The following is a 46,044-nucleotide window of genomic DNA, read 5'->3' on the forward strand; positions in this document are numbered from 1 at the left end:
AATTATAGATTTATTGCGTAGGGGAGTTGTGATCTGGGGGGGTGGGTTTGGGAAAGAAGAAGAAGGAAGAAGAGAGGAGAGGGGGAAGGGAGGGGAGACGGGTGCGAGGCCGATCTCGCTGAGGAGCCGTCGCCCGGGCCAGTGTCGGCATCCCACACCACACGCGGGACCACGGGGTTGCCGTCCAGCACGCCGATCTGGTGGACGCGCCGCACCCCGTCGGAGCCACGACGCATCACCACGACGACATCGACGGCGGCGGCTAGCTGCGAGTGCAGCGCCTCACGACCGAGGCCGCCGAGCACCGCGAGCGCTTCCAAGCGTGCGGGAACTTCCTCGATCGAATTCGCGTGGACGGTGCCCGCGCCGCCGTCGTGCCCGGTATTGAGCGCCGCGAGCAGGTCGACGACCTCGGCGCCACGGATCTCCCCCACCACAATCCTGTCGGGGCGCATGCGCAGCGACTGCCGCAGCAGGTCAGCGATGGTGATCTCGCCCGCACCCTCCGCATTCGCGCCGCGCGAGGTCAGATTCACCACGTGCGGGTGCGCGGGCGTGAGCTCGACGGTGTCCTCGATCGCCACGATGCGCTCGTGCGCCGCGACCTCCGCCAGCATCGCCGCGAGCAGCGTCGTCTTGCCCGTTCCGGTTCCGCCGACAACGAGAAAAGCTTTCCGCTTATCGACGATCCCCTTAAGCACCCCCGCCCTTTCCCCGTCCACTCCTCCCGAAGCCTGAATCTGGTCCAAAGTGGCTGTCTTATTCCGGAGCACGCGCAACGACATGCAGGTCCCGCAGTTCGCGGTGGGGGAAAGGACGGCGTGGAAACGTAGAACAGTGCCGTCGTCACGCGAAATGTGGCCGTCGGCGAAGGGACGCGCATCGTCGAGACGGCAGCCGCAACTGCTAGCGAGCCGTGTCGCCAAACGCCTGACCTCCGCTTCTCCACTGAGCGTGAGGCTGGCGCGTTCTAGTCCGCGGCCGCGGTCGAAGAAGATGTCGTCGGGGCCGTTGACGCAGATATCCGTGACCCCGTCTTGGGCCAGCACCTGCTCGAGCGGGCCGATCCCGACCGTCTCATCCCGCAGTGCCCTCATAATGTCCAAAACGTCGAGGTCGCTGATCACCACCGCTTCTTCGCGGATCAGTGCCGCGAGCTCCGCCGGGGAATTCTGCGCCGGGTCTTCTGCGAGGCGGCGCTGCACCTTCATCACGATCGATGCCTTATCCATTGGCGGCCTCCAGCACCTTTTCCGCCGCGGCGGCCAGCGGAGAAGGCAAACGCACTGGCAACCCGTCGACTTCGCACGTGCGCACCAGCCGTGGCAGGTGCTTGACTTCCGCGACCACGTCCGCGCCAGCCACCCGCTCGACTTCCTGCGCGCTCAACCCCGACCAGCCGCGGTGCCGCAGCACCAGCGACACCGGGGTATTCGCCGCACGGCACTCCGCGCTGATCAGCGCCGCTGCCGCAGCTGCCCGCACTTCCCCAGGCACAATGACGAAGGTGTGGTCGCACCGGTTCGGAAGCGCGTCCGGTGGCGCGTCCACCACTGTGAGTCCGCCGGCGCCTAGGACCGTGGTCACGCGGTCCACTTCCGCACGCAGACTCTTCGCGGCTGCGGCAGGCACCGTCGTCCGTGCGCAGGTGAGCACCGCGATCCCGTCCCTGGTTCGGGGTAGCGCCCGGCGGAGCTGCGCCCGGTCGACGGACCCCTCCCCGATCTCGATCTCACCCCACCGCGCACCGATCTCTTCCTCCACGCCCAGCAGCAGATCGAGCCCGCCGGAATAACGGTGGGCATCCACCACCACTGGGTCTGCGTCCTGCGATGCCGCCCGGGCTACCGCCGCCGCGAACGTGGACGTTCCAACACCGCCAGCGGCGCCCACGAACGACAAGACCGTGCCCGCGCTTGACCGCGACTGGGGTGCTGCTGCCCCGTGCTTTTCATCCTTCGTGGCCAGCGCGAGCCTCCCCAACGCCTTGAGCAGATCGGCCGCCTGCGCGGGAAGAATGAACGCATTCGAATCAGCGCCGGCATCGGGATCAGTGTCGCCGCGCAGGAGGAAAACACCAGAGCGCGGGGGAAGGGGGTCGAGGTCGGGGGCGCGGGCGACGTCGATAAGCACGGCGAATGCGCGCGAATAATGGCGCACGAGGTCGTCCGGGCCCCGCGAATCAATGATCGGGCGGCCTGTCGCTGCCGCGAGGTGCGTGGCTTCAGGGTGCAGCAAAGCGTCATCGACGGCAATGAGAATAGGTGCTGTTTCGCTGGTCATGGCTTCACCTTCGCCCAGCGCACACACCTGCTCAAGGGACAGGCGGCAACCCTGTGGATAACCCCGGTTTAGCGGGACACGTCACCAAAATACTGTGGAAATAGGGGCGGCCCGCGCTATCGGGGGGGGGTGCGCGCGGGCCGCCGTTACCCGGCCACAAGGGGGGGTAGGGCCGGGGCCGGCCGCACTGTATATCGGGGCCGTGCGCGGATAATTATGGCATACGGGCACAACCAAACACAATGACGACTCGGCGATGATCGAACTATTCTTCGACCGGGCACATGTGCTGGGGCGTAGACTATCCCCATGACAGATTCAGGTGCCAAACACCGCGTATCGCCCGGGGCAGATTCCGGGCGCGTCGCGGCGTTTTTCGACCTGGACAAAACGATCATCGCCACCTCGTCCGCATTCGCATTTGGCCGCGGGTTCTTCGACAACGGCATGATCACGCGCACCGACGCGCTCGAGCTCTTCCTCACAAAAACGTCGTACATGCTCAACGGGCAGTCGAGCTCCAAGATGGACGCCACGCGCGACCGCCTCGCCGACATGGTCGCCGGGTGGCCCGTCGCCGACGTGCGGCGCGTCGTCGCCGAGACCATGAACACAGTGGTCACCCCCGCCATCTACAGCGAGGCGCGCGAACTTATCGAATGGCACCGCGACCGTGGCCACGACATCGTCATCCTGTCGGCGTCAGCGTCGCTTCTGGTGGAGCCCATTGCGCAGGAGCTGGGCATCGACCGGGTTGTCGCCACCGAGATCGAAGTCGTCGACGGCAAACTCACCGGAGAAATCACGCGCTACCTCAAAGGGGAACAAAAAGCGGAGGCGATGCGGGAGCTCGTCGAAAAGCAAGGCTACGACCTTGCGGCGAGCTACGCGTACTCAGATTCGCTTACCGACGTCCCCATGCTCTCCCTCGTCGGCCACCCCGTCGCCGTCAACCCTGAACGCGGCTTGAAAAAGCACGCCGCCGAACATGGCTGGGACACACGTGTATTCAAAAACCCCGAGCCTCTCTTCGACCCGCCCGGCGCGAAGGAGATCGGCATCGGTGCTGGTGTCGTGGTCACGGTGACCGCCCTGACCGCCTTCGGCATTTGGTTGGCGCAGCGCGGCCGCGGGGACTCCTCCTCATAATGTGCTGTGCGTTACTATAAGATCCGGTACAACTGACGATTAAGCTGCGCACCCTGCGCACTGAGGAAGGTTTCAGAAATGAGCGACAAGGGTCTGTACACCAGCGGGTCGACGAGCTATAAAGCCAAGGTCGATTCCATCCCGCTCCGCGACACAGACGTGACCCAGCCGGGAAGCGACTCCCTGGGCACCTTGGTGTCCAATGCGACCGAGCAGGTTTCCAGCCTGGTCCGCAGCGAAATCGAACTGGCCAAGACCGAGATCGTCGGCGAAGCAAAGAAGGCCGCGATCGGCTCCGGCATGCTCGTTGCCGCAGGTGTCGTGGCGGCATTTTCGTCCTTCTTCTTTTTCTTCTTCCTGGCCAAGCTGATTGCCCTGTGGACGAATGACGCCTGGGGCTTCGGCATCGTCTTTTTGATCATGATCATCACCGCGGGCATCCTCGCCCTGATCGGTGTGAAGCGCTTCAAGGCCATGAGCAAGCCGGAAAAGACCATCAACTCCGTCAACGAGCTGAAGAACCTCGTCCCGGGCCAGGCACAGAAGAACCTGGAAAAGGACACCTCGGAGCTCTACACCTCCTACGGCACCGGCTCCACCGTCCCGCGCACCGCGGGCGGATCCACGAAGGTCAACTAAACGCCGCGCACGACCGCGTGCATGGCAAGCGCCCAGGACAACGCGTCCCGGGCGCTTTTTCATGAACCATGAATTCCCAGCCGGTTTCCCCGAAGACGATCGCCCTCGACGGACCGTACGAGCACGTCTGGCTACACACGCGCGGCATCCGCTTGCATGCGGCGGTAGCAGGTGATCCGCGCGACCCCCTTATCGTGCTCGTTCACGGGACGTTCGGCGCATGGGTGGATTTCCGCCGCGTCATCGCACCGCTCGCCGAGCGCGGTTTCCGCGTGGCGGCGATGGACATGCGCGGTTACGGCATGTCGGACAAACCTCCAGCTCGAGCGGGCGACCCGACGCGCATCGCGGCAGGCGATATCGCGGGGGCGATCACGGCGCTAGGCCACGACCGCGCACACATCGTCGGCCACGACACGGGCGGCGCGATCGCCTGGGTGTTCGCGGGCATGTACCCGGAACGCACGGCCAGCCTCGTATCCGTCTCCGCGGCGCACCCGGGCGACATGCGCGCGCATCTGCGTGCCCGGCCGTGGGAATTGATGTTCATGCTGGTCCGCGTGACTGTGGGGCGTCTGCCGATCGGGGTGCACCACGCCTGCGCCGGACTCCTCCCGCGGGTGTGGCGCCGCGAATTGACGCTCAACACAGCCCCAGGTTTCGCAGGCACATCCGAATTCGAAGACGCGCTACAGCTGCGTATCCGCGCCGCGCGCATCGACAACGCCCTGCGCGGCATCGTCCGCAACACGCGCATGCTCACCGCCTCACGCCAAACGCGCACGCTTATCGACGCCCCCACTCTCCTCCTCCACCCCCGCCAGTCCGTCTGGGCGCGCATCGACACCCGGGCTGCAAAACGCCTGGCAACCCCGCCTACCACCGACACTGTCGCGGGGACGAAAAACGTGCCGCACGTGGAGAACCCACAGGGTTTCGTGGCTGCACTCGCCACATTCTTGCCCTAAGACACACACGCCTGCGTATCGACGGGCTCCGTCAGCCCCTCATACTCCCCCACGACCAGCTCCATCTGGCGGACCGTGAGCGCATATCCCGTCTCATGGCCGTCGACGGCCGTGCCGAACACCACGCCGAGGACCTCCCCCGCCGGAGAAAGCAGCGGCCCGCCCGAATTACCTTGGCGGATGCTGCCGCGCAGCGTGAACGCCTCACGCTCGGTGCGGCCTGTCGCGTAGATATTCGGCCCCGAAATATTGAGCCGCTCGCGCACGCGCACCGGCGAAACCGTGAACGGGCCATTGCCGGGAAAGCCCATGACCATCGCGTCGTCGCCGCTTTTCGCTGTGCCCGGCGACGACCGCAGTGGCTCGAGCCCCAGGTCAGGAACGTGCAGCACCGCGATGTCCACCTCTGGGTCGTACAGGACCACTGTCGCGCGCTTGAGCCCCAGCACCGTGTCCAACTCCACGGTCTCGGTGCCGGCGACGACGTGCGCGTTCGTCACCACATAATCCGGCGCCGACACGAATCCCGACCCCGACAACCTGCGCCGGCAGCTCTCCGCATCCCCCACCACGTGCACGATGCTGGAGCGCACCTCCTCCACGACGCCCTCGTCGATGCTCGCAGGGTCCGGAGCCTCCACCTCCGCGCCGCCTCCGTGGAAGGGAGAAACCAAGGGGGGAAGGCCGGTGACGTCGATAAGCCGTGCAATGTGCTCCGGCGCCTTATTACCCCACTCGGGCACAACGCTGTCGATCGCGCCGAGGATGCGCGAACCTCGGACCGCGCTACCCAGCGGCCCGCCGACGTTCGCCGCGACAGGAACCGCCACGACCCACGCCACCACGACCGCCATGATGAGCTGCAACAGCGCCCCCAGAGCCGAATCCCACGCCTGCGTCGACTTCGAGCGCAACCTGTCGCGCAGCGCCGCGCCCACCGTCGCGCCGACAATATTGCCGACGCCAACGAACGTGACGACCGTGGCGAGAAGGAGCAGCACGCGCATGCTCGCCACATCAGACACGCGCACCAACAGGCCTGCCGCCCCCAGGCCCACCACGAGCCCCGCCACAACGCCGAGAACCGCGAACGCCGACGAAAACGCCCCCTGCCGCAGACCGCCCGCGAGCGCCGCGCCAAAGAGCACAACGAGCACGAGGTCGACGATGAGAGCGGTCATGGGGAGCCACCCTACGCGCCGGGCGCGCTAAAACCCATGTCCCTCGCCGTTGCGCGACGCACGCAGCGCCTTCCGCAGATCCACGGCGTCCTTGTGCTCCCAGGGCTCTTCCCAGCCCGCTTCGCGGATCATCACTGCGAGCAGCGACGCCGTGAACCCCCACACGACGTAGCCGCCCACGTCGAAAGCGGGCCCCGACCAGCCCAGTCGCGCGACGCGGAAGCGGTTGTCCGGGTCGATCAGCTGCTCTAGGTCCACGAAGAAGACGTCATCATTTTCCTCGGGGCTGGCGCACCACACGTCGCCTGGGTCCTCCGCATACGCGAGCACCGGATTCACCGGGTGGCCCGACGGGCCGACGGCGATGGATTCGAGCACGGCCAGCGTCTCCACGCGCGACGGTTCCAGGCCCGTTTCCTCGTGCGCTTCACGCAGCGCGGCATCGACGGGGCCTGCGTCGTCCGGTTCCAGGCGTCCGCCGGGAAAGGCCATTTGGCCCGAGTGATTTCGCAGCGTCGGGGTGCGGTGCGTCAGCAGAATCCGTGCGTCTTGCGGCAGCTCCCGCGCCTGCGCGTCGCCCGTGAAACACATCAGCACCGCCGACCGGCGCGGTTTCCGCGACGCCAGTCGCATGTGCCCCTGCATCTTGTTCACCAGCTTCGCGTTGCCCGGCGCCGACAGCACGCCAGCCAGCCCATCCAGCCACTGCGCCATCTACAGCACCTCCTCGACAGCTTCCGCAATTTCGCTTGACGACGACAAAGCCCTCCCCACGACCCCCACCTTCTCCTCTCCCCGGAAGACGACTGTCACCGGAACGACCCCCGGCAACCCCAACTGCCCCGCGAAAGCACTCTCACTGTCCTGGTAGCTCGGCAGGTCGATACCGAGATCGTTCAGCAGCGCTGCCCCGTTCGCCGCATTCGTGTCCGCATGCACCCCCACCACCGTGTATTCCGGGTGCTCCTTCGCGAATTCCTCGAGTGCCGGCAGCTCTTCCCTGCACGGCTCGCACCACCACGCCCACACATTCGCGACCGTGATCTCCTGTGCGGTGTCCCCGCTGTCCCCTCCCCCGAGACACGGCAGATCTACCGAGCCGACGCTCCCGCCTGGGCAGTCCGGGCGAGCCGGAATCTCTTGTTCTCCCACGGCCTCTTCCGCCGGCTCGTCCGCAGGTCGCAACAACGACACCACTGCCACCACCACGAGTGCCGTCACTGCCGCCAGCACCACAACGCTCAGCCAGACCTGCTTTTTCACTCGCGGCTCTCCCCCACCATCGAGAGGATGTGGTCGCGCTCTGTGCCCGTCTCCAGCTTCTCCGCCTCGGTCCACTCGATCGGTCCCGCCTGGCCGAACGACGGACAGTCATACGCCAACGGGCACGCCCCGCACGCAGCCTTCCGCGCATGGCACACCCGGCGACCGCAGAAAATGATCCGGTGCGAGAACATCGTCCACTCCCGCTTCTCAATCATCTCCCCGATCGCCTTCTCAATCGCCACCGGATCCTTCTCGTCCGTCAGCCCCAACCGGTGCACCAACCGCTGAAAGTGCGTGTCCACCGTCAAGCCCGGCAACCCGAACGCATTGCCCCGCACCACGTGTGCCGTCTTCCGGCCCACACCAGGCAATTTCACAAGGTCCTCGATCGCCACTGGCACCTCGCCGCCGAACTCGGCCACCAGCTTCTCCCCGATCCCCTTTAAATGCCCCGCCTTCGCACGGTAAAACCCGACCGGCTTAATGATGCTCTCCAGTTCGGCGGGGTCAGCCGCGGCGTAGGCCGCGGCCGTCGTAAAGCGTGCAAAAAGCTCGGGCGTGACACTGTTGACCCGCACATCCGTCGTCTGCGCACTCAACATCGTCGCCATAAGCAACTCGAGCGGCGTCGAAAAATCCAGCTCAGCATGCGCATCCGGGAACATGGCCGCTAACGTCCGATTGATCCTCCGCGCGCGACGCGTACGCCCCAAGTCCGTCTCCGCACCCTTTGCCGCCGGATGCGAACCCGGCCGACGAAACCGCTGCGGCGTCCTCGAAGCAGAAGCAGACATGGCGTTCACTATACTGGGCACATATGTTGAGCACTCTCCTCGCGCTACTCGCACCCGCATTCCTCGCCGTCTTCCTCGTCGGCATGGAACGCCTCGAAATCGCCGTCGTCCACACCGACGCCTAACAACGCCGAACAGCGCACAGCAAGATGCTAGGGTGGACCATTGTGACATGGACCGCGAGCTGAGATTCCGGTGACCAACTCCACACGGACCAAAAATTACAAGGAGCTTCGATGCAAAGCGTGCAGGAAACACTGTCCCGCGCCGGGATCTTCCAGGGAGTAGACCCCGATGCAGTGGTCAACCTGATCTCACAGATGCAGACGGAGTCGTTCCCCCGCGGCACCACCATCTTCGACGAAGGTGAGCCCGGCGACACCCTCTACATCATCATCGAAGGCAAAGTGAAGCTCGCCCGCCACGCCCCCGACGGCCGCGAGAATCTCCTGTCCGTCATGGGCCCCTCCGATATGTTCGGCGAACTGTCCATCTTCGACCCGGGCCCCCGCACCTCGTCCGCCGTGTGCGTCACCGAGATCAAAGCCGCCACCATGGACTCCGAGATGCTCCGCACGTGGATCAACGATCACCCGGAGATCTCCCAGCAGCTCCTCCGCGTCCTCGCGCGACGCCTGCGTCGCACCAACGCGTCGCTCGCCGACCTCATCTTCACCGACGTCCCCGGCCGCGTCGCCAAGACCCTCCTGCAGCTCGCGAACCGCTTCGGCATCCAGGAAGGCAGCGGCCTCCGCGTCAACCACGACCTCACCCAGGAAGAGATCGCCCAGCTCGTCGGCGCTTCCCGCGAGACCGTGAACAAGGCCCTCGCCACCTTCGCCCAGCGCGGCTGGATTCGCCTTGAGGGCAAGTCCGTCGTCATCGTCGACACCGAGCACCTCGCGCGCCGCGCACGCTAATCGACGCCGCCTGCTCGCGTTTTCGCCCCTTTTTCACGCCCTGTGACCTGCCCGTTTGGGCGATGTCTACTGAAGTAGACATCGTTTCGTAGACGATAGGTTGCGGGGCGTTTAACGTTTGTGCCATGAACCAATTCGCGGCGCATGTGGGCGCGGGCAATGCCATCGACCTGCTGGGGAGCTTCGACGCCCAGCAGCTTGTCGACGCCGGCGCCAACCCCACCCGCGTTGCCGATTGGAAAGGCGTCTACGAGGTCTATTACGGAAAGACTCGGTTTTCCCGCCAGCAGGCTAATGCTGTTCGTGTCGCCCGCCAGACTGCGAAGTCACTGGATCAATTGGTGCTCATCGAACAACGAGTCCGCCCCTTGGACACCGAAAAAGAAAAGTGGACAATCCGCCTGGCGTTGCTGTCGGTGCGCGGGAATTACGAGACGTTGAAACGCCGCGCCAAAGACATCGTCCCTGAGCCAGATACTCCTGCTCCTGAGTCGGCGGTCCGGTTCGGTAAGCCCCGGAAAGGCAAGCGCACCTTCAGTGCTACCGGTGATGCGCGGGATATCGCCGCTCTTGAGTACGCCCTGCGCCAAAAACTCGACGCCACCCGTCCTGAGGGCCCGCAGATGTACGAGGCATTCCACGACCTACTCCACAACGACGGTGCTGTCGCTGATGCTGTCCCACGCCCACTGGTCCAGATCCCGCTGCCGGATTACATCTCGATCCTCGGCGGCCAGGGCAATGACACCATCCTGGGCCTGTCTGACGGCACCACGATGACGGGTGCGGAGTATCTGATGCACCATCACTCCAAGGACCTCGAGGTAGCACTGTTCCACCCACAGGCAGGCCCGGTGAACCTGTACAACACGAAACGGTTCGCCAATAAGAAACAACGCGACCTCGCCCGAGCAACACTAACGACGTGTCCAGTACCAGATTGCCGGCATGCTGCCGATAACTGCGAGGTCCACCACATCGAACCCTGGGCCCGCGGTGGACAGACGAACATGAACAACCTGTCGGTGTTGTGCAGGTACCACAACCGCACCAACGACGATGACCCCGACAGGCACAACAGGGGCCGAATACAGATGCGCGATGGGACACCAACATGGGTTTCACCGCGCGGAACACCAGTACCAAACCGGACACACCAATACGGTGCCATGCACCTACTGTTCGGGAAATAGCGAAAAGGCCGCAGACAAGATCTGACCACGCTCATCGCGTGAATCAGGCATGTCCACGGCCACTTCCGCACGCCCAAAAAACGATTCCTAGTCGAAGGTCTCCCCTTTCTTCCACTTTCTGAACGCGATGAACCTGCGCACCATCACGGCCACAACGACAAGCAGCGCGCATGGCGTGACAATAAGCCAATAACTCTCTACGAGAATGCACACGAGGGCCACGTCAAAGATGAGGACTGCGAGGAAGATGTCCCACCTGAAATTGTTGACCTTGACGTTCAAGAGGGGCAGGAAGACAAGCCACCAGATCGTGATTAACACGATCGCCGGAATGTACATGAAAACTGCGGCGAAACCAGCATCAGTACCGGTCTCCGACATATCGACAGCAGAGGCGACAGCGAGGAAGAAGACAACTGCGAACTCGATCGTCGGCCACTTGAGTATCCCGTAGTCGCGCAAGCGCGGCGGAACGGATACCTCCGAAAAGCTCAGTTCCGGATCGTCATAGTGTTCCATGCAGGAAGTATATACAAAAGCGAAAACGGGCCCCTTGGGAAAAGGGGCCCGTCGTGGGGTATGCGGCTTAGTTCTTGCCGTCGAGGTAACGCAGTGCGACGCGGGTGGACTGCTCAGCGGCGCCGCGGAGGACGGGGTCGACGTCGTCATACATTGCGTCGACAAGCTCGTTGATGCTTAGATCCGTTCCGCGCTCTTCGCGCACCTTGCGGATCTGATCGAGGCGGTAGTTACGGCGGTCGATGTACTTGCGCGCGAACTCGGAGAGATCTGCGCCCTCCGGACCGTGGCCCGGCAGCAACGTGATGCCCGTACCCTCTTCTTCGAGCTTGGCCAGCGACTCCAGGTATGCGCCGAGGTCACCATCGGTCTCGGAAATCATCGTGGTGTGTCGGCCGGCGATCGTGTCACCAGTGACGATGCCTTCAAGCTCCGACGACTCCGGGTCGCCCGAGTAGATGTAGAACGACACCGAATCGCGCGTGTGGCCTGGAGTGTGCACGACCTTGATGCGGGGAGTGACACCATCGACAGAGATGATCTCGCCGTCTTCGAGCGGCTCGCCGCCGATGCAATAGCGCTCGTCGAACGCGCGAACCTCAACGCCGGTGAGCTGGCGGAAGCGCTGGGCACCGTCCGCGTGGTCGTGGTGGCGGTGCGTCAACAGCACCAGCGCCACCTTGTCTGCGGCGGACTGCAGAACATTGAGGTGGCCTTCATCCTCCGGGCCCGGATCGATGACGATGCTGAATTCGTCTTCCGGGTCGCGGATGACCCAGGAGTTCGTGCCTTCCAGTGCGGCGTAGCTGGGATTGGGAGCCAGCACGACAGCGGCGGAGGGAGTGACAGGACGCAGTTGGCTGTAGGCAGGATGCTGCATGCCTTCAACCCTACCGTCAATAGGCAGGATGTGTAATTCGGCGGCGAGGGCGTTTAGGCGCCCGCGACCTCGACGATGAGCTCGACTTCAACTGGGGCGTCGAGCGGGAGGACGGCGACGCCGACTGCGCTACGCACGTGGACGCCCGCGTCGCCGAAGATCTCGCCGACAAGGTCGGAAGCGCCATTGACGACGCCCGGTTGTCCCGCGAACCCGACCTCCGACGCCACGTACCCCACAACTTTGACTACCCGTTCAATCTTGTCGATGCCGACAAGATCATCCACAGCAGCCAACGCGTTCAGCAGCGCGGTGCGTGCGAGACCGTACGCGTCATCGGGATCGACGTCCGCGCCGACCTTGCCGGTGGCGGGCAGTTCGCCGTCGACGAACGGAAGCTGGCCGGAGGTCCACACCTGGTTGCCCACTCGAGTCGCGGGGACGTACGCGGCGACGGGCGCCGCGACCGCTGGGAGCTCGATGCCCAGTTCAGCGAGGCGCTCGCTCGGCGACGTCGACGCCGCAGCCATTAGAGCTCCCGCTTCATGTAGGCGACGACATTCTCCGGGTTCGGGCCGGGAGTGACAGCGACGAGCTCCCAGCCGTCTTCACCCCAGGTATCCAGGATCTGCTTTGTTGCGTGCGTGAGCAACGGAACTGTTGCGTATTCCCATTTCTTCATGGGCACCACCCTACAGGCCGATAATCTCGCGCCCCTCCGCCAAGTGCTCTGCCCAATCAGTGACGTGGGGGTTCTTGCGCAGGACGGCGCGGCGCTGACGTTCAGTCAAGCCTCCCCACACGCCGAATTCGACCTTGTTGTCGAGGGCGTCAGCACGACATTCCATCTGGACGGGGCAGCTGCGGCAGATCGCTGCGGCTTTGCGCTGCTCGGCACCGCGGACGAAGAGTGCGTCGGGGTCGCCGGAGCGGCAGACCGCCATGGTGACCCACTCGCCACGTTCGAAGGACCTCTCGGAGTCTACGGAGGAGCGCTGTCGTACTTGCTGCCCAAGTCGTAGGGCAGAGCTTGCATTTTCCAGTGCGCGGTTTCTGATCGTAGTGGTCACCACAGTCTCCTTCCGGCCGTTATACCTATGCGTTATCAGCAGGGCTGCTATCACCATGCTGTCCCTATGTAAGTGTATTCACGCGCGCAGTTTTTTGTCGAATAGATCACACACGTGGGGGTAGGTGGTGATTCCGCTGACGGACTAAAGGCCGTAGTGTAAGTGAGGTGTCTGCGCTAAGTTCCCTGGGAAAACTGCTCGTCGGCCTGTTAGCGGCGGGCCTCGGCATCGCGCTCTGCCTTGCCCCCGCGGCGGGAATCGGCGGGGCTGCAGTAACGCGTGTCGACGACACGATGCAGTCCAATCTCGCCGACCTCACCGACGGCACCGCACCCGGTGTCACGACGATCACCGACACCAACGGCGACGCGATAGCGTGGATGTACGCGCAACGGCGCTACGAGGTGGAGCCCGACGAGATCTCCCAGTCCGCGAAAGATGCCTTGGTCGCTATTGAGGACCGTCGGTTCTACGAGCACGACGGCGTCGATATGCAAGGCTTCGCCCGCGCAATGGTGAAAAATGTTCTCGCTGGCGGCGTGGAGGAAGGCGCGTCCACGATCGACCAGCAGTACGTGAAGAACTACCTGTTGCTCGTCAACGCCGACACGACGGAAGAGCAGTCGGCGGCCGTGGAGCAGTCAATTCCACGCAAGCTGCGCGAAATGCGCATGGCCTCGGACCTAGACAAGCAGCTGTCCAAAGAGGAGATTCTGGCGCGGTATTTGAATCTGGTGTCTTTCGGCAACCACTCGTACGGCATTGAGGCGGCGGCGCGCACGTACTTCGACACGTCGGCCGCAAAGCTGACGGTGCCGCAGTCGGCGCTGCTGGTCGGCATGCTGCAGTCGTCGGAAATGCTGAATCCGTACACGAATCCGGACGGCGCGAAAGAACGCCGCAACACAGTGCTCCAGGCGATGGTGGGGTCGGGCTACCTCAGCCAGGCCGACGCGGATAAATACGCGAGCGAGCCACTCGGCGTGCTCGACGAGCCGGCGCTCCTACCCCACGGCTGCATCACCGCAGGTGGCGCGGGCTTCCTCTGCGACTACGCGCTGCGCTACCTCACGGACAAAGGTCTGAGCATGGAGGAAATCGAGCGCGGCGGCTACACCATCACGACGACGCTCGACCCCGAGGTCCAGGAGATCGCCCACGAAGCCGCGACGAGCGCCGTGAACAAGGGACAGCCGGGCGTGGCGGAGGTCATCAACGTGGTACAGCCGGGCAAGGAAAGCCACGATATCTTGGCGATGACATCGTCACGCGATTACGGCCTCGACCAGGACGAAAGCCAAACGGTCCTGCCTCAGACGTCGACGTTGGTGGGCAACGGCGCCGGCTCAGTGTTCAAGATTTTCGCGGCCGCGGCAGCGCTGGAGAACGGCTACAACTTGGAGTCCAAGCTCGAGGTGCCGGACCGCGCGGTGGTCTACGGCATGGGCGAAGGCGGCGCGCGCAATTGCCCGGCGGGGGCGTACTGCGTGGAAAACGCCGGCAAGTACCCGGACGAGATGACACTGCGGGACGCGTTGGCGAAGTCGCCGAACACCCCGTTCGTGAAGCTGATCGAGAGCGTAGGTGTGGAGCCGACCGTCGATATGGCTGTGCGCCTCGGCCTGCGTTCGTACGAGGACCAGGGCACATTCGACGGAGAGAATTCGATCGCGGACTACTTCCGCCAGAACAACCTCGGTTCGTTCACGCTGGGCCCGACGGCGGTGAATCCGCTGGAGCTCTCCAACGTGGCGGCCACGCTTGCCTCCGAAGGCATGTGGTGCGAGCCGAATCCGATCAAGAGCGTCGTGGACCGTTACGGCGACGAGGTCGCTATCGACCGCCCGGATTGCGAGCAGGCGGTGGAGCCGGAGCTCGCGGCCGGACTCGCGGGAGGCATGGCAGAAGACGCTGTATCGGGCACCGCGAAGAAGGCCGCGGCTGCAACAGGCTGGCGCGGCGCAGTCGCAGCGAAGACGGGCACGACGGAGTCGCACCAGTCGTCAGCGTTCCTCGGGTTCAACAAGAAGGTCGCGGCCGCGACGTATATCTATAACGATGGCACGCAGACCACCCCGCTGTGCACGGGCCCTGTGCGCCAATGCTCGAGCGGGTCGCTGTTCGGTGGCCAGGAGGCGGCGCATTCGTGGTTCCGGATGGCGAACCAGATTCCGGGTGCGCAGGATGCGGGGCTTCCGGATCCGAGCCCGCTGTTCGACCCGAAGGCGCGCGACGAGTTGCTCAAGCGCGCAGTGGGAATGAATAAGGACGATGCGCGGAAGATGCTCGAGGACGCCGGGTTCCGGGTCCGCGAGACGACGAAGTCGGACACGGATGCGCCTCGCGACCAGGTCGTGGACACCCGCTCGGCCGAGGACGCAGGGCCAGGTTCGACCATCACGCTCGTCGTTTCCGACGGTTCCAAAAAACGCGTATCGACGACCCCCAGCACCCCTTCTGCCTCCCCCACTTCCCCAGCAGCCGAGGCGGAAAAAGAGCCCGCCCCCGAAGAAGTCGATCTGGGACAGCTCGCCGACGAGTTGGCGAACCTCTTCCGCTAGGAGAGGCGCTCTTTCACCGCGGCAGAAAGACGCTTGCCGTCGGCACGGCCGGCGGCCTTCTCCGTGGCGAGCTTCATGACCTGACCCATTTCCTTCATAGAGGTGGCGCCGGTCTGGGAAATGGCGTCGTCGATAAGCTCGGCAAGTTCAGCGTCGTCAAGCTGCTTTGGCTGGTACCCCTCGAGGACCGCAACCTCTGCAAGCTCCGCGTCCGCGAGCTCCTGGCGACCGTTTTCCGCGTACACCTCAGCAGACTCGCGACGCTTCTTGATCTCGCGCGCCACGACCTTCAGCACCTCCTCATCCGTCAGCTCGTGCTTCGTGCCCTCCGTCTCCTCCGTCTGGATCGCAGCGAGCAGCATACGGATCGTGCCCGTACGCTCCTTCTCCTTCGACTTCATTGCTTCTTTCAAGTCAGCACGAATCTGATTCTTCAAATCACTCATGTCCACGAGCGTAGCGCGACAGGGGCGGTACCCTCGGAGCAATGACCACAAAGCACTCAACCCGCACCGTGCTGCGGCGCGTCGGACTCGCCGCCGCAACTGGCCTCGCCCTCGGCGCCGCGACCTTCGCATACGGCGTCAGCGAGCTCACCAAATTCCGGCTCAAGCAGTACGAACTGCCGATCCTCCCCGCAGGTACTGACCCCTTCACCATCCTCCACGTCGCCGACCTGCACATGATCCCCGGCCAAAAGACCAAGATCGCGTGGGTGTCCGCCCTCGACGCACTCAACCCCGACCTCGTGGTCAACACCGGCGACAACCTGTCCGACGCCCGCGCCGTCCCCGACGTGCTTGCCGCATTGGGCCCGCTGCTTTCGCGCCCCGGTGTCTTCGTATTCGGCACCAACGACTACTGGGCACCGCGCCTGGTCAACCCGCTGAAATACCTGCTCGACCAGAAACGCGAACCCAGCTACGTCGACCTGCCATGGAAAGGCATGCGCGCCGCCTTCATCGAGCACGGCTGGCGTGACGCCACCCACCAGCGCCTCGAATTCAAAGCCGGCGGGCTGCGCCTCGCTGTCACCGGCACCGATGACGCCCACCACGACCTCGACGACTACGACTCCGTCGCCGGTGCACCCAACCCGGACGCCGACCTCGCTTTGGGCGTCACCCACGCGCCCTACCGCCGCGTCCTCGACCGATTCGCCACCGACGGCTACAGCCTGGTCTTGGCCGGCCACACCCACGGCGGACAGATCTGCCTGCCCGGCGAACGAGCCCTCGTGACCAACGCCGATATCGACCGCGAACGCGCCTCCGGCCTCCACCGCTACGGCGACATGTGGCTCGAGGTTTCCAACGGTCTCGGCACCTCTAAATTCGCGCCCGTGCGTATTTTCTGCCGGCCGTCCGCCGCGCTGCTGACGCTCACTCCCCGCGAGGACTAGCCGGCCGGTTAAGCGCGCCATAGCCCTGCCCAACAGGCGTTTTGGAGCTTGCGGGGGCGTGGACTAAAGTAGCCCGGGTACTCAATAAGTGCACCGGGATATGGCGCAGCTTGGTAGCGCGCTTCGTTCGGGACGAAGAGGTCGCAGGTTCAAATCCTGTTATCCCGACCAACACCAAGAAAGAAGTCGTTGATTTTCAGCGGCTTCTTTTTCTTTTTGCCGAGGCACGGCTCAAGGTAGCTCCGGAGTCGCGCCCAAAGGGTTAAACGACAAAATGTGTGTCTGGCTCGGCGTGTCGCATGGGGGTTAGATTTGGCCTTTCTGGATGCAGATTGAGTGGGTGTAGTCGGTGTCGATAGCGTTGTCGTAGAGGGCTGGTCGTCCTGTTTCGTGGTCGGCTTGGTTCTCGTTGTGGGTCAGGGTTTGTACTTTGGCGAGTTGGTCCTGGCCTCAGTTGTACTGTCTGGCGATTTCTACGGGATCGTCGGGCAGTTCTGTTTTTAGATACAGCCATCACGCTTGCCGATGTTTTCTCGGCTCCGCTCACTACCATTGAGAACGGTGGGCACTTCCTGGGGAGTGACGGCTACCTCGACTTTCCGCAGTTGTGGCAGCACATTACGCAGTAGCTGCGCAATCTATGAGCCCTCTGTCATGGCTTTAAGCGCCGCAACGTGCTGTGCATAGGCTTCTGTTCCAGTCTGGGTCAACGCGACCCAGACGGCGTCTTTCGCGCGCGTGGAGCCATATTCGCGGGTGCGGCTGATATAGCCGCTGTCCTCAAGATGTTTCAACTGCTTGGAAAGCGTATCGGCAGGAAGCTCGGTGAGCTCTGCAAGCACGGCGTATTTCATCTGCCTGCCGCCGGTTGCGCCTGAATGGAACAGCGTGGCACAAATTTTAAGCCGGTTGATGGGGTGGATGACCGGATCCAGCTTTGCTGGGCGTAGTGAAGGATCCTTAGACATTGACGCCCTTTACGGCGGCGTTGCGGTTCTCATACAACATCCATCCCGTCGCCGTAGAGACAACGACGCCGCAGACAATCATCCACGGCCACGAATCCGGTGTCGGTGCTGTAGACATGATCATTGCACCGGGTAGCAATACTCGTGACCAGGTTGCGCGATCGTTGCTCGGACCCATATTTGGATCGAGGCGCACGAATGGGTTTGCAATCTTATCCTTGAGGAGATAGCCCAGAACGAACGTCGGTACAAGAACCGCGAGGCCGTACCACCATGACAGCTTGGTTAGCGCGAGACCGCCGCCGACGCCAAGCGCCACTATCGCCACCGCCCACCAGCTCTGCGTCCACGTGGTGCGTTCTTGAACGTCGTGAATGATCTTAAGGTCGTCGCTCATTATTCTTCCCCTAACGTCAACTTCACTGGCTTGCAACTAAGGCAAGTGTAACACTTGCTGTACATGCAAGTATAATGCTTGCAAAGTATGCAAGTGAAGGACTGTGCATAGTGGGGATATAGCTACGCATGGGGTCTAACGGGGCTGGTGGTCCGCTACTGTGACATCTGGCCGACTTTTATTGACTGAGGCTCCACAGGCCTTCCATCGCCATCGGGTAGTGCGTTTGCTGGTTGTTCCATTGCGTTTGGTATCACCGCCGCAGTAGCAGTGTGGTCGGTTCTTTGGCATTGAGCCACCACACCACCGCCTACTACCACAGACTGGCAGCCACACCGGGGGTTTACCGTGTTGAGGCCAGATATATGCTCCCAAAGCATATATTTCACGCTACCCTACAGGTCAGAACCTAAAAATCCCCGATCCCAGACACACTTTTTGACCCTTAACCCCGCCCAAACACTCCCTCCCTCAGAAAAGAACTGCTCCCCGCCAGTCGGTGACTGTTTTCACAGTCCGACCAGCGGGGAGCTGTTTTACGACTCGTGCCCGTAGAGATTACGGGAGAGCAACTCACCCGGTTTTAGAACGGCAGGTTCTTGCGGGCGTTCTCAAACATCTCGCGTGCCTGCGGGAAGAGCGGGCTCAGCACGGCAGCCGCACCCAGCAGTGCAACGATGATGCCGAAGAGGATGCCGATAGAAGAACCGGCGTTCTTGGCCGACCCATCGGTGGAACCAGAGTTATCCGGGGTCTCCTGAGTGTCATCCGCCCACGGCGAAGTCAGGTCGATGTCCTGCTCAGTGTCCACACCAACAGCATTCATCGCAGCGAAGAAGATGTCGGTCTCGTCGATCTGGCCGGTGAAGTTAGCGGCACCCGGGCCGGATGCGGCGACGCGGACCTGTGCACCGGTGTGCTGCTGGCCGCCGAGAGCGTCCTTCGGGTCGTTGGACTTCGCGGTGGAGTACACCAGGGACATGTCGGCGCCGTCTGCGGTCTTCAGCTTGGTGGTCAGGCCGGCGGTCGGTTTGTTGTTGTAGGTGATCATCGGGGTTTGGGCGTGGTCGGCGGTGGCGATGATCAGGGTCGACTCACCGGTCTCTTCAACCCAGTCCTGGACGACCTTGATGGACTCGTCCCACTGGCGGATCTCGCCGATCATGCCGCAAGCGTCAGCGCCGTGGCTGGCCTTGTCCGGGGAAGCAGCCTCAACGTGGAGGACGAAGCCCTTATCGTTCTGCAGCAGCTCGAGGGACTTGCGGGTCATGGCCGCCAGCGTCGGGATCTGGTCGGTGTACTCCGGATTAGCCTCGCAGCGCTGAGCATCCTTCATCGCACCGTCCTCGGTCGGAACGGTCTCCTTGTAGATGCGCGGCATGTGGCTCGGGGAGAACAATCCGAGCACAGGCTTGTCGGTGTTCTGCACTGCGTCGAGGCCGTTAGCGTCGGTGACGATCTCGAAGCCGTTGTCGCGGGCGTTGTCAAGGACGGTCTTACCCTTGGTCCAGGTGGTTTCGCCGTTCTTACCGTCGACCATGACCTCAGTGTCGAAGTAGCGGGCACCGCCGCCGAGGGTGACGTCAGCACGGACGTCGACAAGCTGCTCGGAGATGGATCCGAGACCACCGTTTTCGCGGCGCTGTGCATCTTGCGCCACTTTCTTGTCGCCAGACGGTGCGTAGTCCGCACGGTCGAGTGCGTGAACAGCGAAGGCCGCCGGGGTGGCGTCCTGAATTTCCGCGGTGGAGACGTTGCCGACCTTCATGCCAGCTGCCTTTGCAAGCTCAGCCATGGTCGGAACCGGCTTGCCGTTATTGTCGATGCCGAGGGCACCGTTGTAGGTCTTGATACCGGAGTAGAGGGAGGAACCGGATGCTGCGGAGTCGGTGACGTAGTCCGGCTTACCGGTCTCCTTATCCAGGGAGTACGTGGTGTGGTAGCCGGTGTATTCGAGGTTGTCCACAGCCTCGAAACGGCCGCTGGCGCCGTGCAGGTAGTTGCGGGCGGCGGTGATGTCGGCGTCGGCGGTGCCGTCGGCAAGCATGATCACGACGTTCTTCGCCTTGCTATTGTCGAGGCCCTGGCCAGTCTTACCGAACTTCGCGCAGTCGCCCACCTGCGGAGCCTTACCGGCTTCGAGCTGGTAGCAAAGGTCGCCGTTGGCGGCGTTGCGGGCGGTGAAGTCACGCACGACCGGAGCTGTGTTCACCTTCCAGTCGCCGAGGCCGAGCGCGTTGGCCATGACGTAGAAAGCATCGGTCTGGTCGATCTGGCCGAAGACGTTCTCGGACGCCGGGCCGTACGCGGCGATGCGGACCTGGGAACCGGTGTGCTGCATGGAGAAGTCGCCCGACTCAACCTGAGCGACAGGCACGGTGCCGAACGCGACGGACATGTTGGTGTCGTCGTGGGTGTGCAGGCGGGTGGTCACAGCCGGAGAATCCTTGCCGTCGGGCACGATCTGCGCGGTGTGGGCGTGATCGGCGGTAACGACGACCAGCGTGTCGCCGTCCTTCTTAGCAAAGTCCACGGCGGCGGCAACGGCGTCCTCGAGGCGCTTGAGTTCGCCGATGAAGCCACAGGCGTCTGCGGCGTGGTCGGCCTTGTCGATGGATGCGGACTCGACCTGCAGGAAGAAGCCCTTCTCCTCGTTCGGATTGTCCAGCAGCTCGATGGCCTTCTTGGTCATGTCCGCCAGCTCCGGCTCGTTGCCGATGTTGGCTTCCTTGCACTTGGTGGCCTCCGCGGTCGCGCCACCCTTGGTCGGTGTGGTGGACTCGAAGCGGCGGGTCATGTTCTTGTCGTGGAACAGACCCAGAACCGGCTGTTCCTGGTTGGCCTCTTTGACTGCGGCGAGTTCGTCGCGGGTGCGCACGATCTTGTAGCCGTTCGCCTCGGCGTTCTCGGCGACGGTCTTCCCCTTCTCCCACTTGGTGGCGTACTTTGCATCGCCTTCGAGGAAGGGGTTGGTGTTGCCGCTGTCCGCCATCACCTTGGTGTCGAAGTACTTGGCGCCGCCGCCGAGGGTGACATCGGCGCGGGTATCGATGAGCTGCTCGGAGATGGAGCCGAAGCCGCCCTTTTCACGGGCTTCGTCTCCCTTGACCGGCTTCGAATCGCCAGACGGTGCGTAGTAGCCGCGCTGGGAGATGTGGGCTCCCAGCGCTGCCGGGGTAGCGTCCTGAATCTCGGAGGTGGTCACGTTACCGGTGCGCATCCCGGCATTCTTTGCCATCTCGAGAAGGTTGATGTGCGGCTTCTTGGCGATGTCGACGCCGAGCGCGCCGTTGTAGCTCTTGGTGCCGGTCGCCCAACCGGTAGCGGAAGCCGCGGAGTCGGTGACGTAGCTCTTCTTGCCGTCTTCGTCGATGGCGAAGGTGGTGTAGGCACCGGTGGCGGTGAGGTTGTCCAGGCCGTCGAAGCGGCCGCCGGCACCGAGCAGGTAGTTGCGGGCCGCGGTGATTTCCTGGTGTCCCATGCCGTCGCCGACGATCATGATGACGTTCTTTGCCTTTTCGTCGGAGCGGCCCTGGCCGCCCTTGCCGAACTGGGCGCAATCGCCCGGCTGCGGAGCCTTGACGTTGCCGTTGCTGTCAATGGAGATGCACGACGGCTCACCGTTGTAGCCCTCGTAATTAAGATCAACTGCTGCTTGAGTGGTGGGGGTTGTGGCGGCGGTCAGAGCGATAACGCTCAGACTCGCAGCCACCGATTTCCATGTTGCTGCGCGCATGAAGTTTCCTGTTCGCTGTAATCGCTGCGGCTCCGGGATGGCGCCGGTGGCGGGAAAATGAGGAACCAGATGGATTAACACCCATCTAAAAGCGAACTAAATCACAGCTTCTATACAGATAGAAGACTTCCAAGGAAACAATAGGTTGCTAATTTCCTAAGCCCCGCACCATGTGATTACGGAGGTCGCTCCTGCCCCGCTAGTAACACAGAAACTCCGTCTTGAGAGGCTAGCGCGCACAGGTAGCTGTGTTCTCCGCGTCGAGGCAGTCATGCTCGAGCGATTCACAATGGAGCCATCCGTAGCGTCCGTGGAGAATGATCTCGTCGTAGCACTTCGAGCAACGGCGCACGGAATTGGGCGAATGGCGGTAACCGTTGACGGGCCCGAGCAGGTCGGCGATAAGCGGGCGACCTTCCCGCTCGAGGATCTGACGGGCGTTGAGCGTGGTCATGCGCGACTCCTTTGTTCAGTTATGTGAGTTGTTCTCCCAGTTTCGGGGAACAGCGCAGGAGCCTACATGACGGCCACGACCGCTGGAGAACGGTTTAGCGCCTATGTTCGATAGCTTCGTCTGTCTCGAGGACAGCGGTGTCGTCATGGCCCGCGTATGTGAGGTCGTCGTTGTCCGCATAGTCGGCGTCTGCGTAATCGTCGGCAGCGTAGTCGGCGTCTGTGTAGCCAGCATCCGCATAGTCAGCGTCGACGGCGTCCTCGGCCGGCACTGCAACTGGGCGACTCATGCGCATGGCCACGACTCCGAGCACAGCGAGCAGGGCGGATAGTCCGATGCCGACCCACAGGGCCATGAGGGATCCGTTGTTGCCGGCAGACGAAATGGCGGCGGTGCTCCAGTGCATCGGCATGGCTGACGACAGGGCGCGGACGACGGTGTCGACGTCGCCGGTGGCCGTGCGGGACCAGACCCAGCCGACGAGTCCGGTTTGAGCGAGGGCAAAGATGCCAGCGGTGGCGGTGCCGCCGAGCTCGCCGAAGGTGCCGCGGAGAATCCAGGTGACGCCGGCGGAGGCGAGGGTGCCCAGGGCGAGGGCGAGGCCGGTCATGCCGATGGCGGCGGGGGTGAGTCCGGTACCGAGGATCGTCACGAGGATGGTGCCAGCGCCAGCAGCGAGCAGGACTCCCAGGCCGAGAATGGTCCACCGGGACCGGGTCACGCCGTAGGCAGCCAGGGCTGCAGCGACTCCGCCGAGCACAGCGAGGGCGCTGACGAGCATCGCGGCGAGCGGAGGAAGCGAAGAGCTTATCGACGCCCCCTCAGCAGCCCCAGCCCCCGCCGCTCCCGCCGAGCCTGCCACCGGGGCAGCGGCAGGGAGGGCGCGCTGGATGTCGCCGATGCGGTCTTTCGTGGAGTTGGACATGTCGTCGACTTTGGTGGCGCCGTCGACAAGCTTTTGAACGCCGTCTTTTGCTTCGCCGACGCGGTCGTCCATTTCGCCGAGTCCTTCGGCGAGGTCGGAGGCGCCGTTCGTCGCGGAGTAGATGCCGTCGTGGTAGGCATACCCGGGCGTGGAGAGCTGGTTGGCGAGCTCGCGGGAGCCGTCTTTGAGCTCAGTGAGTTTGTCGGTCCAGTCTTCGGGCAGCTCGGCGGTGTCGACTTGCTTGCGGAGGTCTTCGAGCTGGCGGCGCAGCTCCTTGACATCGGGATCGTTGCTGTCGCGGGTGCCTTCGAGGGTGTCGTCGATGGCGGAGAGGACCTGGCCGCGGATGGCGTCGAATCCGACGACTTGGTCGACGGCGCCGCCGACGTTGTCTGCAAGGCGGGTGGCGCCGTCGGCAAGCTGGCCTGTGCCTGCCTGGATTTCGATCATGCCGTTGGAGAGTTCGTCGGCGCCGTCTTTGGCGGCGGAGATGCCGTCGGCGAGTTCCCCGGAGCCGTCGCGAAGCTCTTCGGTGCCGTCTTTGAGCTTGCTGGTGCCCTGGGTGAGGAAGCCTGCTTGTGCGCTGGCGTCGCCGGCGGCGCGGCGTGCATTGCCAAGGTTGTCGGCGCCGGCGTAGGCGGCGGGTGCGCCGGATGCGTTCTCGGCACCGCGCGGTACCCACGTGGACGCGGGGCTCATGGGTGCGAATGCTGCGACGACCAGAACGAGAAGGGCGGCGACAGACATGATGGCGTTCCACTTCATACCGAGCAATGTAATGATTGTGGCGAATGTTATGTATGTGACACACCGCAGGTCGGACTCTACGTCGATTTACTGTTACTCTTTACATGTTTGCCAACCGCTACACAGGCTGGAGCACATATGGCTCTTCTTTTGGTCTTTGGGCTAGTTGCCGCGACCGTGGTGCTATCCCCCGTGTTGGTGCGCGCAATCGACCGCCGAGCCGGGTGGGTGATCGGGCCGGTCTTCTTCGTCGCGGCCGGCATCCTCGCGAACGCTGCGCGGGACGGCGCGACACCGACTTTCTCAACTACCTGGGCGAATGATTTGCTCGGGCCGGGCACCGTGGTGGAGCTCGGGGTGCGCGCGGACGGGCTGAGCTTGTTCTTCGGGCTCCTCGCGCTCGTCATCGGCGGCGTGGTGATGCTGTATTCCGCGTCGTACCTGCCGAAAAACGACGGCAACACGAGCTTCTACACGATCATGACCGCGTTCTCGCTGTCGGTGCTCCTGCTCGTGACGGCGAGCGATGTCGTGGTGCTGTTCATCGCCTGGGAGCTCGTCTCGATCGCGTCGTTCCTGCTCATCGCGCGCTCCGGTTCGTCGGGCGAGGCGGGCTCGTTCCGCACTCTCGCGCTGACGTTCTTCGGCGGCCTGACGCTGCTGGCTGGTCTCGCGGTCGCCGCGGTGAGCGCCGGCACAACACAGATCGACGGCATCGTGACCTCGGATGTGTGGGCCGCGAACCCACAGCTGACCACGACGGTGGCTGTGCTGATCGCATTCTCCGGCTTCACCAAGGCCGCGCAGTTCCCGTTCCACTTCTGGCTGCCGGAGGCGATGGCGGCGGCGACCCCGGTCTCGGCGTTCCTGCACGCGGCGGCCGTGGTGAAGGCCGGCGTCTACCTGCTGCTGCGCTTCTCCACGATCTTCGGGTCGAACCCGACATGGAACACGATCCTGGTCGTCTTCGGCCTGGGCACGGCGCTGATGTCGGCGCTGTTCGCCATCACGAAGACGGATCTGAAGCACCTCACCGCATACTCGACGGTCTCGCACCTGGGTTGGATCGTGGCGGCGGTGGGCATCGGTACCCCTGCGGCATTCGCGGCAGCGCTGGTGCACACGCTCGCCCACGCGCTGTTCAAATCGTCGCTGTTCATGCTCATCGGTGTCATTGACCACGAGACGGGCACCCGCGATATCCGCCGCTTGGGCAAGATCTACAACAAGATGCCGTTCACTTTCGCGTCGGTCGTTGTGGCGGCGTCGTCGATGGCTGCGGTCCCGCCGCTGTTCGGTTTCGTGTCCAAGGAGTCGATCCTGGAGGCGTTCCACCAGACCCAATACGGCACGGTCCTGCTTGTCCTCGCTGGTCTCGCAGCATTCTTGACGTTCGTCTACTCCGCGAAAATCGTCTTCGGCGCGTTCATCGACGGCACGCGCGACATGAGCAGCGTCCACGAAGCACCCGTCTCGCTGTGGCTGCCGGCAGCAGTCCCGGGCCTCATGTCCGTCCCGGCGGTCTTCGGGCTTTCGCTTATCGACGGCCCCGTCACCCGCGCCGTCCACTCCATCACCGGGGACGATTCGTTCGAGTCGCATCTCGCGTTGTGGCATGGCGTAACGTGGCCGTTCATCGTGTCTGCGCTGGTGTTGGCTGCGGGCATCGCGTTCATCTTCGTGCGCAAGCCGGTGTATAAGGCACTGGAGAACAAGATGCTTCTCCCCTACACCGGCAACGAGATTCTGCGGATGATCGTGAATGCCTCGGAGCAGGTCGGCCGCCTCGCCGGCTCCATGGCTGATTCGTACAACCCGTCGCGCCACCTGAAGTGGCCGGTCGGCGTGGTCGTTGCGCTGGGCTTGGTCACGATCTTGTTCACCACCGGCGTCGACGGTGTTGATCTGGCGCCGCGCACCGAGGGCGTGGACAACTACTGGGATCTGCTCCCGCTGGCGATCATCGTTGTGTCGGTGGTCGGCATGGTGAACACCAAGAAGCGCATGACGGCGGCGCTGATGCTGGGAACCGCCGGTGTGGGCGTGAGCTTGCGGATGCTGCTGCTCGGCGCCCCGGATGTCGCCCTGACCCAGTTCACGGTGGAGGCGCTCACCGTTGTGGTGATCATGATGGTGCTGCGCTACCAGCCGCGACTGTTCCCCGATGTGTCGAAGCGCCGCAAGGTCCTCTCGGGCATCTTCGCTGCGATCTCGGGTGTCGTGGCCTTCGCGGCAGTCTACGGCCTGACCGGCCGTCAGGACCGTTCCGAGCTGGCCATGTGGTACCTCAACGAGACCGGTCCGCTGACCGGCGGCGACAATATCGTCGCGGTGATTCTCGTCGAGTTCCGTAGCTTCGATACCTTGGGCGAGCTCTCCGTCCTCGGTATGGCTGCCGTGGTGATCGCCGCCGTGACGACCTCCGTGCCGCGCCACGACTTCCAGGAGGGCACCCGCCCCGCCCCGTTCGGCCAGTCCCGCCTGAACACCCTGCCGCTGCGCAAGGTGACCAAGCTAATCATCCCGATCTTGGTTGTGCTGTCCGTGCTGATCTTCTTCCGCGGTCACACCGTCCCCGGTGGCGGCTTCATCGCGGCGCTGGTCATGGCCACCGCATTCGTTTTGAGCTACCTCTCGCAAGGCTCCGACGACAACGCCGTCGGCGAGAAGACTCCGGTCTACCTCGCAGGCGTCGGTGTGATCGTCGCGCTGGCGGCAGGCTTCATCGGATTCCTCGAGGGCGGCTTCCTCTACGCCATCCACGGCGAGATCGCCGGGGAGCACCTGACCACCTCGCTCATCTTCGACGCGGGCATTTACCTCGCTGTGCTGGGCATGCTCACCATGGCGATCAACGGCATGGGCGGCTACCTCCGCCCCGGTGCGGAACGCGAACAGCTCGCTTACCACCGTGGCGAGGAAAACCCGCTGCCGGATGTCCCGTTGGCGATCGCCGCAGAGCAGCCTGTGGACCCCCGTCCCAAGCCCATCAACCCGGCTTCCAAGCCGGTGGACCTCGCCCGGGCCGTCACCTCCGGCTCGCGCGGCAACCCAGCGCGGAGCAAGTCTAAAAAGGACGCTCCCACCAATGAAGGAGGCGCACGATGATATACGCAGCCACCGTCGGAATCCTCGTTGCCGGGGCGGTGTATTTGATCATGCAGCGCGGCATGGTGCGCATTGTCTTCGGCATGTCCTTGCTGGGCCACGCGGGCAACTTGATGCTGCTCGCCGCGGGCAACGGGGCGTGGCGCGGGGAAGCTTTCCCGTCGCAGACGTCGATGGACGAGATGGCGGACCCGCTCCCCCAAGCGTTCGTGCTCACCGCGATCGTGATCGCGATGGCCACCACCACGATCCTGCTGCTCATGGCCGCGCTGGGGCGTGACGACGACACCATCGACAACATTCTCGACGCCGAGCAAGCCGCGAAGCTCGGCCCCGACGCACTCACCACCGCCGGCCGCAAGGCCCATAAGGGGGTGCGTGGCTAATGGCTCCCGACACGATTCTTCCTGTTTTCATCGCGCTGCCGCTCATCGTCGCAGCGATCACGGCGATCTCCCCGTCCCGCGCTCTCAATAGTGCGCTCGGACTGATCATTCCGGCCGTGAACCTGGCAGGCGGCATCTGGCTCTACGCCCATACCGCCGAACACGGAACGATCGGCCACGTCATCGGCCTCTACCCCGGCGGCGCCGGTATCGCGCTCGGTGCCGACCAGTTCTCCGCGATCATGCTCATCACGACGATGCTGGTGGCCTTGGTCTCCAACTGGTTCGCCATCATCTCCGGTGAGACCCACGCGCGGTATTACACCCCGTTGTCGCTGGTGCTGCTCACCGGTGTCTCAGGTGCGCTGCTCACGGCGGATTTGTTCAACTTCTTCGTCATGATCGAGGTCATGCTCCTGCCGTCCTACGGCCTCATCGCCATGACCGGTACGCGCCACCGTCTCCAGTCGGCGCGCCTATTCGTCCTGGTGAATCTCTCTGCATCGACCTTCCTGCTCATTGGTGTCGGCTTCGTCTACGCGGTCACCGGCGCAGTCAATATCGGTGCGCTGAAAGGAGCAGCGGCCGGCAACGGCCCCGTCACAGTCGCCATGGGCATCGTGGTCGTCGCCGTGTGCGCGAAAGCCGCTGTGTTCCCGCTGCATACGTGGCTGCCGCGGACGTACACGTCGACAAGCGCTGCTGTCATGGGTCTGTTCTCCGGCCTGCACACGAAGGTCGCGGTGTACATGCTGTTCCGCATCTGGGTCGTCATCTTCGACATGGATCCGCGCTGGAACTGGCTGATCATCGCGGTGATGGTGGTCTCCATGCTCGTCGGCGCGTACGCGGGTCTCGCGGAATCGACGATCCGACAGGTCCTCGGCTACCAGATGGTCAACGGCATGCCGTTCATCCTCATCATGCTGGCCTTCACACAGGAGGAGCCGCGTTATGCGCTCGCCGCCGGCCTGATGTACACGCTCCACCACATGATCACCATCGGGGCGCTCACCCTCAACGCCGGCGCGATCGAGGAAACGTACGGCACCGGCACGATCTCGAAACTCTCCGGGCTGGCGCGCCGCGACCCGCTCGCTGCGTGGGTGTTCGCGGCAGGCGCGTTCTCCGTCATCGGCTTCCCGCCGTTTTCCGGCCTGTGGGGCAAGCTCTCCCTCGTCTTCGCGGCTGCCCGCGCCGGCGACGCCCGCTCGTGGGTGGTCATCGCCGCAATCATCATCGCGTCGTTCGGCGCGATGCTGGCCATGTTCCGCGTCTGGCGGGAAGTGTTCTGGGGCAAGCCGATGCAGCGATTCCCGGGGAACCTGAAGGTGCGTGGGGCGTTGCTGGCGCCGTCGGCAAGCTTGATGCTCATCTCGCTCGCGATGTTCATCGCCGCCGGCCCGCTGTGGAGCGCAGCGACGGGCTCCATCGACGCGCTGTTGGACGTCGACTCCTACTCCTCCGCCGTCCTCGGCTCCGACCCAGTCGGCGTGCCTGACACCGCTAACCTGCAAGGGGGCCAGTAATGAAGACAATCCTGCACGGAATCGGCTACTTCTTCTGGATCGTCAAGGAAATCATCCTCGCCGGACTCTCCACCGCGCTCGCCGCTTTCCGGCCGAATTCCGGCATCGATCCGATCATCATCTACTACCCATTGCGTATCGACGGCGACTGGGAACTCTTCTGGTTCTCCACCTCCGTCACCGCGACCCCCTCCACCTTGTCCTTCGGCTTCCGCGACAATATTCCCGGCAAACCGCAGGTGATGCTCGTCCAAGCCGCTTTCGGCTCGAACCCCGAAGACATCGTCGCCGGGCTCGCCGACATGGAGGAGCACGTCGCCCCCCGCGTCAAGGACGACCCCATCGACCCCGCGCAGGTGCTGTGGGAGCCCTACCGTGACTTCCGCGACCGCCTCGACCCGGATGCCGCCGACCCCGTCGACGCCGCCGATCGTGCTCGCCGCGAACGCCGTGCCCGCGCTCGTGCCCGCAGGCGTCGTGCCGTGCGCGCCACGAAAGAGAGGAACTAACCATGTTTGAAACGATCCTCACCGTCTGCATCGGCATCATGGCCGTGTGCCTGGTTGTCAGCCTGGCGGCGATCCTGCTTAACAAAGACGAGCTGACCCGGGCAGTCATGGCGGACTACATCTTCTACGCGATGGTCTGCCTCTACCTCATCTGGACCCTGTTCAACCACACGTTCATCGGCTACGAAATCGCGATCCTCGCCGCGCTCGTCTGCGGCGCGATCCCGACGCTGTCGATGTCCCGCATCATCTCGAGGGGGCGCCGCTAATGGCTATCTGGCAGATCATCGTGCTCGTGTTCGTGTTCTTCGCCGTCTTCATGTCGGTGGCGACCCTCATTCTGCAGCTGCGCGCCCCCAACGCGCTGACCCGCGTCAACCTCATGGGCCCGCTGGTGTGCCTGGCGTTCCCCGCGCTCATTCTGGCCAAGCTCACCGCCGACTGGGCCACCGAGGGCTTCAACGTGGGCGATTTCATCCGCGCCGTCATCGCCATCCTCGGCGTGTGGATCGTCGGCTCCGTCGGCTCGTTCATTATGGGTCGCTCGATCCACGGCGTCACCGTCGTCGATCCGCGCGCCGCGCTGTCACGCGAGGAGCGCGCGAAAAAGCAATAACGCTTATCGACGCCAGTCCTCCACCACCACCCCCTGCACTCTCTGAAACTCATCCACGTTAGCGGTCACAAGTGTGAGACCGAAGGCCCTGGCTTGGGCTGCAATCCACATGTCGTTGGCCCCAATGATCTCGCCTCTGGCAGCGAGACAGGACCTGATTTCCGCATACGCTTGAGCGACAGCAGAATCGATGCCCACTCGGGGAAAACCGTGCACGAGGTTTTCCACTGAATTCTGCGCCAGTTCGGGCTCACGGGATCGTTTCGCGTCGTACAGCAACTCGCCAAGCACGATCTCCGAAAGGCAAATACTGCTCAGCGGAAGAACAGAACAGCGGCTCATTACCTGTTCATCGGAGCCCCGCTCCAGGTCGATCCACACGTTCGTGTCCAGCAGATACTTCATGGACGCTTCCGGCTCTGCGGTTCGTCGAAGTCGACGACTGGTTCAGGTGGAAGATCGTCAACATCCTCGAGCAGGCCGCCGACAATTCCGTGTTTTTCCTGAAACGACCGCAAGCGCCTGAGGGTATCGGCAACAGTGTCTTCTTTCGGACGCAGGAGCAGGCCTTCGGGGACGCTCTCTACGGTAACTGCACTCGTCGAAAAGCGAAAAGCTTTTGGAATGCGTACTGCCTGACTGTTTCCGGACTTGAAAACGCTAGTTTCGATTCGCTGAGTCATCATGCCCTCCTTCCCGTCTGTATATCCCGCAATATACACGCGTCGTCTCGACGAAGACGTGGAAAAACGAAGCCCCGCCGGCACTGCCTTTCGTGGCAGCGGCCCGGCGGGGCTTCGTGCTTGGCGCCTAGCTTGGTGCAGCTAGCGCTGAGCTTTGAACCTTAAGCCTTAAGCGTTCTTGCGCTTTTCAGCAAGCACCTCGCGGAGCTTCGGCTCGAGGTCGGCGTCGACCTTGCCCCAGTAGGCGAAGGTGCGCTCCTCGACGTCCTTGTCCTGGATCGGCAGCATCTTGTTGGTGACGTTGTCGATGAAGCGCTCGCGCTCAGCGTCGTCGAAGACCTCGCGGTACAGGGTGCCTGCCTGACCGAAGTCGTCGTCCTCGGCGTGCTTGACGTACGCGGCGCGGACCAGGTCGGTGCCGTGCGGGTCCGGGTTGACGTACAGGTCGTGAGCCTGGCCGTAGGTGGTGTGGTTGGAGGAGGAGTCCTCACCGTTGTCGAGGTAGCCAGCACCCTTATCGGTCTTGTTCGGGGTGTAGTTCGGCTCGCCCTCGTTGTTGAAGAAGAACGCCATCGGGCCACGCTCAGCGTAGGTGTTCACCGGAACGATCGGCTGGTTGACCGGCAGGTCCTTGTAGTTCGGTCCGATGCGGTAGCGGTGCTGGTCGGCGTATGCGAACACACGGCCCTGCAGCATGCGGTCCGGGGACAGGCCGACACCCGGCACGATGTTGGACGGGTCCAGTGCCAGCTGCTCGATCTGAGCATGGAAGTTCTTGGGGTTGCGGTTGAGGACGAAGTAGCCGACGTCGACAAGCGGGTAGTCCTTCTGGGACCAGGTCTTGGTGAGGTCGAACGGGTTGAAGCGGTAGTTCTCCGCGTCCTCGAACGGCATGATCTGGACCTTGACGTCCCAGATCGGGTAGTCGCCGCGCTCGATGGCCTCGAACAGGTCCTGGCGGTGGTAGTCGGCGTTGTCGCCGGCCATCTTGCCTGCCTCTTCGTCGGTGAAGCACTCCCAGCCCTGGCGGGTCTTGAAGTGGTATTTGATCCAGACTGCGTCGCCCTCTTCGTTGACCCACTGGAAGGTGTGGGAGCCGAAGCCGTCCTGGTGGCGGGAGGTCTTCGGGGTACCGCGGTCACCGAGCAGGTAGGTCACCTGGTGAGCGGACTCCGGGGTGCGGGTCCAGAAGTCCCACTGCATCTCGTCGTTGCGCAGGCCGGAGTCCGGCTGACGCTTCTGGGAGTGGATGAAGTCCGGGAACTTAACGGGGTCGCGCAGGAAGAAGGTCGGGGTGTTGTTGCCGACGATGTCGTAGTTGCCGTCCTCGGTCCAGAAACGGAGCGCGAAGCCGTGGACGTCGCGCCAGGTGTCCGGGGAGCCAGCCTCACCGGCGACGGTGGAGAAGCGCACAGCCATCGGGGTGACGGTACCCGGCTGGAACAGCTTGGCCTTGGTGTACTTGGAGACGTCCTCGGTGACGTGCAGCTCACCGAATGCGCCGTGGCCCTTGGCGTGCGGGATGCGCTCCGGGACGTTCTCGCGGTTGAAGTGGGCGAGCTTCTCGACGAGGTGAACGTCGTCGAGCAGGTTCGGGCCCTGCGGACCGGCGGTGACGGAGATGTTCTCCGACGCGACCGGCTGGCCACCCAGGCGGGTGGTCTTGCCGTTACCGGCAGCGCGCTCGCCCTTCTTCACAATTTCTTCAGCGGGTTTGTTCTCAGCCATGTAGATGGCCCTCCTCGTTAAATCAGGTTTGATTCACTGGTGAATCCGACACTACGCACGCGCTATAGGCCCTTCAACCAAGTTCGCCCTAACTCATTCCTTTGTTTGAACTATTCCGCAGCGGGCTGTCAGCTTTAGAACGCTAATCAGCAATCGTTCGCAGGTCATCGCTGTTTAGGCTGGTAACGTCTGCACTCGTGAATAAAAGGGACGACGCGTATGTCACGGATCTGGCTTTGCGGGCTGGGCGTGGCGATAAGCAGGCGTTGTCTGAGTTCATTCGCTTGACCCACGACGATGTGTGGCGCCTGTTGGCTCACTTGGCGGGCAGGGAGCAAGCGGATGACTTGACGCAGGAGACGTATTTGCGGGTGTTGGGGGCGCTCCCCCGGTTCGCGGCGCGATCGAGTGCGCGGACGTGGTTGTTGTCGTTGGCGCGGCGCGCGTGGGTGGATTCGGTACGCCACGACATGGCCCGGCCTCGGAAAGCGGCGGCGGAGTACGACGATGTGGCGGCGCAACAGCCGAGCCGCGACAACCCGAATACGTGGTCCGAGGTGATGGACGCACGAACGCTTCTCGACGCGCTGGCTCCCGAACGCCGCGAAGCCCTCATCCTCACCCAGGTGCTGGGGTACACCTACGAGGAAGCGGCGAAGATCGCGAATGTGCGCGTCGGCACGATCCGCTCCCGTGTGGCGCGTGCGCGACGCGACCTTGTCGCCGGCACAAGCAACTAGAATTCTGAAGTCATGACGGGGAGGAAGGGCCAAGCGTGGATAGCAACTGCGGTTGCAGGATTCGCGGTGCTTCTCGCGACATTGCTGACCGTACTTATGTTTCATGCGCTGTCGGTTCCACCGCCGCAGCCGCTGAGCATTAGCGAAATCGAGGAACCTATCGTGCTCAAGCCGGAAGAGTCAGTGAGGATCGAAGTAGGCCAGAATAATTTTTCGGTGGGGATATGGTATGCACTTACTGAGGTGCCGTCACCTGACATCGTCGAGGTTGAAGAAGTCAACGAAGATCCGCTGGATCCTTCGCTCGATGGCGCCGGCGGAAACACCTACCTTGTGGTGACTGCGCTGGCCCCCGGCGAAGGCACCATCAAGGTGGCGGATTGCTTCCGCCAAATGCCGGACGCGACCGGTATCTGCCATGACGACGACGGGCCGCGCCCAACCTACACAGTGGACATCGTGGTCGAGGAAGGCTAGACCAGCAGCTCTGCGATCTGGATCGTGTTCAGGGCAGCACCCTTGCGCAGGTTGTCGCCGGAGACGACGAAGACCAATCCGCGGTTGCCGTCGACGGCCTGATCTTGGCGGATGCGGCCGACGAGGGAGTCGTCCTTGCCCGCGGCAGCAAGCGGGGTGGGAACGTCGACGACGGAGACACCGGGTGCGTCGTTGAGCACGTCGATGGCCGCGGAAGGCGTGATCTCGCGTTCGAATTCGGCGTGCACGACCATGGTGTGGCCAGTGAAAACGGGCACGCGCACGCAGGTGCCGGAGACCTTGAGGTCAGGCAGGCCGAGGATCTTGCGGGATTCGTTGCGCAGTTTCTGCTCCTCGTCGGTTTCGAACGAGCCGTCGTCGACGAGATTGCCGGCCATCGGGAGAGCGTTGTACGCGATCGGGGCAACATACGGGCCGAGCTCATCCGGGTTGAGCAGGGAGCCATCGTGAGTGAGGTCCACATTCCGGTCACCGATTTCAGCGACTTGCGCAGCAAGCGTATCGACGCCCGCCAGACCCGACCCCGACACCGCCTGGTAGGAGGCGACGCGCATGGTGGTGAGCGACGCTGCGTCGTCAAGCGCTTTGGCGACAGGCATGACCGCCATCGTCGTGCAATTCGGGTTCGCGATGATGCCCTTGGGCAGGTTTTTCGCGTCGCCGGGGTTGACCTCGGAGACGATGAGCGGAACGTCCGGGTCCTTGCGCCACGCGGAAGAATTATCGACGACCGTCGCGCCTGCCTCCGCGAAGACCGGCGCCCACTTTTTGGATGTCGAGCCGCCCGCGGAGAACAACGCGATGTCGACGTCCTTGACGGAATCGACCGTGACCTGCGTGAGATCCTCCACGACGATCGTCTCGCCGCGGAATTCGAGCTCCTTGCCGGCCGAGCGCGGGGACGCGAAAAAGCGCACCTTGTCTACCGGGAAGTCACGCTCCTGCAGAATCTCCCGCATCACCTGTCCAACCTGGCCGGTGGCTCCGACGACGGCGACGGTGGTCATGTCTTTTGCTCCAATCTTTGTTCTGTGCGTTTTAACGGCCGGTGCCTGCGTAGACGACGGCAGGCTCGTCTCCACCGAGGTCGAATTTCTCGTGGATGACGCGCGCTGCGTCCTCCATGTCCGCGCGGCGCACAACAGCCGTGATGCGGATCTCCGAGGTGTTCATCATGCCGATGTTGACGCCGCTGTCGCGCAGCGCCTCCGTGAAGTCCGCGGTGACACCTGGGTGGGACTTCATACCAGCACCCACGAGCGAGACCTTCGCGATCTCGTCGTTGTAGGTGACATCTTCCCAGCCCTCGTTCTTCACCAGGTTCGTGAGCAACTCCATGCCGCGCGGCCCGTCCGCGATCGGGAGGGTGAAAGTGATGTCGGTGACGTTATTGCCCTGCGTGGAGGTGTTCTGCAGCACCATATCGATATTGATCTCGGCGTCGGCGAGCACACGGAAGACCTTCGCGGCCTCACCCGGGACGTCGGGAATACCGAACACGGTGATCTTTGCTTCGGAATCGTCGGTGGCGACACCGACCAGGACTGCTTCTTCCACGGGGATATCCTCCATCGCTCCGGTCACGAGCGTGCCGGGATCGTTGCTGTAAGACGAGCGTACTCGCATGGGAACATTGAATGCGCGGGCGTATTCGACGCTGCGCAGCACCAGAATCTTCGACCCGGACGCGGCGAGTTCGAGCATCTCCTCGAAGCAGATCTGGTCGAGCTTCTTCGCGTCGGGGACGATGCGGGGGTCTGCACTGTAGATGCCGTCGACGTCGGAGTAGATCTCGCACTCGTCTGCGCCGAGGGCTGCCGCGAGCGCTACCGCTGTGGTGTCAGAACCGCCGCGGCCCAGGGTGGTCACGTCGCGGGTGTCCCGGTTGACGCCCTGGAAGCCAGCGACGATGGCGATCTTGCCCGCGTCGATCGCATCTTTGACGCGCCCCGGCGTCACCTCGAGGATGCGTGCATTGCCGTAGCGCTCAGTGGTAATCACACCGGCCTGGGAACCGGTGAAGGACTGCACCGGCGCACCGAGCCCTGCGACCGCCATCGCCACCAGCGAGTTGGAGATGCGCTCTCCCGCCGTCAGCAGCATGTCCATTTCGCGCGGCGGCGGGGTCGGGTTGACCTGCGCGGCCAAGTCCAGCAACTCGTCGGTCGTGTCGCCCATCGCGGAGCAGACCACCACGACGTCATTGCCCGCCTTGTGGGTGGCGACGATACGTTCCGCGACGGCACGAATCCGCTCAGCGCTCTCAAGCGAGGATCCACCGTATTTCTGGACGATCAGTGCCACCCTGGTCCGCCTTTCAATCTAAATAACGTGCACAATTCTATGAGGTTGTCAGCGCGGAACGAACGGCTCGACTTCTCCCTAGACCGCTAAATAGGTTAAGCGAGAAAACGCGCATCTGTATAGGACTATATTCGGCGTCGATTTCCCGTTGCTCGAATTGCTTCGGCAATTCGCCCCGCTCCACCCACTACTATGAGCACGGTGCACAACAATGCCCTCGCCGTACTCTTCGCGTTCGCATCAGCGTTGACGATCGCGGTCGGTACCGTGTGGCGCCATCAAATCGTGCTGCGGTACAGCGCGGAGCAGGAAGGGTCGTCGGGGGCGATTGGGGCGATCAGGCGTCCGACATGGTGGCTGTCTTTGTCGTTGGCGTGGCTGGCCTACGGGTTCCAAGCGGTGGCACTGGCTTTCGGCACACTGCTGGTGGTGCAGCCGGTGCTGGTTCTGTCACTGCTGCTCACGCTGGTGCTGTCGGCGAAGGTGGAGCGCCGGGGGATGGAGATCGATGAGACCTTCTGGGCCACGGTCCTCACTATTGCGGTGGGAGTGCTGGTGGTGCTGGGAAGGCCGGAGCCGGGGGCAAGGGAGGCGTCGATAAGCGAATGGCTGATTGCTCTGGGCGCCGGAACTGTGGTGATGACCGTGACGGTCGCGGCGGCGAGGCGGACCGGCTCTGTCATGCGCGCGTTTTTGCTGGGGGCGGTCTGCGGCGCGATTTTCGGCTACCTGGCGGTGTTTTCGAAGACGACCGTCGACGCATTCGTGCGCGGCGGCGTGCCCGAGCTGGTGACCACCTGGCCGCTGTATGCCCTGCTCGGCGCGGCTGTCGTGGGGACGATCGTGCAGCAGTATGCGTTCAGCGCGGGCAATTTGTCGCAGTCGCTGCCCGCGATGAAGATTTTCGAGCCGCTGCTCGCGTACACGCTCGGCATGACGCTGCTGGGTGAAAAATTCACGGTGACGACCGTGTGGGGCTGGGCGATGATGGCGCTGGCTGTCGCCGCGATGTTCGTTTCCACCTTCTTCTTGTCGCGCAAATCCCTGTGACCTGAAGGCCAGATGGTTGCGCGACGCCACACTGTGGCTAGGATGTGAAACATGTCATTGGCAAACACGGCGATGTCGGCGCTCCCGGGAGCTGCCCTACTTCTGCGCCGCGGCGGGTTCTAGGCCTCATACTTCACGGCCGGCGCCCCGTCGCGGAGTTCGGCATGCCGGCCGTGCGCTTCTTTTCAACACACACCCTCTGCAGATTTCCCAGAAAAGGACTTTGAAAAGCCATGACTCCGTCTGACGCACACTTTGCCGCACCCGCAGAAACCCGCACACCGAACGGCCCGCGCAACCCCAACCAACCCGCGTGGAATATGCAGCGCGGTTCGTCGATGCCGTTCGAGCGTTACCTGCCTTTCGCTCAAGAGGTAGAGGACATCACGCTGCCGGACCGCACGTGGCCCGACAAGAAGATCACCGTCGCCCCGCAGTGGTGCGCCGTGGACCTGCGCGACGGAAACCAGGCGCTGATCGACCCGATGAGCCCGGAGCGCAAGCGCCGCATGTTCAAGCTGCTGGTGGAGATGGGCTACAAGGAGATCGAGGTCGGTTTCCCGTCGGCATCCCAGACGGATTTCGATTTCGTGCGCGAGATCATCGAAGAGGACATGATCCCGGATGACGTGACCATCCAGGTGCTGGTGCAGGCACGCGAGCACCTGATCCGCCGCACCTTCGAGGCGTGCGCCGGTGCGCCGCGCGTGATCGTGCACTTCTACAACTCGACGTCGAAGCTGCAGCGCGAGGTGGTGTTCCGCAAGGACCGCGCCGCGATCAAGAAGCTCGCCACCGACGCCGCCGAACTGATCAAGACGGTGGCGAAGGACTACCCGGACACGCACTGGCGCTGGGAGTACTCGCCGGAGTCCTTCACCGGCACGGAGCTCGACTTCGCGGTGGACGTGTGCGACGCGGTGGTGGACATCATGGAAGCCACCCCGGATAACCCGATGATCATCAACCTGCCGGCCACGGTGGAGATGATCACCCCGAATGTGTACGCGGATTCGATCGAGTGGATGCACCGCAACTTCGCCAAGCGCGACTGCATCATCTTGTCCCTGCACCCGCACAATGACCGCGGGGAGGGCATCGCGGCAGCTGAGCTCGGCTACTTGGCGGGCGCGGACCGCATCGAGGGCTGCTTGTTCGGCAACGGCGAGCGCACCGGCAACGTCGACCTGGTCACGCTCGGGCTGAACATGCTCACCCAGGGCGTGGACCCGCAGATCGACTTCTCCGATATCGCGGGCATCCGCGAGACCGTCGAGTACTGCAACCAGCTGCGCGTCCCGGAGCGCCACCCGTACGGCGGCGAGCTCGTCTTCACCGCGTTTTCCGGTTCGCACCAGGACGCGATCAACAAGGGCCTCGACGCCCTGGCGCAGAAGGTCCGCCCCGACGCGAATTCCACCGATGTCGCGTGGGAGGAGCTGCGCGAAACGGTATGGGAGGTCCCCTACCTGCCGATCGATCCGAAGGACGTGGGCCGCGACTACGAGGCGGTCATCCGCGTCAATTCCCAGTCGGGCAAGGGCGGCGTCGCCTACATCATGAAGACGGACCACGGCATCAACCTGCCCAAGGAGATGCAGGCCGAGTTCTCCTCCACCGTCCAGGCCATCACGGATTCGGAGGGCGGCGAGGTCAATTCGAAGAATATGTGGGATGTCTTCGCCGGCGAGTACTTGGATTTGGATAGCCACGTCGAGCTGGTCAATCTGCACGTCGACGCGGCGGAGACGGACGACGACGAGGCGAAGGTCGCGGCGACGGTCGTCTTCGACGGCGCCGAGCGAGAGATCACCGGCGCGGGCAACGGCCCGATCGCGGCTTTCGCTGACGCGTTGCGCTCGCTGGGTCTGAAGTACGAGGTCAAGGATTACCGTCAGCAGGCTCGCACGGCCGGCGGCGACGCGGACGCGGCCTGCTTCATTTACAGCGAGGTGGGCGGTGCCACGGCGTGGGGCGTGGGCATTGCGGGGTCGACGACGCGCGCGTCGATCAAGGCGATGGTGTCTGCCGTGAACCGCGCACTGGATTAATTTCAGCGGTGAGTACTAGTCTTCTCTGGGGATAGTGCGTTGAACCAGAGGAGATCAGCATGAGCGAGCATAATGCCGCGGATGACCGCGCTGATCTGTCGCCGCATACGAGCAGCGTGTGGCTCCCGGCGGGCACCCAGCGCACAGTGCTTATCGACGCTGCCCCTTGCCCCGACGGCTCCCCCGCCGTCGTGGAAATCGGCTTCGACTCCGCCGGCGATGTCGTCGCACGCATGGACGGCGACGTGCTCGGCCACTTCGATGCTGAAGCTTCGGCTGACCTCAGCCCGTCGCTACGCCTACTGGAGGCCCGCGGCTTGGTCGCGCTGGCTCGCGGCTCGTTCACCACTGTGGACGACCAACCGGCGCTGACCATTCACGCCGACCCGCTGGGCGCTCCGCGTTCGCGCGCTCACTCGGCGGACGCGTCCACGGAATCACTCCCGATCGCGGACTCTTTCGCCGCCGATCAAGAAGCCGAGGCCGCCGCGTTCGCCGCCGACGCTTCCACGGCACCGACCACCGGCGGCAGCACGGTTGCACGAACCAAGCCGCGAAGCAGGAATTTGCAGGCAGTCGCCATTCTTTCTTCTGCCCTGACCATCGGCTTGATCGGCATACTCGGCTACTACTACGGGCTTAACGAGGACGGTCGCGAGATGACCGCGTTCACAGATTCCACCGACGAGACCGCTCAGTCCCAGACGGTCTCCAAGAGCTCCACGTCCAGCTCCCCGTCGTCCGAGTCGTCTGCGTCGACCACCTCATCCACGGCGCCCAGCTCCGCATCCGACAGCGAGGACGTCTCCGAGCCTGCGCAGGATCCGAATCAGGCACCAGAGCCCGCGCCGAACCCGAACCCCGACCCGAATCCGGCACCGGCACCAGCACCGGCGCCCGCACCTGCGCCAGCGCCGAACCCGAACCCCGACCCGAATCCGGCACCGCCGCCGAACCCAAATCCGAACCCAGCACCCCCGCCAGCCCCCGCGCCAGCACCGGATAACGGTGGCAACGGCGGCGGCGGTGGTGCCGACAACGCCCCTAATCCACAACCGATTTTTGAGCTTCAATGGTAGACAACGACACCCCCACCACCAGCGCATCCTGCCGTGCGCAGGACGCAGACTCCCAGCAGCACGAGCCGAGCATGACGGAGAAATTCCCGTTCGCCGCGTTCACTGCGCAGACGACGAATATTCATCCGTCGAGCGGCCGTTTGGTCTCCCTCGATGGTGTCGCTTTCGACGAATCGGGGGTCGTCGGCGAGGAATTCCACGCGGTGTTCAACGTCGGCGGGGACCCGGGCCCGATGCACACGCACGGTGTGAAGCGCAACGATTTCGAGCGCGCCGCGAAATTCTCCCGCCATTTGAAGAAGCTGGATAAGTTCCTCGACGGCCGCACGCTCGTCGTTCACGATGCGCCGCTGGTGTGGGGCTTCATTGTTTCGGAGGCGCGTCGCGCGATGAATGCGGCGGCACGCGCGAATCGTTCGCGCAACCGTCGGGGTGGCCGCCGTCGACAGCGGGTGGGGCATGTGCCGCGGCCGGAGGGGATCGTCGATACGCTCGCAACCGCGCGTAAACAAGGAGCAGTGCTTATCGACGAACGCCTCGAAGCCGTCGCCTCCCTCTCCGGCGTCGTGGTTCCCCCTGCCGCTGCGTCTGTCGAGCGCGCCGCCCAGCCGGAAGAGGAGACCTCCCGCGAGCGCACCCTCGCACTCGTCGGCCTGTACTTAGCGCTGGTCAATGCCGGTCCACTGGTCACCCGCACCACAGATGAGCTGGCCCCGGACCGGTTCGGGCTGCAGCGCACCCAGCTGCGCGTCGACGCCGAGAAGGCTCCCGCCCAGCACGGCAACCCCGGCCAGTTCACCAACAAGTCCGGCCTGCGCCCCGGCATGGAAGTGGTGGTCTCCGACGATATCTGCGCCGAGCACGATGAGCTGATCCAGGCGATCCTCGATTTGGAGATGACCTACGCCGAGAAGCTCACCCGCGAGACATCCCTAGTGGTCACCAACGCCACAGGCGACCCTGCTGACCTGCGCGGAAAAGCGATGCACGCGCAGCGCAAAGGAATTCCGTTGGTCTCCGACGAGGATTTTCTCGCAGCCGTGCGCGCCGCTCACGACGCCCGCGGGAATTGATGCCCCGACGCTCCGCCGCAGTTTTCTGTGCGCTGCCCCCTCGTCACTCAACGTTTGCCGGGCAGCGATGAACTAGGGTTTAGCCCATGAATTCAAGCACATCCGGAAGTTCACGCGACCGGGCGGGCAAGGCAAGCACTTTGAAGCGTTTGCGCAGTACAGCGGCGATCGCCGCGGCGAAGCTGGCCACGAAAGCCTCGCGCGCGACGGGCCGCGGAGCCGGCGGCATGATCGGCGGCCTCATCGCGGGCGCGATCGACCCGGGGATTTTGGAGCAGCTCGGCGGCGGGCGCCCGGCAGTGCTAGTCACCGGCACGAACGGCAAGTCCACCACGACGCGGATGCTCGCCGGCGCAGTGGCATCGCGCTACACCGTGGCCACCAACGAGGGTGGCGACAATATGGATGCCGGGATTATCTCGGCGCTTCTCGCCGGCGAGAAAGCGTCCCATGTGGTGTTGGAAGTCGACGAACTCCACGTTCCGGCGGTGGCGGACAAGCTCAACCCGACGGCGTTGGTGCTGCTCAACCTCACGCGCGACCAGCTGGACCGTGTCGGTGAGATCAACTCCATCGAGCGCAAGCTGCGCGCGGCGGTGGAAGCGCACCCGGATATGACGGTCATCGCGAACTGCGACGACGTGCTGGTCACCTCAGTCGCTTTCGACGCACCCAATGTGGTGTGGGTGTCCGCTGGCCCCGGTTGGGTCGGCGACTCGGTGTCGAACCCGCGGGGCGACGGGTACATCGTGCGCACCGACGATGACTGGTACGCCACGAAACCGCTTGCCGACGGCCGCGAATTCCGCCGCCCCACCCCGCACTGGACCGTCACCGACGAGGGGCTGACCGGCCCCGACGGGACTGTGCACCCGCTTCAGCTCGCGCTTCCGGGCAGGGCCAACCGGGGCAATGCGGCGCAGGCGATTGCGGGGGCGGTGGAAGCATTCGGCGTCGATAAGCAAGCTGCGATTGCCGCGGCTGAACGCGTCGACGATGTCGCCGGCCGCTACACGACGATCTCCTGGAATGACCGCGACGTGCACCTTTTGCTGGCGAAGAATCCCGCCGGCTGGCAAGAAGCCCTGTCGATGGTGGACCGCGACGCTGATGGCCTGGTCATCGCGGTCAACGGGCAGGAGGGCGATGGCGCCGACTTGTCGTGGCTGTGGGACGTCCGCTTCGAAGAATTCGAGGACATTCCCGTGAAGGCCGCCGGCGAACGCGGCACCGACCTCGCCGTGCGCTTGCTGTACGCGGAGATCGAGCATGAGCTCATCCACGACCCCCTCGACGCGATCGCGGCGTGCCCGCCCGGACGCGTGGAGGTGCTCGCGAATTACACCGCTCTGCTCAACCTGAAGAAGGCGCTGGTCAAGGAGGCTAACCATGACTAATTCGTTGACCATCGGCCTCGTGCTCCCCGACGTGCTGGGCACCTACGGCGACGACGGCAATGCGCTTGTCCTGCGCGGGCGCGCACGCATGCGCGATATCGACGCAGAGATTCTTCCCATCAAGCTGGGCGAATCCGTCCCCGCCGACCTCGCCGCCTACACACTCGGCGGCGGCGAAGACAGCGCGCAAGTACTCGCCGCGGAACACCTCATCGCCGACGGCGGCCTCGCGCGCGCCGCCGCGAACGGCCGCCCCATTTTCGCAGTATGTGCCGGCTTCCAGATCCTCGGCGAAAGCTTCCACGCCCACGGTAAGAAGACCGCAGGCTTATCGCTTATCGACGCCACCACCTCCCCCCTTTCCTCCCGCGCCATCGGCGAAGTCGCCTCCACCCCGGCGAAAAACGGTGCTGCCTCTGAGCTGACCCAGCCGCTCACCGGTTTTGAAAACCACTTGGGCGGCACCGTCCTCGGCGCTGATGCCTCTCCGCTGGGCACCGTGACAAACGGCCACGGCAACGGCGGCGAGGGGGAAGGAAACGGCGAAGGGGCCGTGCACGGCAGCGTGATCGCCACCTATATGCACGGCCCCGCACTCGCTAGGAATCCCGAGCTGGCCGACCTGATCCTCGCCCGCGCCATGGGCATCCCGCTCTCTGAGCTTGATCCGCTGGAGCTTCCCGAGGTCGACCGCCTGCGTCTCGAGCGCATGGGGCGCTAGCCACGTTGGGCCGCAGCGCCGCAGGTCGGGCCGGGCTGCGGCGTGGCTGAAGCGCGCTGGATCTAGAGCTGCAGGCGCCCCGTCAGCGCGCGCGACAGCGTCAGCTCGTCAACGAATTCGAGGTCGCCGCCCAGCGGCATGCCGGATGCCAGACGCGACGTCGTGAGGTCCGGGAAGTCCTTCAGCAGTCTCGCCAGGTACGACGCGGTCGCTTCGCCCTCGGTGTCCGGGTCAGTCGCCAGAATGACCTCGTGGATATCCGGGGCATTTTCGCCGTCGCGGTCCGGCAAAACGCCGCCGATGCGCTGCAACAGCGAGGAGATAGCCAGGTCTTTCGGACCCACATTCGCCAGCGGGTCGAGTGCTCCGCCGAGAACGTGGTAGCGCCCCGAGTACTCCCCTGTGCGCTCGATGACCTGAATGTCCTTGGCGTCCTCCACCACGCAGATCAACCCCGTGTCACGGCCGCTGTCTGCACAGACGCGGCAGACTTCTTCGCGCGAAACGTTGTTGCAGATCCGGCAGAACGTCACACCGTCGCGCACAGCGCCGAGAGCGCTGCGGAGACGGTCGATATCGTCCGGATCTGTCTTCAACAGGTGGAACGCGATGCGCTGCGCGCTTTTCGGCCCCACTCCGGGGAGGCGAGAGAACTCGTCAATGAGGTCCTGAAGAGGGCCTTCAAACATAGAGCGGGTTAGTTTCCGCCGAACATCTGGGTAAAGTCGTTGCCCTCACCCGGGCCCTGCTGGGTCAGCGGGCCGATCTTCTCCTGTGCCAGCTGGCCAGCCTTGGTGTGGGCGTCGCGGTATGCGGCGAGGATCAGGTCCTGCAGCGTCTCGACGTCCTCCGGGTCCACAGCCTCCGGCTTGATGGACAGATCCTGGATCTCTGCGCCACCGGTCATGGTGATGTGCACCAGACCGCCGCCAGCGGAGCCCTCGACAGTCGCGGCGAGGATCTCTTCCTGCGCCTGCTGGATCTGTGCCTGGACCTCAGACGCCTGGCGAATGAGTTCCTGCATGTCGGGCATACCGTTCTGATCGGGCTGAGTCATGGTCGTCGACCTTTCTTGGACTGTTGTAAGTATGTCTGTCACGCAGCCGGCGCGTTGCGGCTCCGTCTTTGAACTAGTGTACCGAGTCCCCTACAAGGGCCGTGCGCCTAGTTCGTCGGCGAGGAGTTCCATCGCCACCTCTGTCGGGCTTCTCCTGTCGAATGTGCCCGCTTCCTGTGACTGGTCGACCATGTCCCGCTCTTCATCCTCGCGGGTGTACGGCGTCGGCTCTTCCTCCATCGGCGGTTCGTCTTCCGGCTCCGGTGGCAGCGGCACACCGCTGCTGAAGCTCGTCGACTCCCCAAAGCCAGTGTTCGGCCCATCCGTCGGATCGGGCGTAGCTCGCGGAGCCGCCCCTCTCACGACACCTGCTGCACCTGCCGCCGCAGCAGCCGCTGCCGCAGCAGCCGCGGGACCGGAGGCCTCCGGTGCAGGTGCCGGTTGCGGGGACGGTTCAGGCGACGGCGCAGCAGGCGCCTGCTGGGCTTCAGCGTCGCTGTTCTCCGGGTTCACCGTCTTCGCCGGTGTCGACGCCCACGGGTCGTACGGCACCGGCGCGGATGCCGGCTCCGGTGTCACAGCCTCATTCTCACTGCTTACCGAGCCATCACTCGTCGGGGTCGGCTCATCCGGCTCCTTGCCGTCGGCGGCATGCGGGTCATCGTCAGCGGAATCAGCCTCGTCATCGCTCGGACTGGTGCGTTCAGGCCCCTGTGCCTCTGGCTGCTTCGGTGCGCTCGGCGGGCTCCACGCCTGCGGCGCACGAGCAGGGGTCTCAAAGCCCGCGGCTTTTGGGTCCGTGCCCACCACACAGCGCACCGCGACCTCGGTGCCAAGCTTGTCGGTCAGCACAGCAACGATGTCGTCATTGTTGTGCTTCGAGTTGATGCTGTTCGCCAAAGCACCAGTGTTGTGCCCGACCACCAGCGTCGTTCCATCCATCCCCAGCGGCGTTGCCTCGGTGAGCATGATCTCAGCGACCTTATTTCGCTCGCCGACCGACTGACGCAAGTTGATCCACTCTTTGCGGATCCGCTCCATGAGCTCCGTCGCGTCGACAACGCCGCCAGTATCGCTGGGACCGCTTGCCGGCTCTTCAGTCTCCGTTTTCGCCGGCGGTTCCGGAATGTGCGTTTCAGGTTCAGGCTGCTGCGGCACTTCGCGCTGCGTGTCACGCGGAGACTCGTCCTGCGACGTGGCCGCTTGCTCCGGTTCCGCGGGCGCAGGCTGCGGGACCGGTTGCTGAGCTGGTCGCTGAGCTGGTTGTTGGGGGGTGGATAAGAGACAGGCCCCGGACAAAGCGTCCCCGGCGCGTTTTTTTGAACCATGAATTTCCAGCCGGGTTTCCCCCAGACGATCGCCCCCCACGGACCGGACGAGCACGTCTGGCTCCACACGCGCGGCATCCGCCTGCAAGAACGGCAGAACGGCGTGGAGGGGGAGAGGGGAGATGTCGGTGGGCG

At 63.9% G+C, this 46,044-nt stretch carries 46 protein-coding genes, 1 tRNA gene and 2 pseudogenes; 22 read left to right on the forward strand and 27 right to left on the reverse strand.

Translation table 11 applies throughout. The features are described 5' to 3' along the window. Positions 1-2 precede the first annotated feature (2 nt). Both J5Y21_RS10270 and ssd read right to left on the reverse strand, forming a co-directional pair. Complete coding sequence (locus J5Y21_RS10270; RefSeq protein ID WP_210575336.1) at positions 3-1,232, reverse strand: TadA family conjugal transfer-associated ATPase; 1,230 nt, start codon at positions 1,230-1,232, stop codon at positions 3-5. Further along, entirely contained in the window at positions 1,225-2,283 is a 1,059-nt protein-coding gene (gene ssd / locus J5Y21_RS10275) for a septum site-determining protein Ssd (protein WP_210575342.1), read from the reverse strand. Before ssd ends, J5Y21_RS10270 begins: the two co-directional genes overlap by 8 nt. Before the next feature lie 309 nt (positions 2,284-2,592). Between ssd and J5Y21_RS10280 the strand changes: the two genes are divergently transcribed. From J5Y21_RS10280 to J5Y21_RS10290, 3 genes are all read left to right on the forward strand, one after another. Beyond that, entirely contained in the window at positions 2,593-3,432 is an 840-nt protein-coding gene (locus J5Y21_RS10280; RefSeq protein WP_210575344.1) for an HAD family hydrolase, read from the forward strand. A gap of 78 nt (positions 3,433-3,510) precedes the next feature. Continuing rightward, complete coding sequence (locus J5Y21_RS10285; protein ID WP_210575346.1) at positions 3,511-4,071, forward strand: phage holin family protein; 561 nt, start codon at positions 3,511-3,513, stop codon at positions 4,069-4,071. A 68-nt stretch (positions 4,072-4,139) separates the two neighbouring features. Continuing rightward, positions 4,140-5,039: an alpha/beta hydrolase gene (locus tag J5Y21_RS10290; protein ID WP_210575348.1), complete on the forward strand. Its 900-nt coding sequence runs from the start codon at positions 4,140-4,142 to the stop codon at positions 5,037-5,039. Here the strand turns inward: J5Y21_RS10290 and J5Y21_RS10295 are convergent. The 4 genes from J5Y21_RS10295 to nth are packed head-to-tail and all read right to left on the reverse strand — an operon-like array spanning position 5,036 to position 8,280. Continuing rightward, the gene (locus J5Y21_RS10295; protein ID WP_210575355.1) at positions 5,036-6,220 is read right to left on the reverse strand and encodes a MarP family serine protease; all 1,185 of its coding nucleotides are present in this window, start codon (positions 6,218-6,220) and stop codon (positions 5,036-5,038) included. The two genes, J5Y21_RS10290 and J5Y21_RS10295, sit on opposite strands and share 4 nt — an antisense overlap. A gap of 27 nt (positions 6,221-6,247) precedes the next feature. Further along, on the reverse strand, positions 6,248-6,934 hold the full coding sequence (locus J5Y21_RS10300; protein WP_210575357.1) for a CoA pyrophosphatase: 687 nt from the start codon (positions 6,932-6,934) through the stop codon (positions 6,248-6,250). Next, positions 6,935-7,483 (reverse strand): TlpA disulfide reductase family protein, encoded by a 549-nt coding sequence (locus J5Y21_RS10305; RefSeq protein ID WP_210575359.1) that lies wholly within the window; start codon positions 7,481-7,483, stop codon positions 6,935-6,937. After that, positions 7,480-8,280: an endonuclease III gene (nth, locus tag J5Y21_RS10310; protein WP_210575361.1), complete on the reverse strand. Its 801-nt coding sequence runs from the start codon at positions 8,278-8,280 to the stop codon at positions 7,480-7,482. Before nth ends, J5Y21_RS10305 begins: the two co-directional genes overlap by 4 nt. Positions 8,281-8,516: 236 nt before the next feature. Between nth and glxR the strand changes: the two genes are divergently transcribed. After that, positions 8,517-9,200: a CRP-like cAMP-activated global transcriptional regulator GlxR gene (glxR, locus tag J5Y21_RS10315; protein ID WP_210575364.1), complete on the forward strand. Its 684-nt coding sequence runs from the start codon at positions 8,517-8,519 to the stop codon at positions 9,198-9,200. Between the two features lie 125 nt (positions 9,201-9,325). Further along, positions 9,326-10,393: an HNH endonuclease signature motif containing protein gene (locus tag J5Y21_RS10320; protein ID WP_210575370.1), complete on the forward strand. Its 1,068-nt coding sequence runs from the start codon at positions 9,326-9,328 to the stop codon at positions 10,391-10,393. A gap of 87 nt (positions 10,394-10,480) precedes the next feature. Here J5Y21_RS10320 and J5Y21_RS10325 read toward each other — a convergent pair whose 3' ends face one another. The 5 genes from J5Y21_RS10325 to J5Y21_RS10345 form a co-directional block, all read right to left on the reverse strand. Next, the gene (locus tag J5Y21_RS10325; RefSeq protein ID WP_210575372.1) at positions 10,481-10,912 is read right to left on the reverse strand and encodes a hypothetical protein; all 432 of its coding nucleotides are present in this window, start codon (positions 10,910-10,912) and stop codon (positions 10,481-10,483) included. 67 nt (positions 10,913-10,979) lie between these two features. Continuing rightward, the gene (locus J5Y21_RS10330) at positions 10,980-11,792 is read right to left on the reverse strand and encodes an MBL fold metallo-hydrolase (protein WP_210575381.1); all 813 of its coding nucleotides are present in this window, start codon (positions 11,790-11,792) and stop codon (positions 10,980-10,982) included. Positions 11,793-11,845: 53 nt separating this feature from the next. Then, positions 11,846-12,322: a RidA family protein gene (locus J5Y21_RS10335; RefSeq protein WP_210575383.1), complete on the reverse strand. Its 477-nt coding sequence runs from the start codon at positions 12,320-12,322 to the stop codon at positions 11,846-11,848. Continuing rightward, entirely contained in the window at positions 12,322-12,474 is a 153-nt protein-coding gene (locus tag J5Y21_RS10340) for a DUF4177 domain-containing protein (RefSeq protein WP_087117007.1), read from the reverse strand. The genes J5Y21_RS10335 and J5Y21_RS10340 overlap by 1 nt, the downstream gene beginning before the upstream one ends. Positions 12,475-12,484: 10 nt before the next feature. After that, entirely contained in the window at positions 12,485-12,736 is a 252-nt protein-coding gene (locus J5Y21_RS10345) for a WhiB family transcriptional regulator (RefSeq protein WP_246875165.1), read from the reverse strand. A gap of 293 nt (positions 12,737-13,029) precedes the next feature. Between J5Y21_RS10345 and J5Y21_RS10350 the strand changes: the two genes are divergently transcribed. After that, a complete protein-coding gene (locus tag J5Y21_RS10350; RefSeq protein WP_210575388.1) occupies positions 13,030-15,423 on the forward strand; it encodes a penicillin-binding protein in 2,394 nt (797 codons plus the stop codon). On the opposite strand, the gene J5Y21_RS10355 is transcribed toward J5Y21_RS10350, so the two are convergent. Beyond that, positions 15,420-15,869 carry a GatB/YqeY domain-containing protein gene (locus J5Y21_RS10355; protein ID WP_210575390.1) on the reverse strand — a complete coding sequence of 150 codons (450 nt, stop codon included), beginning with the start codon at positions 15,867-15,869 and terminating at the stop codon, positions 15,420-15,422. The two genes, J5Y21_RS10350 and J5Y21_RS10355, sit on opposite strands and share 4 nt — an antisense overlap. 41 nt (positions 15,870-15,910) lie before the next feature. On the opposite strand from J5Y21_RS10355, the gene J5Y21_RS10360 reads away from it, so the two are divergent. Both J5Y21_RS10360 and J5Y21_RS10365 read left to right on the forward strand, forming a co-directional pair. Then, positions 15,911-16,825: a metallophosphoesterase gene (locus J5Y21_RS10360; RefSeq protein WP_210575392.1), complete on the forward strand. Its 915-nt coding sequence runs from the start codon at positions 15,911-15,913 to the stop codon at positions 16,823-16,825. A gap of 94 nt (positions 16,826-16,919) precedes the next feature. Next, a tRNA-Pro gene (locus J5Y21_RS10365) sits at positions 16,920-16,996 on the forward strand. A gap of 135 nt (positions 16,997-17,131) precedes the next feature. On the opposite strand, the pseudogene J5Y21_RS10370 reads toward J5Y21_RS10365, so the two are convergent. From J5Y21_RS10370 to J5Y21_RS10395, 7 genes and pseudogenes are all read right to left on the reverse strand, one after another. Beyond that, positions 17,132-17,338 (reverse strand): annotated as a pseudogene (locus J5Y21_RS10370) (IS256 family transposase); the annotation flags it as partial. 125 nt (positions 17,339-17,463) lie between these two features. Next, positions 17,464-17,793: a transcriptional regulator gene (locus J5Y21_RS10375; protein ID WP_210575394.1), complete on the reverse strand. Its 330-nt coding sequence runs from the start codon at positions 17,791-17,793 to the stop codon at positions 17,464-17,466. After that, entirely contained in the window at positions 17,786-18,190 is a 405-nt protein-coding gene (locus J5Y21_RS10380) for a hypothetical protein (protein ID WP_210575395.1), read from the reverse strand. Before J5Y21_RS10380 ends, J5Y21_RS10375 begins: the two co-directional genes overlap by 8 nt. Positions 18,191-18,349: 159 nt before the next feature. Beyond that, positions 18,350-18,481 (reverse strand): annotated as a pseudogene (locus J5Y21_RS11735) (IS256 family transposase); the annotation flags it as partial. A 292-nt stretch (positions 18,482-18,773) separates the two neighbouring features. Then, positions 18,774-21,926, reverse strand: coding sequence for an alkaline phosphatase (gene phoA / locus J5Y21_RS10385; protein ID WP_210575397.1), 3,153 nt, complete (start codon positions 21,924-21,926; stop codon positions 18,774-18,776). A gap of 229 nt (positions 21,927-22,155) precedes the next feature. Continuing rightward, on the reverse strand, positions 22,156-22,380 hold the full coding sequence (locus tag J5Y21_RS10390; protein ID WP_210575399.1) for a hypothetical protein: 225 nt from the start codon (positions 22,378-22,380) through the stop codon (positions 22,156-22,158). Positions 22,381-22,474: 94 nt separating this feature from the next. Beyond that, on the reverse strand, positions 22,475-24,070 hold the full coding sequence (locus J5Y21_RS10395; RefSeq protein ID WP_210575401.1) for a hypothetical protein: 1,596 nt from the start codon (positions 24,068-24,070) through the stop codon (positions 22,475-22,477). 120 nt (positions 24,071-24,190) lie between these two features. On the opposite strand from J5Y21_RS10395, the gene J5Y21_RS10400 reads away from it, so the two are divergent. The 6 genes from J5Y21_RS10400 to J5Y21_RS10425 are packed head-to-tail and all read left to right on the forward strand — an operon-like array spanning position 24,191 to position 30,200. After that, on the forward strand, positions 24,191-27,160 hold the full coding sequence (locus tag J5Y21_RS10400; protein WP_210575403.1) for a DUF4040 family protein: 2,970 nt from the start codon (positions 24,191-24,193) through the stop codon (positions 27,158-27,160). Beyond that, complete coding sequence (locus J5Y21_RS10405; protein WP_210575405.1) at positions 27,157-27,546, forward strand: cation:proton antiporter subunit C; 390 nt, start codon at positions 27,157-27,159, stop codon at positions 27,544-27,546. The genes J5Y21_RS10400 and J5Y21_RS10405 overlap by 4 nt, the downstream gene beginning before the upstream one ends. After that, positions 27,546-29,075: a monovalent cation/H+ antiporter subunit D family protein gene (locus J5Y21_RS10410; RefSeq protein WP_210575407.1), complete on the forward strand. Its 1,530-nt coding sequence runs from the start codon at positions 27,546-27,548 to the stop codon at positions 29,073-29,075. The genes J5Y21_RS10405 and J5Y21_RS10410 overlap by 1 nt, the downstream gene beginning before the upstream one ends. Next, complete coding sequence (locus tag J5Y21_RS10415) at positions 29,075-29,584, forward strand: monovalent cation/H+ antiporter subunit E (protein ID WP_210575409.1); 510 nt, start codon at positions 29,075-29,077, stop codon at positions 29,582-29,584. The genes J5Y21_RS10410 and J5Y21_RS10415 overlap by 1 nt, the downstream gene beginning before the upstream one ends. Positions 29,585-29,586: 2 nt before the next feature. Continuing rightward, complete coding sequence (locus J5Y21_RS10420; RefSeq protein ID WP_210575411.1) at positions 29,587-29,853, forward strand: cation:proton antiporter; 267 nt, start codon at positions 29,587-29,589, stop codon at positions 29,851-29,853. Further along, positions 29,853-30,200, forward strand: a complete 348-nt coding sequence (locus J5Y21_RS10425; RefSeq protein ID WP_210575413.1) for a Na+/H+ antiporter subunit G — start codon at positions 29,853-29,855, stop codon at positions 30,198-30,200. The genes J5Y21_RS10420 and J5Y21_RS10425 overlap by 1 nt, the downstream gene beginning before the upstream one ends. A gap of 3 nt (positions 30,201-30,203) precedes the next feature. Here J5Y21_RS10425 and J5Y21_RS10430 read toward each other — a convergent pair whose 3' ends face one another. From J5Y21_RS10430 to J5Y21_RS10440, 3 genes are all read right to left on the reverse strand, one after another. Beyond that, positions 30,204-30,605 carry a PIN domain-containing protein gene (locus tag J5Y21_RS10430; protein ID WP_210575415.1) on the reverse strand — a complete coding sequence of 134 codons (402 nt, stop codon included), beginning with the start codon at positions 30,603-30,605 and terminating at the stop codon, positions 30,204-30,206. Continuing rightward, complete coding sequence (locus J5Y21_RS10435) at positions 30,602-30,883, reverse strand: AbrB/MazE/SpoVT family DNA-binding domain-containing protein (protein WP_210575417.1); 282 nt, start codon at positions 30,881-30,883, stop codon at positions 30,602-30,604. The genes J5Y21_RS10430 and J5Y21_RS10435 overlap by 4 nt, the downstream gene beginning before the upstream one ends. A gap of 168 nt (positions 30,884-31,051) precedes the next feature. After that, positions 31,052-32,611 carry a catalase gene (locus J5Y21_RS10440; protein ID WP_210575419.1) on the reverse strand — a complete coding sequence of 520 codons (1,560 nt, stop codon included), beginning with the start codon at positions 32,609-32,611 and terminating at the stop codon, positions 31,052-31,054. Positions 32,612-32,808: 197 nt separating this feature from the next. On the opposite strand from J5Y21_RS10440, the gene J5Y21_RS10445 reads away from it, so the two are divergent. Continuing rightward, the gene (locus J5Y21_RS10445; RefSeq protein WP_210575426.1) at positions 32,809-33,351 is read left to right on the forward strand and encodes an RNA polymerase sigma factor; all 543 of its coding nucleotides are present in this window, start codon (positions 32,809-32,811) and stop codon (positions 33,349-33,351) included. 12 nt (positions 33,352-33,363) lie between these two features. Continuing rightward, positions 33,364-33,828, forward strand: a complete 465-nt coding sequence (locus J5Y21_RS10450) for a hypothetical protein (protein WP_210575428.1) — start codon at positions 33,364-33,366, stop codon at positions 33,826-33,828. Here the strand turns inward: J5Y21_RS10450 and J5Y21_RS10455 are convergent. Continuing rightward, positions 33,825-34,856: an aspartate-semialdehyde dehydrogenase gene (locus J5Y21_RS10455; RefSeq protein WP_210575434.1), complete on the reverse strand. Its 1,032-nt coding sequence runs from the start codon at positions 34,854-34,856 to the stop codon at positions 33,825-33,827. The genes J5Y21_RS10450 and J5Y21_RS10455 overlap by 4 nt on opposite strands. A gap of 31 nt (positions 34,857-34,887) precedes the next feature. Then, a complete protein-coding gene (locus tag J5Y21_RS10460; RefSeq protein ID WP_210575436.1) occupies positions 34,888-36,153 on the reverse strand; it encodes an aspartate kinase in 1,266 nt (421 codons plus the stop codon). A gap of 192 nt (positions 36,154-36,345) precedes the next feature. On the opposite strand from J5Y21_RS10460, the gene J5Y21_RS10465 reads away from it, so the two are divergent. The 6 genes from J5Y21_RS10465 (at position 36,346) to J5Y21_RS10490 (ending at position 43,524) form a co-directional block, all read left to right on the forward strand. Then, a complete protein-coding gene (locus J5Y21_RS10465) occupies positions 36,346-37,203 on the forward strand; it encodes a DMT family transporter (RefSeq protein ID WP_210575441.1) in 858 nt (285 codons plus the stop codon). Between the two features lie 233 nt (positions 37,204-37,436). After that, a complete protein-coding gene (gene leuA, locus J5Y21_RS10470; protein WP_210575443.1) occupies positions 37,437-39,254 on the forward strand; it encodes a 2-isopropylmalate synthase in 1,818 nt (605 codons plus the stop codon). A gap of 59 nt (positions 39,255-39,313) precedes the next feature. Next, positions 39,314-40,333, forward strand: coding sequence for a hypothetical protein (locus J5Y21_RS10475; RefSeq protein WP_210575445.1), 1,020 nt, complete (start codon positions 39,314-39,316; stop codon positions 40,331-40,333). Continuing rightward, complete coding sequence (locus J5Y21_RS10480; protein ID WP_246875163.1) at positions 40,327-41,406, forward strand: DNA polymerase III subunit epsilon; 1,080 nt, start codon at positions 40,327-40,329, stop codon at positions 41,404-41,406. The genes J5Y21_RS10475 and J5Y21_RS10480 overlap by 7 nt, the downstream gene beginning before the upstream one ends. Before the next feature lie 86 nt (positions 41,407-41,492). Further along, complete coding sequence (locus J5Y21_RS10485; RefSeq protein WP_210575457.1) at positions 41,493-42,803, forward strand: Mur ligase family protein; 1,311 nt, start codon at positions 41,493-41,495, stop codon at positions 42,801-42,803. Next, positions 42,796-43,524, forward strand: coding sequence for a glutamine amidotransferase (locus J5Y21_RS10490; protein ID WP_210575459.1), 729 nt, complete (start codon positions 42,796-42,798; stop codon positions 43,522-43,524). Before J5Y21_RS10485 ends, J5Y21_RS10490 begins: the two co-directional genes overlap by 8 nt. Before the next feature lie 62 nt (positions 43,525-43,586). On the opposite strand, the gene recR is transcribed toward J5Y21_RS10490, so the two are convergent. The 3 genes from recR to J5Y21_RS10505 all read right to left on the reverse strand — a co-directional run bounded on the left by recR (position 43,587) and on the right by J5Y21_RS10505 (position 45,739). Continuing rightward, complete coding sequence (gene recR, locus J5Y21_RS10495) at positions 43,587-44,213, reverse strand: recombination mediator RecR (protein ID WP_210575461.1); 627 nt, start codon at positions 44,211-44,213, stop codon at positions 43,587-43,589. Between the two features lie 8 nt (positions 44,214-44,221). Further along, positions 44,222-44,581 (reverse strand): YbaB/EbfC family nucleoid-associated protein, encoded by a 360-nt coding sequence (locus J5Y21_RS10500; RefSeq protein ID WP_210575466.1) that lies wholly within the window; start codon positions 44,579-44,581, stop codon positions 44,222-44,224. Between the two features lie 90 nt (positions 44,582-44,671). Continuing rightward, positions 44,672-45,739, reverse strand: coding sequence for a hypothetical protein (locus J5Y21_RS10505; protein WP_210575468.1), 1,068 nt, complete (start codon positions 45,737-45,739; stop codon positions 44,672-44,674). Between the last annotated feature and the right edge of the window lie 305 nt (positions 45,740-46,044).

The sequence above is a fragment of the Corynebacterium sp. Marseille-P3884 genome (assembly GCF_017942225.1).
Lineage (GTDB): Bacteria > Actinomycetota > Actinomycetes > Mycobacteriales > Mycobacteriaceae > Corynebacterium.

Bases quoted from the DNA above. Each gene is read 5' to 3' on its own strand.
- J5Y21_RS10270 (WP_210575336.1), bottom strand. From the start codon at position 1,232: ATGGATAAGGCATCGATCGTGATGAAGGTGCAGCGCCGCCTCGCAGAA.
- ssd (WP_210575342.1), bottom strand. From the start codon at position 2,283: ATGACCAGCGAAACAGCACCTATTCTCATTGCCGTCGATGACGCTTTG.
- J5Y21_RS10280 (WP_210575344.1), top strand. From the start codon at position 2,593: ATGACAGATTCAGGTGCCAAACACCGCGTATCGCCCGGGGCAGATTCC.
- J5Y21_RS10285 (WP_210575346.1), top strand. From the start codon at position 3,511: ATGAGCGACAAGGGTCTGTACACCAGCGGGTCGACGAGCTATAAAGCC.
- J5Y21_RS10290 (WP_210575348.1), top strand. From the start codon at position 4,140: ATGAATTCCCAGCCGGTTTCCCCGAAGACGATCGCCCTCGACGGACCG.
- J5Y21_RS10295 (WP_210575355.1), bottom strand. From the start codon at position 6,220: ATGACCGCTCTCATCGTCGACCTCGTGCTCGTTGTGCTCTTTGGCGCG.
- J5Y21_RS10300 (WP_210575357.1), bottom strand. From the start codon at position 6,934: ATGGCGCAGTGGCTGGATGGGCTGGCTGGCGTGCTGTCGGCGCCGGGC.
- nth (WP_210575361.1), bottom strand. From the start codon at position 8,280: ATGTCTGCTTCTGCTTCGAGGACGCCGCAGCGGTTTCGTCGGCCGGGT.
- glxR (WP_210575364.1), top strand. From the start codon at position 8,517: ATGCAAAGCGTGCAGGAAACACTGTCCCGCGCCGGGATCTTCCAGGGA.
- J5Y21_RS10320 (WP_210575370.1), top strand. From the start codon at position 9,326: ATGAACCAATTCGCGGCGCATGTGGGCGCGGGCAATGCCATCGACCTG.
- J5Y21_RS10325 (WP_210575372.1), bottom strand. From the start codon at position 10,912: ATGGAACACTATGACGATCCGGAACTGAGCTTTTCGGAGGTATCCGTT.
- J5Y21_RS10330 (WP_210575381.1), bottom strand. From the start codon at position 11,792: ATGCAGCATCCTGCCTACAGCCAACTGCGTCCTGTCACTCCCTCCGCC.
- J5Y21_RS10335 (WP_210575383.1), bottom strand. From the start codon at position 12,322: ATGGCTGCGGCGTCGACGTCGCCGAGCGAGCGCCTCGCTGAACTGGGC.
- J5Y21_RS10340 (WP_087117007.1), bottom strand. From the start codon at position 12,474: ATGAAGAAATGGGAATACGCAACAGTTCCGTTGCTCACGCACGCAACA.
- J5Y21_RS10345 (WP_246875165.1), bottom strand. From the start codon at position 12,736: ATGGCGGTCTGCCGCTCCGGCGACCCCGACGCACTCTTCGTCCGCGGT.
- J5Y21_RS10355 (WP_210575390.1), bottom strand. From the start codon at position 15,869: ATGAGTGATTTGAAGAATCAGATTCGTGCTGACTTGAAAGAAGCAATG.
- J5Y21_RS10360 (WP_210575392.1), top strand. From the start codon at position 15,911: ATGACCACAAAGCACTCAACCCGCACCGTGCTGCGGCGCGTCGGACTC.
- J5Y21_RS10375 (WP_210575394.1), bottom strand. From the start codon at position 17,793: ATGTCTAAGGATCCTTCACTACGCCCAGCAAAGCTGGATCCGGTCATC.
- J5Y21_RS10380 (WP_210575395.1), bottom strand. From the start codon at position 18,190: ATGAGCGACGACCTTAAGATCATTCACGACGTTCAAGAACGCACCACG.
- phoA (WP_210575397.1), bottom strand. From the start codon at position 21,926: ATGCGCGCAGCAACATGGAAATCGGTGGCTGCGAGTCTGAGCGTTATC.
- J5Y21_RS10390 (WP_210575399.1), bottom strand. From the start codon at position 22,380: ATGACCACGCTCAACGCCCGTCAGATCCTCGAGCGGGAAGGTCGCCCG.
- J5Y21_RS10395 (WP_210575401.1), bottom strand. From the start codon at position 24,070: ATGAAGTGGAACGCCATCATGTCTGTCGCCGCCCTTCTCGTTCTGGTC.
- J5Y21_RS10400 (WP_210575403.1), top strand. From the start codon at position 24,191: ATGGCTCTTCTTTTGGTCTTTGGGCTAGTTGCCGCGACCGTGGTGCTA.
- J5Y21_RS10405 (WP_210575405.1), top strand. From the start codon at position 27,157: ATGATATACGCAGCCACCGTCGGAATCCTCGTTGCCGGGGCGGTGTAT.
- J5Y21_RS10410 (WP_210575407.1), top strand. From the start codon at position 27,546: ATGGCTCCCGACACGATTCTTCCTGTTTTCATCGCGCTGCCGCTCATC.
- J5Y21_RS10415 (WP_210575409.1), top strand. From the start codon at position 29,075: ATGAAGACAATCCTGCACGGAATCGGCTACTTCTTCTGGATCGTCAAG.
- J5Y21_RS10420 (WP_210575411.1), top strand. From the start codon at position 29,587: ATGTTTGAAACGATCCTCACCGTCTGCATCGGCATCATGGCCGTGTGC.
- J5Y21_RS10425 (WP_210575413.1), top strand. From the start codon at position 29,853: ATGGCTATCTGGCAGATCATCGTGCTCGTGTTCGTGTTCTTCGCCGTC.
- J5Y21_RS10430 (WP_210575415.1), bottom strand. From the start codon at position 30,605: ATGAAGTATCTGCTGGACACGAACGTGTGGATCGACCTGGAGCGGGGC.
- J5Y21_RS10435 (WP_210575417.1), bottom strand. From the start codon at position 30,883: ATGACTCAGCGAATCGAAACTAGCGTTTTCAAGTCCGGAAACAGTCAG.
- J5Y21_RS10440 (WP_210575419.1), bottom strand. From the start codon at position 32,611: ATGGCTGAGAACAAACCCGCTGAAGAAATTGTGAAGAAGGGCGAGCGC.
- J5Y21_RS10450 (WP_210575428.1), top strand. From the start codon at position 33,364: ATGACGGGGAGGAAGGGCCAAGCGTGGATAGCAACTGCGGTTGCAGGA.
- J5Y21_RS10455 (WP_210575434.1), bottom strand. From the start codon at position 34,856: ATGACCACCGTCGCCGTCGTCGGAGCCACCGGCCAGGTTGGACAGGTG.
- J5Y21_RS10465 (WP_210575441.1), top strand. From the start codon at position 36,346: ATGAGCACGGTGCACAACAATGCCCTCGCCGTACTCTTCGCGTTCGCA.
- leuA (WP_210575443.1), top strand. From the start codon at position 37,437: ATGACTCCGTCTGACGCACACTTTGCCGCACCCGCAGAAACCCGCACA.
- J5Y21_RS10475 (WP_210575445.1), top strand. From the start codon at position 39,314: ATGAGCGAGCATAATGCCGCGGATGACCGCGCTGATCTGTCGCCGCAT.
- J5Y21_RS10480 (WP_246875163.1), top strand. From the start codon at position 40,327: ATGGTAGACAACGACACCCCCACCACCAGCGCATCCTGCCGTGCGCAG.
- J5Y21_RS10485 (WP_210575457.1), top strand. From the start codon at position 41,493: ATGAATTCAAGCACATCCGGAAGTTCACGCGACCGGGCGGGCAAGGCA.
- J5Y21_RS10490 (WP_210575459.1), top strand. From the start codon at position 42,796: ATGACTAATTCGTTGACCATCGGCCTCGTGCTCCCCGACGTGCTGGGC.
- recR (WP_210575461.1), bottom strand. From the start codon at position 44,213: ATGTTTGAAGGCCCTCTTCAGGACCTCATTGACGAGTTCTCTCGCCTC.
- J5Y21_RS10500 (WP_210575466.1), bottom strand. From the start codon at position 44,581: ATGACTCAGCCCGATCAGAACGGTATGCCCGACATGCAGGAACTCATT.